Below are 57,671 nucleotides of genomic sequence, written 5' to 3'. Positions count from 1 at the left end.
TTGGTTTGATCCGCTCGCAAGAGTCAAAGTCGCAGCAGAGCAAAATCAAGTGGCACTGGTAACACCTGTTGTGGGTGAAGTTTTGACGCTATCAGAAACACTATCAACTAGCAGCTGGTGGGAAGCGTTGATGCCCTAATATCCATAGCTTAGTAATTGAATAAGGGCTAACGCATGATGCGGGAACCCTTATTTGGCTTGCTTGTGTTAAGCAATCAACAGCCTTAATGAGAAGGCCATAAGCAAAACAGCAAGTGCTTTTTCAACTAGGTTCATCTTGTTCAAGAACCAAGCGCGGGAAGATGGGGCTGAGAATAATAAGCTGACACAGATAAACCACAAGGCGTTAACACTGCACATCCAAGCGCCGTAAAAAAGTTGAATATGCAACGGAGTTCCTTGGCTGACGACATTGGTCACTACGGCTAAGAAAAACAGGGTTGCTTTTGGGTTAGTTGCATTAGTTAAAAAACCAAGACTAAAGGCTTTTTTGAGCGACTGTGAGCTTACATCAGCTTGGGCATTTTCTGCATTCAGTTGAATCGTTCCTGCACTTTTGAGTAATTGAATAGCGATGTATATAAGATACGCAGCGCCGATTAATTTAGCTACTTGTAAAACCCAAGGTGAGGCCTGCATCAGTGCGCCGACACCAAGTAAGGTATATAAGATATGAACACTAAGCCCAGTGCCAATCCCCAAGGCTGTCATTGCGCCATGTAGTCTGCCGTATTTTAAGCTTTGTCTGACCGTGATAACAAAGTCAGGGCCTGGCAAGATCACTGCAACAAAATGAATGATGGCTAATGATAAAAACTCTGGCCAATACTGCACCATAATAAGCTCCCAATATAATATTGAATAATTGAGAACATTGTATTTTCATTCTTCTGAGAAGATAATAATCTGAAAATAGAAATAACTTTTGCGTGGAGCGCACAAATGGGAGAGCTATGACGACCAGTAAACATATTGAACTCCTGCAAGAAATGTCGATTTTTGTTTCGGTAGTGAATACTGGAAGCTTCTCCAAAAGCGCTCGGCAATTAGGTGTCTCGCCGTCATCAGTGAGTCGTGCCATAAAACTACTTGAACAGCAATTGGGGGTGTGTTTACTTCAACGCACCACACGCAGCTTAAGATTGAGCGAAACAGGAAGGGCTGTGTATGAGCGCTGTACTCAGTTGGAACAAGCCGCCAAAGACGTTATCTCGCTTTGTGAAAGCTATCATCAAACGGCACAAGGAACAGTAAAAATCGCAGCGCCAAAAGCGGTCGCACATACACTAATTCACCCAAATGTGATGGCGTTTCTAGGCGAGTTTCCAAATATTGATGTTCATTTGATGCTAGACGACAACGCGTTGGATTTGATCCGTGATGAAATAGACATTCTATTTAAAATTACCAACGAGCCTCCACAAGGCTTAATAGGTAGAAGCGTAATGACGATAGAACATATAGTGGCGGCATCACCAAAATATCTTGCGACCCACTCAATTCCTACTCACCCTAAAGAACTAGTACAGCACAGCTGTATTGCCTTGGGGGAAACGGATGCTGATGCTAAGTGGCGATTCAGAAAAGGCACACAAAAACTCACAACTCCAGTTAACGGGCGCTATAAAGCAAATCATACTCGAGTGAGGTTAGATGCTGCGCTGCAAGGGCTTGGGATCACAAGCTTACCTATGTTTGTAGCTAAAGATGCGTTAGCGTCAGGAGAGTTGATACAGGTATTACCTGAATGGCAATTTGAGACTCACTATTCAGGCGAGCTGTGGATGCTATACCCAGCAACTCGCCATATTCCTGCAAAAGTGAGTATTTTTGCTGACTTTATTGTACAGCGACTTACCAGGGGTTGTTGAGTTTTACTGTATATTAAAACCCGCTCGGAATAATTACAGTGAAAAGCGATAACTTAATGTTGCGCTCGCTTGATATTGACTCATTACCTCATTGTCGAAGTGCCAGCTACAGGTATTTTGGGTTTCTGGGTCGACATCGCAAGTGACTTTAGAGTTGTTGTTGAGGATAGTTGCAATCCATCGTGCTTCAGCACCAAGATGAAAACCTGCGCCAAGGTTGTATTCAAAACCCGTGTATAACCCTGATGCAAAGAAAGTATCAGAGTCGATAAAATTAGGGTCAACAAAGGTCGCACCAAGCTGTAAGCCTAGATAAACATCTAAGTTGTCTGTGAGAGGGCGTACCACCGCACTTTGAAATAATAGATATTCCATTTCCACTTTATTTAGCGGATAAGCGGTAAGTTGGGTCTCAGTTTTTCCGTAGTAGAAGCCATAACGGCCTTCTGGCACATATTTATCGATACTTAATCCAAAGTGCGAATCGTCTTCTAATTCATACTTTTGATGGCGAGAAGTTTTGATATCACTGCTGTAAGTTTTGCCACCATATATTGAGACACCAAAGTCTCCATAGTCTGTGGCACTGACGTTGCTTGAAACAACTAACGCCAAAATAGTAGCTACTGAAGCAAATTTCATAACGTTCATATCCTTGAGTCGGAATAATTTTTTAGAATTGGGTTCTAGTATATCAATGATGAAAGAAAATAATAACGAGGTTGGTCTATTTACTTGCATTTCTTTGGTTAGATTTTTATTATTACTTCGCTTATTTGATTTGGAAAAGTACCTTGCAAGTATTCTTACGTTTACTTATCACAATGTTCGTGGTGGCTACACTAAGTGGTCAAAACGCGGCTGCCTCTATGGCAGCATGTGAAATGCATGGCGCTACCAGTCATGAAACAAGTCATCAAATGCTTCAAAGTAACGTGCAATCGGCAGAGCCTCATCATCATGAAATGATGGTTGAGATGGATTGTTGTGACCCTCAAAACACAGCACAATGCTGCGATTGTACTTGCCCCACACATATGTGCTCCACAAATCTTGCAGCGTTTTCGCCAAGAGAGTGGATAGCGCCTATTGTACTGAAAAACGATAAATTAAGTTTCACAAGTGGCCAGCTTAGCGACTATCCTCGCTCTCTTTATAAACCCCCAATACTTGCCTAACCTCAGGGCAGATCTGCCTTAATTTCAAAGTTTTGTACGATTAATCGTCTTTTTTGGCGTAATTTTCAACGATTTTATTAATACCCGTTGTAGTAACGCAATAGGTATTGCATGCGAGGTTAGCATGAAAAAGTTTTATTTAGTGGTGACGCTATGGCTAATGAGTGCCACGGCATACGGTAAATCCAATATAGAATTGGAAGTCTTTAAATCTCCAACCTGCGGCTGTTGTGAGCTGTGGTTAAACCATTTAACTGCGCAAGGTATCGCGCACAAAGCCACCGATTTAAATTATCTTGGCTCACTTAAGAGTAAGTTTGGTATTAAGCAAAATTATCAATCTTGTCACACCGGAGTTTCTAAAAATGGTTTTATTTTTGAAGGGCATGTTCCTGCCAAGTTTATTAAACAGTTTTTGCAAAACGAAACGTTAACTCAAGACACACAAAATATCGGCTTGAGTGTGCCGGCTATGCCACTTGGATCGCCTGGTATGGAAGTTGGCGAGCGTTTTATGCCTTATCAAGTATTGCTACTTAAAAAAGATGGGAGCTATGAGATTTTTGCTGAAATCGACAGCTATGAGGAGCAATTCTAATGACAATTAAAGTTTCCCTGTTTATCGCAACACTGATACTGCCACAGATAGCACAGGCCAATATTGCAACGTTAGAGCAAGCGATAGATGCTGCTATCAGTAACGATCCTTGGCTTAAATCTAGCCAATACAAGCGTTCTGCGATGCAATCTATGAGCCGCGAAGCGCTAAGCTATCCTGATCCTCAGGTGTCCATCGGTATGATGAATCTGCCTGTGGATAGTTGGGAGTTTAATCAAGAGGGGATGACTCAGCTTAAAGTTGGCGTGATGCAGATGTTACCGCGAGGAGATAGCCTAGAAATTAAGAGCCAGCAATTGGCACTTGACGCTAAAAAGCAACCGATTTTACAAGCGGATAGAAAAGCGCAAGTGCGCCGCGACGTTTCTCAGGTGTGGCTTGATATTGTACAAGCCAAAAAAACTTTAGAATTGATTGAGCGTGATAGCGTGCTGTTTGACCAAATGGTCGAAATTGCCAATGCCAGCTACTCCAATGCGCTTGGTGCAACACGCCAGCAAGATGTGATCCGTGCTCAGCTTGAGGTGATGCAGTTAGACGACAAACGTTCTGCGGCTTATCAGCAGCTTAACACCGCTAAGGCAAAGCTTTCGCAATGGCTTTTAAATGATGCATTCACTAATTCAAATGCGCTGAGTGTCCTTGCACAAAACGAAGTGAAACTGCCGTTGATCCGCTCAATTGCGCCAAAGTTAATGCAGCAACGCCCAGTTGATAGCCAAGCTGTAGTAAAACATTTGACTCATCACCCGTTGGTTGTTGCAGCCGACGTTGATACATACCGCGCTAATCAAGGGGTAAAGTTAGCTGAGCAGGCATATAAACCACAGTTTTCCGTCAATGCGAGTTATGCATATCGAGATGATGCACCAAATCAAATGTCTCGCACTGACTTTTTTAGCGTTGGTGTGTCATTCGACGTTCCGTTATTTACAGATGGAAAACAAGACCAGCAAAAAGCGGCAGCAACTGCACAAGTTGAGGCGAGTAAAACCGACCGATTGCTGGTGCTAAAGCAGCTGTTTTCAAGCTTAAATGGAGAAATTCAAACTATCCAACGATTGCAAGAGAGGCAATCGCTATACGCAAAATCAATTGTGGCACAAAGTGCAGAGCAAGCCGAAGCTGCATTGACAGCATATACTAATGATGATGGCGACTTTTCCGAGGTAGTGAGGGCGCGCATCGCGAAATTGAACGCCCAGTTATCAGCGCTTTCCATTGATATTGCATTGTTAAAAGCGGTGGTACGCAGTAATTACTATTTGGCTCAAATTGAAGAGGGTGCAAGCCATGAATAACAACTTAAAAATGACGCTGGTTGCCGTCACGACATTAACGGTCGGCGTACTAGTTGGGATGAACCTCTCTTCAAGTAACGAGCCTGCGGTAGCGCAAAACGCTGAGAAAGCACCACTTTATTGGGTTGCGCCTATGGATCCGAACTATCGTCGTGATAAGCCTGGTAAGTCGCCGATGGGAATGGATCTTGTGCCAGTGTACGAAGAAGAGTCCACGAATGCAAAATTCGGTGAGGGGGTTGTGGAAATAGCGCCTCACGTTGAAAACAACTTGGGCGTTCGCACTGCGGTGGCCATGCGTCAAGCGATGTCTCACCAAATCCGTACGGTTGGGTATGTTCAGTACAACGAAGATAGCCTAGTCCACATTCATCCTCGAGTTGAGGGGTGGGTTGAAAAGCTCTACGTGAAAGCCGCAGGAGATCCAGTGAAACAGGGTGAGCCTCTGTACACCTTATACTCGCCGCAATTGGTCAATGCGCAAGAAGAATATCTTATCGCTAGAAAGCGTAATAATCAGGCGCTGATAAACGCAGCGCACGAAAGGCTCAAGGCATTACACCTGAGTGATGATTTTATCGACACGCTGAAAAAAACGGGTGAAGTGCATCAAAGCATTACCTTTTATGCGCGTCAATCTGGGGTGTTGGATGGACTCCAGATCCGAGAAGGGTTTTACGTAAAACCAGGCACAACGCTCATGAGTATCGCCAAACTTGACGAAATTTGGGTCGAAGCTGACGTATTTGAACGTGATGCTATGTTGGTCGCTCAGGGACAAGCGGTTTCCATGAGGTTAGACTTTTTACCCGGCAGAACGTGGCGAGGGCAAGTCGATTACGTCTACCCCTCACTCAATGAAAAAACACGGACACTTAGAGTCAGGCTCAGGTTTGACAACAGTGATGCGCTGTTAAAGCCGAATATGTTTGCGCAAGTGAACATTCATGCCGATTCTCGTGACGATGTATTGCAAGTGCCGAGTGAAGCTGTGATCCGCACTGCCAAACAAAATCGTGTTGTCGTTGAAGTCGCACCCGGTAGCTTTAAATCGGTTGCCGTTGAACTGGGTCAAATTGGTGATGAAAATATTGAAATCCTCAATGGTCTTAACGAAGGAGACAAGATTGTTACGTCAGCCCAGTTCCTGATTGATTCTCAATCGAGCATTACTTCTGACTTTATGCGTATGGCGCCAGTTGCTGAGGCTAAATCAGTTTGGATTGAAGGAGAAATTCAAAGCGTGAACTACCAAAGTCGAGTGGTGAATATCGATCATCAACCCGTACCCGAGTGGGAATGGCCTGAAATGGTGATGGATTTTACAGTAGCTGACAGTGTCGATGTTGACGCACTAAACGCCGGACAGACTTTGCATTTTGAAGCCACGAAACAGGATGACGGTAGCGTATTACTGACTGGCATTCACATTATGTCTGAAGGCAGTACGACCGAAAGTCCCTTACCCACAGCAACAGTGGGTGGCGTGATAAACGCTATCACCCCTGACACCCGAGTGCTTAATATTTCTCGCGACGCCATTGAAAAATGGGACCGTCCAGCTACGACGATGGACTTTGTTGCAGCTGAGCACATTGATTTAAGCCAGCTTATGACAGGAATGAAGGTGACTTTCACCTTTGAAGTGGGTGACGAATTTGTGGTGACTGATATCAAACCTGTAGGTGAGATGTCGATGAATATGCACTCAGGCCACTAAGGAGCGTTTACAATGATCCAAGCAATAATTCGCTGGTCAGTATACAACCGTTTTTTTGTGGTACTGCTGACACTAATGCTAGTGGGGGCTGGGCTATTTACCCTTAAAAACACGCCTGTCGACGCTATTCCGGATTTGTCTGATGTACAAGTCATTGTTAAAACACCTTATCCAGGACAGGCACCACAAGTGGTGCAAGATCAGGTGACATTTCCGCTGACCACGGCAATGCTCTCTGTGCCGGGCGCAAAAACCGTACGTGGTTATTCCTTCTTTGGGGATTCCTATGTGTACGTTATTTTTGACGATAAAACGGATCTTTACTGGGCGCGCAGTCGTGTACTCGAGTATCTAAGTCAAGTCGCACCACAATTACCTGATGCGGCAAAACCGCAATTGGGTCCTGATGCCACCGGGGTGGGTTGGGTGTATCTTTATGCATTAGTCGATAAAACCGGTAAACACGATATTAGCCAACTACGCAGCCTACAAGATTGGTTTTTAAAGTTTGAGTTGCAATCGGTTGCTGGCGTGTCAGAAGTCGCGCCGATTGGCGGTATGGTGAAACAGTATCAAGTACAGGTTGATCCCAACAAATTGCGCGCTTACGGTATTCCGCTTACGCATGTACAGCAGGCGCTGCAACGCGGTAACCAAGAATCGGGCGCTTCCGTGATTGAGATGGCTGAAGCCGAATATATGGTGACAAGTACGGGATATATTCAAAGCGTTAAAGATATTGAAGCTATCCCACTTGGGCAAGCTGTCAAAGGCACGCCATTAACGATAGCAGATGTTGCGTCTATCAATATTGGACCGCAAATGCGTCGTGGCATTGCTGAGCTTAACGGCGAGGGAGAAGTTGTGGGCGGTGTTGTAGTCATGCGCTTTGGAGAAAACGCGCAAAAAACCATCGACGGCGTAAAGCAAAAACTTGCTGAGCTACAACAAGGCTTACCTGAAGGGGTGGAAGTGGTGACGGTTTATGATCGCTCCGAGCTTATCACCAAAGCCATTGATAATCTTTGGTCTAAGTTACTTGAAGAGCTGGTGGTGGTGGCCTTAGTGTGTGTGGTGTTTTTATTTCATATTCGTTCTTCCATAGTTGCGGTGATCACTTTGCCACTTGGCATTTTGGTTGCTTTTATCGTGATGTACTTTCAAGGCGTGAATGCAAATATCATGTCCCTTGGTGGTATAGCCATAGCTATCGGGGCGATGACCGACGGTGCAATCGTAATGATTGAAAACATGCACAAACACATGGAAAAAACGCCACTCAATGATGAAAATCGCTGGGAAATCGTCGCGAAGTCGGCTTCTGAAGTAGGCCCTGCGCTGTTCTTTAGTTTGTTAATTATTACCGTAAGCTTCTTACCTGTGTTTATTCTTGAGGCGCAAGAAGGGCGTATGTTTGCTCCTCTGGCATACACTAAAACGTATGCGATGGCCGCATCTGCGGGGCTTGCCATTACGCTTATTCCTGTGCTGATGGGGTACTTTATTCGCGGTAAAGTTGTGCCCGAGCATAAAAACCCAATCAATCGTTTGTTGGTTGGCGCGTATACGCCGCTATTAAAGCAAGTATTACGCTTTCCTAAGTTGACGTTACTGGCCGCTGCAGCTATTACTGTCGTTGGCTTTTATCCAATGGATAAAATCGGCAGCGAGTTTATCCCGCCTTTGGATGAAGGGGATTTAATGTATATGCCGACTACATATCCAAGTATTTCGATTGGTAAAGCCAGAGAAATCTTACAGCAAACCGACAAGTTGATAGCGACGGTGCCTGAGGTAAAAAATGTCTTTGGTAAAATCGGTCGCGCGGAAACCGCAACCGATCCTGCCCCGTTGACGATGATTGAGACCTTTATTCAATTAAAACCTAAAGATCAGTGGCGTGAGGGAATGACCACTGAAAAGCTAAAAGCAGAACTCGATAAGCTAGTGCAGTTTCCGGGCCTAACCAATGCTTGGGTGATGCCCATCAAAACGCGTATTGATATGCTCGCGACGGGGATTAAAACGCCTGTCGGGATTAAAGTCGCAGGTCCAGATTTAGATACTATCCAAAAGATTGGTCAAGATCTTGAACGTATTCTGAGCAAGGTAGAGGGTACAGCGTCGGTCTATTCAGAGCGAGTAGCTGGGGGGCGCTATATTAAGGTCGATATTCAACGTGATAAAGCCGCGCGATTTGGGCTCAATATTGCTGATGTACAGCAAGTGGTCGCAACTGCAATTGGTGGAATGGATGTCACGCAAACCATTGAAGGACAAGAGCGCTATCCGGTTAGCTTGCGTTACCCGCAAGACTTACGCGATTCTCCCGAAGTGCTGCGGAAGCTTCCTATAGTCACCGCCGAGGGATTAAATATTGCCCTAGGTGATGTGGCAACTATCTATATTGAAAACGGGCCACCGGGCATTAAAAGCGAGAACGCTCGCATTAATGGTTGGACGTTTATCGATCTAGACGGTGTCGATGTTGGCAGCTATGTGGCAGCCGCTAAACAAGTACTGAGCGAACAGCTGGAGTTACCTGCAGGTTATTCCATCAGTTGGGCTGGTCAATACGAGTATATGGAACGTGCTAAAGCTAAATTGACTTATGTGGTGCCGCTCACGCTTGGGATCATTATCGTTTTACTCTATTTGAACTTTAGAAGCTTTAGCGAAGTGGCAATCATCATGGCGACGTTACCTATGGCGATGATTGGTGGACTGTGGTTACTATACCTTGAGGGTTTTAACTTTTCGGTCGCGGTAGGCGTTGGTTTTATAGCGCTTGCAGGTGTTGCGGTTGAAATAGGCGTGATCATGCTCGTGTATCTCAACCAAGCCATTAGTGAGCTTAAAGATAAACCACACACATTGACAGTTGAGGCCATTAACAATGCCATTTTAGAAGGCGCGGGCAAGCGTATTCGTCCAGTCATGATGACGGTGGCAACGATTATTATCGGATTATTGCCAATCCTTTATGGTTCGGGCACTGGTTCTGAGGTGATGAGCCGCATCGCCGCGCCTATGGTGGGCGGTATGGCAAGCGCGCTATTACTTACCTTAGTGGTGTTACCCGTAGTATATATGTTGATGATCCGTTGGCGTGAGAAAGTTAATTAATCAATAGCGGAAAAAGTTTGCCTCAAGCGCAGTAATATTAAGCGCTTGAACGGCAAACTTTGGTTTGGTAGAACCCGATTACATCCAAAAGTTGGTTAAAAGACTCTTAGGAGCCTAACTAATCCGAGAGCAGGTTAACAACGCTCCCTTGGCGCACTTATTGCTGTACTAGAATAGCCAATGCACCAAGGAGCGAGTATGTACATTCAAAATTCACCCTATTCACAAATGTATAGTTCGAATGATTTTTATAGTCGTAAGAACAATAATATTGTGAGTGATCAAGACATTTCTAATTCGGCGGAAAAAAACTCGGGAACACCTTCGTTTATGGAAGCCGCAAAGGCTGTACAAGAAAAAGCGCCGAACAACACCCAATCGACTTACCTTACCAAGCATTTTGAGCAAGCTGAAAAGCTAGCCCATGAATCTTTGGTGAGTTCAAGTCACAAAATAGGCAGCCGTGAATATAACATCGAGATGTATCGTGAAATGATGACGAACATTGTAGAGATGCCGATTGAAGTAGAAATTGCACCAGAAGAGATGAATCAAGCGCTGTTATTTAATCATCTGGGATTAGACTTTAAAGAGTATAAAACCGTTTCAGTGCGTTCAGAGTTGTTAACTATGCTTGAGCAAAAAGTTGAGCAGGACAGTACGCTAATTAGATCAGATAAAGCAAAACTAACCGCAATTATTACCGATACGCAAGATAGGCTAGAGGCCGCGCAAGCCGCGTTACTTGAAGGTGAAGATATTACTCAGCGACTGCAAGATAGCAAAAAAGCTATCTATCATTCTTACGAGCAGCTTAAACTTGGTAAGGTGAGTCAGCGAGACCTGATTTCGACTTTGTAGCTATTCTTGACCAAGGAGGCTTTAACAAAGTGAAGAAAATGCATTTGCAGTCTGAAATGATTGAGGATTATGTTTTATTCTAAAAAGTACAATTTTTTGTTCTGCCACATTAGTCGCACTGGCGGTACGTCGTTATGTAGTGTCCTCAGGAAAACGGCGCCAGACCTAAGGATGATAGGCAGCCAGCATGCGTCGCTTCTAGAGGCTAGAGCGGCATTGCCGGAAGCGTTTGAGAGTACGTTTAAATTTGCTTTTGTACGTAACCCATGGGAAAGACTTGTTTCTTGGTATTCACTATTAGAGAAAGGTAAAAGTCTACACTCAGAAGTGGTATCTGAGAAACGTCATTATGATGAGAAAGAGAAGTTTGAACTATTTGTACAAGAAATGGTTACAGAGCAGCACGGCGGAATAGGGTGGAGTCAATGGTCCCAGTTATCTGACCATTTGGGAAATTCACTCGTCAATGAAATTTGCCGCTTTGAAAACTATCAACAAGACAGTAAGCGAATTTTAAGAAAGTTGGGGAGCAAAGATTATTATTTGCCTTATTATAATCAAGCATCAAGTAGGCACTACTGTCATTACTACTCAGATTTAGCGTTAAAATTGGCTGAGGAGCTTTTCCTAGATGATATTTATCAATTTGGGTATAAATTTTGATAGTGGTCAGCCTTGTGAAAAACGATAAATATCAAAGCAAGAAGGAAGTTGGAATAAATATTTGTATAAATCACAGATTGTAACAATAATGTGTTAATTGTTACCTAAAAGAGCTTTTGAGTGTTTATATGGATATCACTGAGTTAGATGAAAAGGCATTTGTTGACGTATTTAACCTGCCAGAAAAAATCACCATAAAGACTGCTAGCACCGCAGATATAGAAGAAATGGCGGTTGTGACTAAAGTGAGCTGGCAAGCGGCCTTTAGCGGGTTTTTACCAGAGCAAGTGCTAGCAGGGGGAACCGTCGAATTTTTCGCAACCATTTGGTCTGATATCATTAAGAATTCTGCAACCCAAACGGCTTTGCTTGTGACTGATGGCAGGAAAATATTAGGCTGCGGTGCGGCGGGTAATTACCGTCGAATGTATAATCCGGTTAGCCAAAAAGTATCGAGAATAAATGCCGGTGAACTATATCGCGGTTATATTTTGCCAAGCCATCAGAACCGTGGATTAGGTCAAGCGCTGTTGAAGGCGCGTCTATTAAAGCTTTATGAGCAAGGTTGCCAAAGCGCGTATACCTGGATTTATGAGCAGAACAAACAAGCGAGACGCTTTTACGAAAAGCATGGGGCGGTAAACCTCGACCAAGCCCAAGGGATAACAATGAAACGATTTAGGTTTGAAGAAGTGTGCTATGGCATTGAAGTAAATCGTGTTTTTGATTTTAGCTAAGGTGGAGTGAGAGAAAATTTCAAACACCGTATGGTCAGAGGTAATTGTCATCGATAAGCGGTGACAATTACTTCTTCATGCAGACTAACGTAGGTCGGCGGGGGTAGGGTAGTCCGGATGCTCAACAATTTTCGGTGCCCAAGCTGCGGGGATCACAGCCTCTCGTTTCTGTTTGATACGCTCTACTAGCGTATTTAAATCATAATTGGGTTCACCATAAACGGCTAGCCAACTCTCAGGTACGTCTTCTGGATCTGCAGCCTGAATAACGTGTGCCATCCACTGCTTTCTAAGCTCAGCCCATTCACTACTTTGATTTTCATTGACACCCGCAAGCGGTCGAAGCTCTACATATATTGTTCTTCTCGGACCTTCACTGCGTTTGGGCTCAGAGCCATGTAAAACCATCATGTCTTGAACTAAGATATCTCCGGCTTTAGCTGGTTGTTGTACAACCCCAGGAATGTTCCAGCCATATTTGCTCGAGAGAGAATAAATATCCAAAAGTTGGTGTTGGGAATCTGGCAAATAGCGTAAGCACCCGTCATCTATATTCGCATCATCAAGATAGATACCGACATTTAAATATGCAAAATGACGAGAATGAGGAGCATCTTGATGCCAGGCTATGTGAGGGTGGGGATGTGGATATTTGCAGACTAGGTCGCATTGCAATGGGACACAGCCTGCACCACAAAAGTGTTCACTGATCGCTAACATTGCTGGTGTTGCGAGTAGTTCGATAATTAACTCTGGCGCTTCAAAAAGCAAATCATTATAACGAAAGAGTTTTGGCTCACCTGATTCATTTGATAAATGGTATTGAATCGCGACTTTTCCGTCTTTCTGTGCTTGTTTTGCTTTACTCTCAAGCGCATTAGATAGCTGTTTCAGTTTTTCCAGCAGCGTGTCCGGTAAAGGTTGTTCAAATAAAACGAAGCCGTTGTTTTTGTATAAATCAAATTTGCTTTTGCTCACAATCGTCATGTGTGTACTTCCTAGTTATTTTGTTGCTTGTCAGACTTAAGTGTTGTTGTTTGTCGAGTATATTCACTCGCCTGCCAAATAGAGTCTGTCTCAGCTACAGCACAGACTATAGTGTCGTAAAATGCCACTTAGAGCAATTACGGTGGGTTACATTGTGGATTTTGTTTATATTAACTCAACTTGAATAAACAGAAACTTCCATTGGCACCGCTTTGCATCCTCAAGTACAATTAGCGTTTTCGATTGCAACACACCGGAACCTTCCAATGGAAATCAAAGTAAATTACCTCGACAATCTCAGAATTGATGCCAAATTTGACGACTTTTCTGTCATTGCAGATCAGCCAATTCGCTATAAAGGCGATGGCTCAGCACCAAGTCCATTTGACTACTTTTTAGCTTCTTCAGCGCTTTGTGCAGCTTACTTTGTGAAGGTATATTGTAATGCGCGTGACATTCCAACGGACGGAATTCGTGTGGCGCAAAACAACATCGTTGATCCTGAAAACCGTTATAACCAAATTTTTAAAATTCAGGTGGAGCTTCCAGAAAGCATTTCTGAAAAAGACCGCCAAGGTATCCTGCGCTCAATAGACCGCTGTACCGTTAAAAAGGTGATCCAAACGGGACCTGAATTCCAAGTGGAAGCGGTTGAAAGCCTTGAAGATGATTCTCAGGCTATGCTGATGGTTGATACCAGCGAAAGCGACAGCACTTTTATCCTAGGTAAAGATCTTCCGCTGGAACAGACGATTGCAAATATGACCAAGATCCTATCGGATTTAGGCATGAAGATTGAGGTTGCATCATGGCGTAATATCGTGCCACACGTCTGGTCTTTGCATATTCGTGATGCTGCTTCACCAATGTGTTTCACCAATGGTAAAGGGGCAACCAAAGAAAGCGCGCTTTGCTCGGCACTCGGTGAGTTTATTGAGCGTTTAAACTGTAACTTCTTTTATAATGATCAATTCTTTGGTGAAGAAATCGCAAATGCTGAATTTGTTCACTACCCGAACGAAAAGTGGTTTAAGCCTGAAGCTGATGATGCGCTTCCTACTGAGATTTTAGACGACTACACTCGTGAAATTTATGATCCAGAAGGTGAACTACGCGGTTCGCACCTAATCGACACAAATTCAGGTAATGTAGCGCGCGGTATTTGTTCTATTCCGTACACTCGCCATTCAGATGGTGAAACCGTGTATTTTCCGTCAAATCTAATAGAAAATTTATTCCTAAGTAACGGTATGAGTGCCGGTAATAACCTGTTTGAAGCGAAGGTGCAGTGTTTATCTGAGATCTTTGAACGCGCGGTGAAAAAGCAAATCATCGAACAAGAAATCGTGCTCCCTGACGTGCCAGAGTCTGTACTTGCTAAATACCCAGGTATTGTTGAAGGGATCAAAGGGCTTGAAGAGCAGGGTTTCCCAGTGGTGGTGAAAGATGCATCTCTTGGCGGTCAATTCCCAGTAATGTGCGTGACCCTGATGAATCCAAAAACAGGCGGTGTGTTTGCTTCTTTTGGGGCGCATCCAAGCTTCGAAGTGGCACTTGAGCGCAGTTTAACTGAGCTGTTACAAGGGCGCAGTTTTGAAGGCTTAAACGATGTACCAAAACCTACGTTTAACAGCATGGCGGTATCTGAGCCAGAGAACTTTGTTGAACACTTTATAGATTCAACGGGTGTGATCTCATGGCGCTTCTTTAGTGCGAAGCATGACTACGATTTTGTTGAGTGGGATTTTACAGGCACTAATGAAGAAGAGTGCGATAAGTTATTTGGCATTTTGGAAGGGTTAGGTAAAGAAGCCTATATTGCGGAATTTACAGACTTAGGGATCGCTTGTCGTATTTTGGTACCAGGTTTTTCTGAAGTTTATCCTGCTGAAGATCTGATTTGGGACAACACCAATAAAGCGTTGCAATACCGCGAAGATATTCTCAACATCCATTCTCTAGATGACGAAGCATTAGCTAACTTGGTTGAGCGCTTAGAAGACAGCCAGCTTGATAACTATATCGATATTATCACCCTAATTGGTGTTGAGTTTGACGAAAATACGGTGTGGGGTCAGCTTACAATTCTTGAGCTTAAGATTTTAATCTATCTAGCGCTTGGCGATATCGAAACGGCCATTGAACTAGTTGAGACCTTCTTGCAGTTTAATGACAACACGGTTGAGCGTGGCTTATTCTACCAAGCAATGCATGCCACACTTGAAATTGCATTGGATGACGAGCTAGAAATAGAAGATTACATCCACAACTTCACCCGCATGTTCTCTAAAGACGTGATGGATGCGGTTATTGGCTCAATTAATGGTGATGTGAAATTCTATGGTTTAACGCCCACTAACATGAAGTTGGAAGGTTTAGATAAGCACCTGCGTCTTATTGAAAGCTATAAGAAGCTTCATGCAGCAAGAGGGAAATTCGCTTTATAATGGAATGTTGTAAATTAGGGCGCAAAGCGCGCTCTAATTTACACATGATTGCAGGCCTAAGTAAGCTTTTGAGTAAACAGCTCTATTCGGTTCTTTAACCAGCTTAAAATCTACCCAAGTCCAAGCTAATTCAAATTTTGACGATGACCATTGTTGTATCAGTGACGACTTCTGTTGAGTAATTAGTCCCGATGAAGCCAGCTTCTTACATAGTTTATTCGATAATTCGGCCTTATTCTCTAGGAATGAAAACTTGTTGTTGAGCTCATCAAAATATACGGGGGAGCTGACCAATGCGAAATGGTCAAACAGTGTGTCTCCAATAGCTAAGTCAAAAAATAAGTAGGGGCTATCATTTATATCACGCCAAAACAGTAGCATCTTCTCGACTTCCTTTACATCCCCGGGAAAATGCACTTTTTCCAAGTATTTTATAACCTCATCCTGATGCATAGAAATATATAGCTTTGTTGTGGCGGGCTTACGTTGCTGCATAAATGAGATATGTATGATATGACCCGAAAGCGGTAAGTGTTTGAATAGTCTAGATAGCGTTAAACTCGCTTTTGAGTGATATTGTTGGCACAGGCCCATAGAAAAAACATATGGTTTATAGTGGCTAAGCTGTGCATTTTTCTCTGCGAGTTGTTCCGGATAGCCAGATTCTAGACAGTAATGCACACCTGGAGCTGCGATGGTTTCTGGTTTGTTTACCAGAATATTATCGAATTCAAGCCATAAAAACGGAGTAAATTCGTCAAGGGACTTCAATTTAGCGTAGGTGCTTCGTAAATTTTCTATTAAAGGAAGCCAACGATTATCGAAAATGTTTGTACGTTTTTTAGGGGATTGGTGATCGATAGCGCAGAGTAAATCCAATCGACTAAATTCATGGGTAGCTAGATCTCTTACTTCTAAATAGTAGGATGAAAACAGCTGAGGAAAAAGGCTTGCAATTTCTTGCAAGCCTTCAGTTGTTTTTTTACCTAACAATTCGTGGAGAGATTCATCTAACACTCTGTTAAGTATAGTATTCACCGTATTACCAAATAATATTCGCGTTATCAGCTAAATTTTGCGAGATAATTTTAAGAGAGAATAATTCACGTACAAATTTCTCCTCATTACCTTTTATATCTCCAAACTGAGAGACCAACGAAAGTAGTTCATCTTTAACGTCTGCAGAAAGCTCTGCTTTAGTGTTGTTATACTCTACGCTGAAGTTTGATATATAGTCACTTGGAGATTGAATAAATTCACTGTGAGACGTTTCTTCATATGCTATCGAACGTAAGAAATTAAGTAACGCTACGACTTCAACTCCTTCGGTAATAGAAGCTTTACTGCTTGTTTTCTCACCCTCGAAGTGAGAAAGGTAGTCACTGATAAAATCTTCGTTGTTTAGTGCAGCAGAAAAGTTGCTTTTGATAAGTTGATTTTCTTCAGGTTGTTTGCAAAGTTTACTATTACCACCAATAGTTAAGCATTCTTCGGTGATATCTTTGTTGTCTACATAACCATTCAATGATTTTATTGGGTTGTCCTGACTATTTAATCTGAAGTCTAAATCAATATTTAATCTGTTTAGATAGTCTATGAATGCATTGTTAACCATTTTACTTTTCCTTAGGGTTTAATGTTATTTCTTTCATTGGTATACCAGGTATTCCACTGTTTATTAAAGTGAAATCTTTGAATCTTTCTGTCCATTTTATTTTATTTTCATTGTAATAATAATTTAGGTTGTTATGGCAGCTCGCGCAATCAGACCCTTTATTTCTGATACTTTCAGAGACGGTCCACTGTGATTTGGGAATTTCACATTTGCTATTAACCTGAGCTAGAAAAGGCTCAAAAACCACACTTCTAACATTTTTGTCAAAGCGCTGGTATGACCCCGCGTTATCAATATGTGGATATTGTGAGCCAATCAGCTGGTAATGTTGTAATACAGAGTTTTGTTTTTTTAGTTTAGAGCGATACTGATCATTATATGTTGCAGCTAGAGTGGGAATTGGTTCATCTCGAACAAGAGGTGTCGGTCTATTGGCTGTATATATATTGGAACAGCTATATTCGTCCTGAGCAATGAAACTATATTGAATCGTGTTTGGGGTTTCACTTTCAAGCGTATCAACCTGCTCAAATGTCAACCAAGTCCAAGTCGGTTTATCACCTACCAATAGGTTTGAACTGGTACCAACCCCGACATGCATGGCAATAAGACCGAGAGTTTGTTTTACTGCAAAACCATGTAACTTAATGTTTTCCATGGTGATGTATCTCAGTTTATCATCTTTGCTTGTGAGTATGCGCCAACCCAGTTTTAATGCAATCTGAGGCTGTTTAGCGGATGTGTTACCTTGCCCACAACTGCCCCACCTAAATGCGAAACCCGCAAGGTCTTTGAGAGCTGGATTGTTATCAATTTCGTTCAGGTTTTCTTTGGTATCCCATAGTGCTTCCATCCATTTATCATTTACCCGCTTTTCAAAAAATACAGGGTTGTTATTTTTATCTCTCAGGCCCAGCATTTTGATTTCGTCGCCATCTAGCTTTAACGACATATCTAAGTCTAAACAACCAGAGTCACATTGCCAGCTATCTACTGTGGTAATATTTTTTCGAGTATCTTTGCCTTCAACAGAAACGGGCGTGTTGAACTCCTTTAAATAGCCATTTGTGTAGTTGACTTCAGCAAGTGTTGCGGTATTAATCCAGTCAGCCCAAGCAGGTAATGAAAGCTTGCCGAATTGTTTTTGTTGGTTAATCGCAATAAAAGTTTGCCATGAGTATTCGTATAAATGTTCAGGTGTAAGCGTAAAATTGGCAATCGCATTGTTCGTGCTCAAATCACATGAAACGTCTGCAGGAAGCAAAGTTGTTGATGCACTTGCAACCCCTGAACAGCCCAATGCTACCAGTAAGCATGTTCTAGTTATCATTCTTAATTTCCTATTTTAAATACTTATTGATATATCCAAGTGCCCCTTGCAATTCAGCGACTTCTTTAGCACTTTTTAATTGTTCTTTACGAGCGGACTCTGTAGTACACAGCATACTTTTAAGTCGATAAGCTTCTGGTAAGTAAAACGTATCAAGTTTTTCATTTGCAATATTGATAGCAATATTTAACTGTTCTGAAGCCTCTTGAGTATCTTCTGCAAGCAGTAAGCATTCACCATACATTGTTCGTAGCCAAGCAACATGACCAATAGAGTCCGTTAACAGGTAAGCATCTAAACCAGAGCGAACGAGGGGAAGACCTTCAGATACATTGTGATCAAGGCACATCAGCCAGCCTTTTATTACGTTACCAATGGATAACCAAAGCGCGAATCCATGCTTCTCAGAAAGTGAAAGGACCTTTTCAGCGTAATACTCGGCCAGATCGAGTCTTCTGGATATTACTCCAATGTAGGCATGACGGGCGTAAACGTGAACTTGATATGCGGGAATATCATCTAATTCGGTCAGTCTATCAGCTTTAATTCGCTGTTGGTCAGAACGTTCGTAATCACCCATGAGCCAAGAAACTCCGGCATGAATTGGCAGTGAGGATATTGCACAGTCAAATGGAAATGGGTAGCTTTTGAAGTATTCGTGGTGCTCATCATAGTTATAAAGTGCCAATGCCTGAGTAAAGGTCTTGTCAGCCAATAGCAGATCCCCTTTAGCCCATTCGATCCCGCCTTTTAAATGAAGAGCTGCTATTTCCAATGCTGCAGAATTTTGCTGCTTAGCCATTTCAAGTAGTTGCTGTATCGTGTTCAATCCTTCGATATGCTCGGCTTTAACGACTTGAATTAATGCAATACTCCAAAAAGCTGAATACAGCTCTGGGGGGTTGTTGAGCTCGCTACACAGTGCTCGGGAACGGTCGATATGTGGTGTGATACTGCTGTTTGCATATCCCAATGTGGTAGCCAAGTGTAGTGCTAGCGCATTTCTTATTAGAATTTCTGTGAGCTTGTTTTCGTAACTGCCTGTACATTGCGTGAGTGTATTAAGTGCGCAGGTATAATGTTGTATTGCAGAATTTATATCTGCTAACTGTGTACTTTTTTCTGCAGCTTGTTTCCAAAGCAATGTTGCGTCAGTGTATTCAAGCGCTTTTTCGTGATGAGTTGCTCTTAGTGTGTAATCTTCACTTTTGAATGAGTCTAGTGTTTGAGCAACCACTGAATGTAACAAACGTATACTGGTTTGATTAACACTTTCATAAGCCGCATCCCTCACCAGCGCATGCTTAAAGATATAGCTATCGTTATCAACACGACGTTGCTGCACAATAAGGTCGTTTGCTATCAGTTCATTTAAGTCGTTTTGGATCTGGTTCTCGCTTAAAGAAGATGTCGCAACCAGTAAATCATATTCAAACTCTCGGCCAATTGTGGCTGCTAGTTGCGCTGTTTCTTTGGCGTGACTAAGACTATCTAGTTTTTGTTGTAATGACTCTCTTAAACTCGTAGGTACTTGGTCAAGTGTGTCTGGTGCGAGAAAGTCAATCTCTCCACCTTTATCTCCAACCAATGCCTTTTGCTTAAGCATGTTGACAAGTTCTTCAATAAATAGCGGAATACCGTCGGTGCGACTGGTAAGCAACTTGAGAACCCGCTCTGACACTCGGCGGCCATCAAACAGGTTAATGATAAAATCTTCGGTGGCCTTCTCGGTTAGTTTTTTCAGACAAACATCCACTAGGGTGAGGTCTTTTAACTGAGTTGGCACCGCTTGTCTTGAAGTACTGAGTAAAACATCACCTGAAGCGAGCGCACCGACAAAGTGATGTAAAAACTCTAAGGTGGTGCTATCTGCCCAGTGAATGTCTTCAATAATGTAGAGTTTAAACTTACTGAGCCCGTGACGATTTGACAGTAACAATGCGCAAAGTCCTTTAAACAACACTTGCTTCTGCTCATCGGGAGAAAGTGTAGAAGGCGTAATTTCATCATCAAGGGAGATATTGAGCCAAACTAGCAACACAGGGATAGCCTGCGCTAAATCGAGTTCACCGTCCTTATTCGATAATACATAACTAAAAACGGTATTGGCTGAATGAGCGTCAAGCTGATCGGTGTTAAAGAGGTATTTGACCAACGTTAAAATTGGATACAAAGCATTATTTTGATGCTCTGGTAAACACTGGGCGACTAAATGCTGATATTGCGGTGCATTAGCACGAATTTCTTGCAGCAGCCGAGATTTACCTATGCCAGCTTCACCATGAATGTGCGCGATGCGGGTTGCACCTTCGACTTCGTTATTAATGAGTGAAAGTGTCTGTTCAAGCTCAAGGTGACGACCAACAAGTTCATGATGGTTCTTTGTACCACGCATAAAGCCAAATGCTTCGATGCGACGTTCTCCTTGCAAGTTATAAACCGGCGTTAGTTCAAATAACGGGCCTATTTGAACTTGACCGTACAGATTGAATTCTGAAAAAGCATCAAGGAGTGAGCGTGACTCTGCACTACATAAGACTTGGCGCTCGCCGGCTTCACGGGAGAGTGCTGCTGCAATATTTGCGTGATGACCTTCAGGTACGGCATTGGCGTAGGTAATAAATACACCGGTATGAATACCAATGTGAGCATTAAGGGCGACTCTATGGGCTTCTTGCATTAGTGCGTTACGTTTGCCAAGTTCGCTTATCATTTCAAGTGCGGTACGGGCAGACAATCGCGCATCGTTATCGCTACTAACTGGGTAGCCAAAATAAAACAAGCTGGTATCGGCGAGGTTACCCACGTGATAAGCGCCGTAACGAGTCGCGATATCAATAAAGTGATTGCGTTGAGATTTATAAACCGTGTCTATGACATCGAAGTCTTTATCTTGATTGTCGAGTGCTTTGACACTTAATCTTACCGCAAGAACAGTGAGCTGCTTGCGCTCAGTAAGCGCCGTATATTCTTGAATGGCGCGATGATTAGGATCGTCATCACGGATCATTACTGTGGTTTCGTCGTAACCATGTTGAGCTTTAACATCATTTAGCACACCAACAAGGTTCGATACGTTCATTCGTGCAAGTTCAGAGAATGCCTCGGTTGCGGTGATCACGCGCTCCAACGCGCTTTTATTGAGTACGCGTCTGAGAAGCCCTGCAAGAGGGTGGCCAAGTAGGGCGCTTGGAATTGGAATATGTACATCGCTTAATTGTTTGTGATAAATCGAGGCGACACTTGTGCCAGTTACCGCAGGCACGCCGGTTAAACATTCTAAAAATACCAAACCCCAGACATAAAGGTCTGATTTAGCTGAGGCTGGCTCACCACGTAATTGTTCTGGTGCGCTGTAAGAAGGTGTGCCTAATGTTTCTTGTGTAAGCGTGATCGTTTCAAAGTCATGCTGGCGAGTTTCTTGTGCCAGCGTACCAATACCAAAATCAAGTATTTTGGCATAAGTTTTTGCACCAGACTGGCTAAGCATAATATTGGTTGGTTTTATGTCTCTGTGAATGATGCCTTGTTGATGGGCATGAATAAGTGCATCTAGCACCTGCAACATGATGTCGGTTGCATACACAGAATCAATCGCGCCATTTTGACTTAGATAGTCCCTTAATGTTTGTCCTTCCACATACTCGAAGACTCCAAACATTAAATTTTCATTTAATTGTCCTTTATCTAATAATCGTACGATATTTGGGTGGTTTAATTGACTACAAAGTAAGGTTTCACGATTGAAACGCTCGGCATATCTATGTTTTTTCGTCGCTTCTAGTTGTGGTTCTAACGCCAGAAATTTTAGTGCAACGATTTGCCCTGTGTTTATTTGGCGCGCCTTAAAAACTTTACCGAATCCACCTTCTCCAATTTTTTCAAGTAGTTGGTATTTGTCAGACTGGAAAACATCGACAATATGGCTATCCGAAAACTGTGTCAGAGACATATGATTACTAATTCTTATTTTTTGTTAATGGTATAGGGTAATTGGAATGTAAATACTTGTCTAGCATGAGAATTTTAATTGTTTTTTAAAATTGGATAATTAACAGTCTGAGTTGACTGTGGGTTTTTGTAAGCATTTGAAAGCATAGTATTTTTATTTGAGTGAGTTTTTTGGAATATTGCTTGTAATGGAGTGTAATTCCTTCTGCTCGAAAAAGTTGGCATACTTTACCTATAAGAATAAAAAGGAAAAATGAATGAAACGCCGAACGTTTATGTTTGCTGGTGCAGCACTCACGGTTGCATCAGTCTTACCTCCTGTTAGCTTTGCTAGACAAAGCTTCACTGCTTCTGGAGTATCAAAAGATACAACGGAAAGGCTTCCTGAAAATCTATTGAATGAACTCGGTATTCAAGTACCTATCAGGGATGTTCTAAGCCCTTCAGGGGAACGAGTTTCTTTTAAAAAAAGAGCTAATATAATTAGGCGTTACGGAGATTCTCTTTACGTTTACTTCGAACATGAGAGGGTGATCAGGGTTTTTGATACCCAGGGTAACCCTGCTTCCAATGAATTGCCTTTACCTAAATACATTAGCGATCTTAAAGATTTTGCTGTAGATCCGACACAACAACAGCTTTATTTATTGCAACCTGGAAAGCACCACATAGTGTTAGCTAACTTTAGTGGTGAAATAGTGAACACTTTTGGTGAGTTCGGGATTGAGCAAGACTATCAACTTAATGGTCCCAAGAGCATCACCATAGGTAAGTCTAATCAGTTATTTGTTTTGAATTCTGGTAGTTCTAGTATCAAAGTTTTTGAAAGCAACGGAGTATTTTTAAAAAACTATACATTGAGTCAAAAGCAAAAACGCACAGTTACGAGTATCGATGGCGCTAATCAGATTATTATCAATGGTGGGAAGTTTTCAGATCGCCAATGGAAATTAGATCAAAATATTCGCAATTTTATCGAGGTGGACTAAGCTGACAAAGGGCTTGATCGGATTTTACTTTTTGCCACTTAAGCAGTTTGGAGCTTGAGTTACGTTAGTTATCTGTGCACTTAAGGATGGTTATGCCATATAGTAAGGAACGGTTAGCTTATTTTAAGCTTCCAATTTTTCTAGAACATCAACAAGTACTCGACGAGCTAGGGACACTGAAGGAGCTGGCTTGGACTGACCATGTCAATAAAGCGAATTACGACGGCGGCTGGGACGTAGTTGCGTTGCGTTGTTTGTCAGAGCATTTATCTGCTCACCCGATCTTACAAAACTTTGCGATTGAGTCAGGCACTCACTGGCAAAACTTACCTATATTAGAAGAAAAGCCGCTACTTAAATCATTTGTTGATAATTTCCCTTGTGAAGTTCTCTCCGTAAGAATAATGCGATTGAAAGCTGGTGCTTTTATAAAACCTCACAGAGATGGCGGCCTTTGTATCGAAAATGGTGAAGCAAGACTTCATATACCTTTGGTCATTGACACTGCTCTTGAGTTTGTTGTTGATGGTATGCAAGTACCAATGAAAGAGGGAGAGGTGTGGTACATAAATGCGGACAAAATACACAGTGTAGCTAACCGAGGAAACCTTGATAGAGTCAATATCGTTATTGATTGTAAAGTAAATGATTGGTTAATAGATTGCCAGTCAGGCTCAATGGACGTTCCTTGTGAAAATTGTACAAGTTAAAAAAATGCAGTGTGTTTCGTTAGCAAGTGATTTAAAAATAATAGGTTGAAGGATCTGTAATGACGTCTGGCAGCGTGTACCAAGTAAAAAAATTGCTAGAGCACTCTCAAGCTTTGCTCCTAAATGAGATTGATGCTGGGCTAAATAGACCTCACGCAGTATCTATGTCTGAGGCTCTAGCTGAACTAACAGGCGTATCCACTGACTTCGATATGAATGATTGGTCTGATATAAACACTGACAAAGGGGTCGCGATTTCACCTGTTCAGGCAGCTAAATGTTTACTAGAAACGCTACGTAGTCAGATATTTATGCAGGGCGTTGCGAGCGCGATACGAGACAAAATCAATCAGCAAGATAATATAAATATCCTCTACGCAGGGACCGGGCCATATGGTGTATTACTATTACCTTTTCTCGCGCTCCACAAAACGAGTCCAGTCTCAGTAACACTTTTAGATATTCATCCAGAAAATACGCAAGCAATACATGAGCTGGTAACTAAGCTAGATATCGCTCATATGGTGAAACGTATAGTGCACGCAGATGCAACAACTTGGCTACCTGAAGAACCAATAGAGTTTGATCTCATCATTTCCGAGACCATGAATACCTTATTACGCAGAGAGCCTCAAGTATGGATTTTTAGTCACCTTCAACAGTTTTTAAAGCCAGATGGAGAGCTCATACCTCAAGAAATTGAGCTTACTGCTTGGCTATGCAATCCAAGTTCTCTGATGAAAAGTGAGCAAAGAGTCAACCCAGCTGAGCTTGGTTCGTTTTTCCGTCTCGATAAAAACACAGCAAGCGCACTCAATGAGAATAACCTAGATGTGTTATCTGGTTCGTTTGAGGTACCGGATTGCGGGAAAGTTTATCATACACTGGAATTGAAAACGGAAATCAAAGTCTATAGGGAGCATAGACTCATCGAAAACCAATGCAGCTTGAATTTACCAATTAAGTACCAAGATAAAAATCTAAAGGCCGGTGATCGGATTACTTTTGAGTATATTAACGATCCAATACCTGAGTTCATCTTTAGCTTCCCTGATGAAAGTTTACCAAATCTTCCTGCTTATCATGAGGTGGGTGAGTCTGGAATTTTCCAAATTAAACGTATCTTCGTTAAATGCCAATTAAATAAAGTAAATAAGCTTGACATTAACAATCATGAATGTGAGTGGTCTTTGGATACACAAATATGGGGTGAACTTGAGTTAAGTTTAGAATTGGTTTTAGAAGCCTTGTATCGGTTTAGGTTGTTTGAGGAATTTGAGTTTTGGCTGCTTGATAAAATTGGTAATCGACTTGATGATAAATTAGTTGATGCTATTAATCGAAAAGTAGTCGGTTTTTATAGTTAAAATATAAAGGTAAGAGTGATGAAGTTTACGCCTCCAGATGGTTTATATGTTAGACCGTCAAAACCAGAAGATAAAGGCTTTCTGGAAAGCTTACACCATAGCACTCGGCAAGATTTGCAGTTGATTGATGGAGATAAGGATTTTATAGAGTCAATTATTGAAATGCAGTTTAAAGCGCAAAGTAATGGCTATGGAGATCAATTTCCAAACGCTATGTATTTCATTATTGAAAAACACCATGAGCGAATAGGCAAGGCGACAATTGACTTTGGTAATAATGAAGTGAGATTAATAGAAATTGCTTTAATACCTCAAGCTCGTGGATTAGGGATCGGTGCAGCAGTTGTTCAATCTTTCCAGCAAGCTGCCGCTCAATCTGGCGTGCCGATGACTTTGTCGGTATTGCAAAATAATTACGATGCAAAGCGTTTATATCAAAAACTAGGCTTTAAAATTGAATCAATTAAGGCTCCTTATGAGTTACTAATTTGGTATCCGCCAGCGTTGAGGAATATAGTTTTAGGTTAATTTAAAAAGAGGGGTAATGAAAGAAAGGTAATAAAGCGCCTCGCTTGATCATTGGTAGTAATAACTGTTTTTTAGTTAACAAGAGCGAGTCTAACTTAATGAGCAAAGGAGCAAGTGTTGTGAAACTAACTAGTAGTTTATTTGAAGACTTAATCGGTCAGGATGTTGAAGTTTTTACGGCCGATGGCAAGCATAAGCTAAACGAGTTGCAAGTTGATGCTATTGCTGAGTGCAAGCTAAACAGTAATGAATTTGAAGGATTTTCTGTAACGTTAACCGCCAAATCAAATTTTCCGCTTACTGATGATACGTATACATTAAAGCATCAAAAGTTGGGTGAAATGCCACTGTTTTTATCTGCATACGAAAAAGACAAGTATCAAATAATTATCAGCATAAAAAAAGAAGCATAAAGGAGCTTAATAATGTCAGAACCCTATATTGGACAGGTTACCCTCTATGGCTACAATTGGGCACCTAAAAATTGGTCTTTATGTAACGGTCAACTAATTCAAATTAGCCAAAATCCAGCGCTATATTCTCTCACCGGCACCGCGTATGGTGGTGATGGTAGAACAACCTTTGGTTTACCAGACTTTCGTGGCAGAGTGCCGGTGGGGCTTGGTAACTTAGGAAGCGCTAGTTATGACAGAGGCAATGCTGGTGGCGCTGAAAACGTAACGTTAACCTTAGCAAATATCGCTCATACTCACGGCGTGCAAGCAAGTACGAAACCGGCTGACTTTCCATTCGCAAATGCTCCAGGCCCAAACCAAATGGCGACGCAGACGGCAGAGCCTATATATGCCGCAGCTACAAGTTTGGTAAATACCTCAGACTCCACGGTATCAAGCATTGGCGGCAGTCAGAGCCACTATAATATGCAACCCAGCTTATCCCTTAACTTTGCCATTGCACTCACTGGCATTTATCCGAGCCGAAACTAAGGAGGTCGTAAATGGAAGGGTTTATTGGACAAATAACGATGTTTGCTGGCAATTACTCGCCGTTTAAATGGGCGTTTTGCTACGGGCAGATCACTGCAATTACAGGGAATGAAGCATTATTCTCTTTGCTTGGGAATACTTATGGTGGAGATGGTAGAAGTAGTTTTGGGTTTCCTGATATGCGAGGTCGATTACCTATGGGGTTCGGCAGTGGTCCCGGATTAACGCCAACACAGATAGGAACAATGAAAGGGGTAGAAACGGTCACCTTAGATATCAATCAAATACCATCGCATAGCCATAATTTTCAGGTAAGTAACAACACCGCGACGGGTACAAACCCTGCTGGGCAAGTGTTGGGTAAAGCTGATATGTACTGTGAACCAGCAACGGCCCAGCACAATGATGGCCCTTCAGCTATGTATGACGGCATTATTGCCTCAGCGGGAAGCAATCATGCTCATGAAAACAAAATGCCTAGCCTTGGGGTTAATTTTATAATATGCCTAAATGGCATGTATCCACCTAGAAATTAAGGAGAAGAATAATGGCTGATTGTTTTTTAGGTGAAGTTCGAATGTTTGTATGCAATTTTACACCTGAGTGGTGGGCCAGTTGTGAAGGACAACTACTACCTATATCGCAAAATTCAGCACTGTTTGCGATAATGGGCTGTAACTTTGGTGGTGATTGCCGCACCACCATGGGGGTGCCAAATTTACAATGTAGAGTACCGATGGGGACGGGGACAGGTCCTGGCCTGACACCAAATATGTTAACCGAACAGCAAGGCTACAATGAAGTTGTGTTATATGAGTCGAACTTACCTGCTCATACCCACACTTTTAATGGTACGACTTCACTAGGCGGAACGGTTGATACGGGGCAGGGGAATCTACTCGCGCAATCTTCAGGCGGTAACGTTTATGATAAAGCTCCTGATGCACAAAATCAGATAGCGATGGATTATGCTGCGCTTGGTGCTAATGGTATGGCAAATGCCGGGCATGAAAACCGCCAACCATTTTTGGCGATTCAGTTTGCATTGGCACTAGATGGCACATTTCCACCAAGGAACTAGCTTAGTAAGACGCAAAGTATTGGTAAGAGGTTGGCTTGTTATTGGTGCTGGTCCTTACTAATACTTATATTTTACAGCGGTAATTGAGTGTTATTATCGCTTTTAAATTAGTAACTTACTATGGTGTTTGTAAGAGTGGTAACCAATGTGTAAAAAAGAGGTTTGTCAGCTTTTTTATCTAACAAGATTAAAGCTGGTGCTGTGCTTTATATTTGTTGTTTTATCTATTGGTACGACGAATGCACAGGGAATTGAGTTTGTTAATTTTGACAGCAAGATAAAGCTTAAACAGAGCAGCGCTGAACCTAAGAGTGTGTATAAGTTTGCTAACTCAGAAAACTTGGTGGAGCTGAGCAACAGAATAATCATAAAAATAAAGGCTGGGATGGGCGGTGGCGTTAAAAAAGCCTTAAAACAAAAAATAGAGGTGGGCCAGCTAGTCACCTTTGGGCCCTTTGCAGAGCACGAGTTTGTGGTGGTATCGCTAAAAGACGCGTCCGCCAAGCGCTTGACTGCTGCACTAGAGATTGCCAGTGGTTTGGAGGGGGTAATATATGCCCAACCAGATATTTTACAAATAAAAAGTAAGCTCGAAGTTGAAAACAATAACGCTGCGCAATGGTTAACAAAAACCTTATCGAAACCAGGTTCTATGAAAAGCTTACCTTTTCGTTTGTTTCAGTTAGAGAAATGGCAAAAACAACTACAACAATCGACTCAAGGCGAGGGAGTAAAAATCGTTGTTATCGATGATGGCTTTGATTTAAAACATGAGGCCTTAAGTAAAACTAAGATATTACTCACCTACGATATTGAAAGAAGAGTCAAGGACGTACAGCCGCAAAGCAGTTTTGATATCCATGGTACTAAGGTACTTGGAGTGATTTTTGCCAGAGCAAATGATGCTTTGCCAGTTGAAATGGCGGGTCTTGCAATCGACGCCGAGCTTATTGCAATTAGGCAAACAAAAAGCTGGACAAGCCATACATTGGAGTCGTTACATATCGCGCAACTAGCGCAAGCCGACATTGTTAACATGAGTTGGCAAACGCAGTTGCTACTGGAACCAATAAAAGATGCCATTGATGGCCTAGCACAAACCGGCCGAGGCGGTAAAGGTACCTTAGTGGTATTAGCCGCTGGAAATAGCGGGAAGATGATTAAAGCAAATAGTACAGAGGCGAGTATTGCGTCTGCGGTGGTGGTGGGCGCAATGAATAGCAGCGGTATGTCAGCAAGCTTTAGCGACTTTGGTAAATCGGTAAGTGCTTGGATGCCAGGTTACAGTGCTAGGGGTATCGCAAGAAATAATGCATACAGTGGTTTTGGTGGTACTTCTTACGCAGCGGCATATGGCACGGGCATAATTGCACTGTTGTTGGCCACTGAACCTGAATTATCAGTAAGCAAAGTCAAGCAAAAGCTGGCTCAAGTGTCTGGTTTAGTGTTGGACAACCAGAGCAAACCAAGTAATTAAATGGCTGTGTTAGCTACTTATAACACACCAAGTTGGATAAAGGTCGTTCCTACCTTGGAAGTGAGCTTCTGGGTATAAAATGTGGATAAAACTATGGATACAGAACATAACAGCGCAGTGATATTTACGCACAGTAAATTACAAACCCATATTAAGGCTGCATTGCTATGCAGTGCAGCCATTCAATTACCTGTGGCAGTGGCTTCATCAGCGCTAGCAAATGCAGAGACATTACAGGGGGCGGCTCATACCGTTGTTCATCAGCAAGCACTAGAGTACGTGCAGTCAAGATTAACTAGCAAAGCCATAACGGTCACGCGCGATCCAAATTGGGGGCGGCTTGAGTTTTTGCAGTGTACGGGTGTCGGAGGCTGTAGCGGTTTGAATGAGTCCGATTGTAATTCACTCCCGTTTTGTAGTTGGGATCCTGGAACGCCTAGTAATAATCCTCCATCCTTTAACAGCAGCGCATCTACTAACTTTGCAGAAAATGACACGGGCACAGTGCTTGATGTTAATGCTGACAATGGTGATGGCGGTAGCAATGACTCAGGGATCACTTACTCCCTATCTGGTACAGACGCTTCGCAGTTCAATATTAACTCAAGCTCTGGTGTCATCACGTTTAAGACTGCACCGGATTATGAATCGCCGGGAGACAACGGCGGCGACAATATTTACAATATTACGGTTACTGCCAATGACGGTGGAAGTAGCAACAACACGGCTACACAAAATATTACCATTACGGTTACAGATATCGATGAGGTTGCACCTACGTTCGATGGTGGAAACTCAACACCGAATGACAATGCGACAGGGGTCTCAGTAAGTAGTAATATTACTATTGACTTCAACGAAAATATAGCCCTTGGAACTGGTAACATTACTATTCGTGACGTCAGTGGTAGTAGTGTTTTTGAAGTGTTTGATGTTGCGACAGAAAGTGACGGTACGACGACTAGCCCAAGTGCAGGTCGTATTGGCATTACAAATGATAAAATTTATATAAACCCTACTAATGACCTAACAGGTAATCGCGACTACGCCATTCGTATTGATGCAACTGCTGTTGATGACTTTGCGGGAAACAGTTTTGCGGGGATCAGTGACGATACTACCTTTAATTTCTCGACGGCCAACACCGCTCCTGCAGTTGATTTAGATTCAACGAGTGGTAGCGATAATAGTAGTGCTTCATTTTCTGAAGGTGGTGGTGCGGTAAATATCGCCGCGAATGCTGCTGTGACGGAAGCTGATGGCGACACAATTACCACCATAACAGTAAGTCTTACCAACGATCAAGACGGTGCATCTGAAGGCCTGAATGTCAGTGCATCCGCTCAAGATGCATTGACGGGAATTTCGGGTTCTTCTGATATTTCGCTACAAGATACAATTTCTATAACTGGTGCAACTGCTTCAGCGTCAGAAGTGCAAACGTTCCTACAGGCGATCACTTACAACAATACCTCCGGTACTCCCAACGAAACCGCAAGAATCGTAACTGTTGTGATCAACGACGGTACAGTGAATAGTACTTCTCGCACTGCTACTATTTCCGTGAATAATGTCACTGCAGCAAGCAGTACCGCAGCCGGTTTTAATACAACAAACGGCGCAAACTTATCTCCAGCAATCACCTTTACTGGCGACGATGAAACACTGACTATTGCTGATACTAGCCATATTGCTGGTTCAACTGCGGATGGGGGCGCAGGTACCGATACACTATTTGTAGTAACTGGCTCTAATCTAGCTAACTTTACGTCGCTAGCTAATTTTGAAACATTAACCCCAGACAATGACGGTTCTTTAACGCTGACCGAAACGCAGCATGATGCGTTTACTACCATCAATGGTTCAGGTACAAACCAATTTACAATATCTAGCGCTGATGGAGATCAAACCCTAACCGGTGATAGCGATATTGAAACCTATGTGTTAGGCGCTGCAATGAACTTTACCATGGGAGCAGCAGCACAAAATGTGACGGGTAGCAGCGGGGATGACACGGTTAATGTAACCGGGTTTACGCCATCAGGTATGCTCGCAGCTGGCGCAGGCACAGATACTCTACAAGCAGATAATGGTGCAAACATCAGTGGCGCTACGCTCAGCGGTTTCGAATCACTGACCTTAAGTGATAATGCGTCAGTCACTATGACGGAGGCTCAGCATGACAGCTTTACTACGATTACTGCGGCAGGCTCTGAGAGTATCACTATCAGTGATGTGAGTGATGGCTTAACAGGTAACAGTGCAATTGAAACTTACATACTTTCAGCGGCTAATACCTTTACGCTTGGCGCTGCTGGGCAAAGTGTAACAGGCAGCAGTGGTGACGACACCGTAAATGTTGGTACATTCACAGCTACCGGTACTCTAGCAGGAGGCAGTGGTACAGATACGCTTTCAATTAGTGATGGCGGAAGTATCGCAGGCGCGTCAGTAAGCGGTTTTGAAAACCTTTCTGTCGCAACTGGTGGCTCTGCAACAGTTTCAGTATCTCAGTTGTCATCGTTTACTGGTTCGGTTTCCGGCGACGGCACTAATTCTCTAACTGTCTCTGGTGATGGCGATATTACAACGGTCTCAGCGCTTGAAAATTATACTTTATCTGATGATTTAACCAATTCAAGAACGGTGACCGTGAGCAGTGCGGGTCATTCTGTTACTGGTACTTCAACTTCAGATGCAATTACCTTCGATTTAGGTTCACTTACCTATACTGGTACTATTACGGGCGAAAATACGACTGCAGATACGCTATCTTTGAGTTCTGGCGCAGATATAACAGGTGCAAGTATAAACGCGGTCAGTAATTTAACGATAGCCTCCGGCGCGTCTGTTTCCATGACAGTAGCTCAACATGAAAGTTTTACCGGTAATATTTCAGCGGCTGGAACAGAAACTATCAATATCTCTGGTGATGGGGATATTACCACTTTCTCTTCGGTTGAAGTGTATAGTGTTGGTGACGATGCTAGCAATACTAGGACCATTACCATCAGTAACGGTACCACTGATGTTTCTGCAACGTCGAGCGATGATGCTGTAACGTTTAATATCGGTGGTAGCACCTACACTGGCGATTTAACTGGCGACACGAACGTAGCAGATCTTGTTTTAGCGTCAGATGGTGCGGATGTAACTGGAGGTGGATTCTTCAATATAGGAAACCTCAGTCTATCAAGTGGTGCAACTGTTGCGATTGATACGGCCAATCTGAGCGATTTTGCGACCGCTATTTCTGGGGCGGCGGGCAGTGAGACATTAAAACTTATGGATGGTGGAGCATTTGACTTCTCAACCACCTCGGTTTCAGCTATTGAAGGCATTTCAATTGGCACCAATAGCGCAGCGACGATCACCCTTACTGATAACTTTAATGCCGACGGTCAAACGGTGTCGGTTACAAATGCCAGTGGCAGTGCAATCACGTCTGACCTAGTTATAGACGCTTCTGCCTTTTCTAGTGATGTGCTAGAAATAACAGCAACAGATTTGGATGGGTCTGATACTATCACAGGTGGTAGTGGCGCAGACACTATACGTCCTGGCGGCGGTACAGATACCATGACAGGTAATGATGGCAATGACAATTTTGAGGGCGCAGCAAGCGATCTCAATGGTGATACGATTGCCGATCTTAGCATCGGAGATAAGATAACAATTACAGGCGTCACAGGATTATCAACCAGCAATATTCGCTTTAATGGAACAAGTACGCTGGAGATAGATACTAATGCAACCGATTTTTCAGGCGTAGAAGTATCACTATCGCTTACAAATTCCCCGGGTAGTGATCTTGCATATACAGTTGCTGACTCTGGCAGCGATACAGTGATCACCTTTGAAGCTGCGAATGATGAGCCTATCTTCAGTAGTTTAAATGGTGGTAATACCTTTACTGAAAATGGAACTTCGATTGCGATAGACAGTGATGTAACCATTGCAGATACTGAACTTGACGCACTTAATAGTGGAAACGGTAACTATGATGGTGCGTCGCTAACAATCTCACGTTCAGGTGGTGCTAATAGTGAAGATGTATTTAGTAACACAGGGCTGCTAGGCACACTGACTCAGGGAGGCGCGCTAAGTTACAATAGTACAGAAGTCGGTACAGTAACAACTAACTCTGCAGGCACACTCGTACTCACTTTCAACAGCAGCGCTACTTCCGCGCTAGTGGATAATGTACTGCAATCAATTGGCTACAGTAACAGCTCTGAGGATCCAAGCTCATCTGTAACACTCAATTATACTTTTAATGATGGCACGGCAGACAGTACTGGTACAAATCAGGCCGCAGTTACTATTACTCCTGTAAATGATGCCCCTACCGATATTGCATTAACAGCAACAAGCATAGATCAATCGAATACTGGAACTGCTGCGGACGTGGCGACAGCCAGCACCACAGATGTGGAAAGTGGCGACAGTCATACCTACAGCTTGGTTACGGCTGGCAGTAGCGATGGTGGTACATGTAGCGCAAATTCGGGTAACGGCAGTTTCCAATTTTCAGGCAGTACGTTACAAACGCAAGCATCAACATCTCCGGGTGACTATGTTATTTGTATTCAAACGAGTGATGGAACCGCAAGTTATCAAGAGTCATTCACGATAACAGTCAACGATGACGTGGCCCCAAATGCGCCATCGACACCAGACTTGGATGCGGCTTCAGACTCTGGGGCTTCAAGCTCAGACAACATTACCAATGACACCACACCAACTTTCAGTGGTACTGCTGAGAGCGGGGCGACGGTTAAATTATATAGTAATCAAGTAGGTGGAGGCACCACGGTCATTGGTACTGGCACAGCAACAGGTGGTAATTGGCAAATTACAACGGATCCGTTGACTGCAGGGTTATCACATTCGATTTTTGCGACTGCCACGGATACGAGCACGAACGTAAGTAGTAGCTCTAGTTCTTTAAGCGTAACGATCGATAATACAGCCCCTACCGCGCCAAGCACGCCAGATCTGACCGCTGGGAGTGATACCGGCTCCTCAAATACAGATAACATTACTAATGATACAACGCCCACATTCACAGGAAGTGCAACTACTGGCGACACAGTGACACTAATTTCTGATCTTGATGGCGTTGTTGGCTCAGCCACAGCTGCGGGAGGTGCATGGACTATTACTCCAAGTTCGGCGATGACCAGTGGTACGCACGCAATCACAGCGCGATCAACGGACACAGCCGGTAATATTACCAATAGCAATAGCTTATCAATGGTCATTGATACGAGTGTTTCAGTGCCTAGTATTACGACTCCAATTGAGGGTGATGGTCAAATTAATGCCGCTGAAGACAATGATGTCTTGATTGCTGGCTCTGGTGCCGATGCTAACGTGACTGTTAGCGTGAGTATTACTGACGGTTCAGCAACGCTGAATCAAAATGTAACTTCCGATGGTAGCGGGAACTGGACTATCAGTGGCAGTGAGTTCAATGTTAGCGGATTTAGTAATGGCGAATTAACTGTATCGGCGACGCAAACAGATTCAGCAGGAAATACCTCTGGTGCAGCAAGTACCACTGTTACACTCGATAATACAGCACCTTCTGCACCGATAATTACGACACCAATTGAAGGTGATGGCCGAGTAAATGCGGCGGAAGATAATGATGTGTTGATTGTAGGAACGGGCGCTGAAGCGGGTAATAGTGTAACCGTTACTATTCATGACGGTGCAAATAGTTTTAATCGAACGGTCACTGCGGACGGCTCAGGGGCCTGGACTATAAGTGGCTCGGAATTTGATGTCAGTACGTTTAATAATGGCACATTGACGGTCTCAGCTACTCAAAGTGACGCGGCAGGTAATACCTCAAGTGCAGCTAGCACCACGATCACATTGGATAACTCAGCACCTTCAGCACCTGCGATCACAACGCCTATAGAAGGCGATGATTTAATAAATGCGTCAGAAGATGATGATGTTTTGATAGTAGGAACGGGAGCGGAAGCTGGAAATAGCGTAGTTGTCACTATCAATGATGGTGCGAATAGTTTGGATCGTACTGTCACTGCTGATAGTTCCGGCGAATGGACAATAAGTGGCTCAGAATTTGATGTTAGCACGTTTAACAATGGCACATTGACGGTAACGGCATCGCAAAGTGATGCTACAGGCAATACCTCAAGCGCAGCGAGCACGACAGTCACGCTAGACAACTCCGCACCAAGTGGGATTTCAGCTGCGATTGATCAAGATTTAATCAATGCGGGTAATGAAACTGCATTTAGCTTCACATTAACGGGCTTGGAATCAGCGGGTAGTTTTACTTATGAAATCTCAGACGGTAGCAGTTCAGTAACTAGCTCAAGTGCAATATCTATAACGGGCACTACCCACCAAGAGACCGGAATTAATGTCACCTCATTAAACGAAGGAACATTGACGTTATCTGTTACTGTAACTGATAACGCTGGGAATGAATCGAGTGCGGTAACTGACACTGTCACTAAAAAGTATAACGTTGCGCCAGTGCTTTCTGGTACACCGGCAACGAGCGTCAATGAAGACAGTGAATATGACTTTACTCCGACTTTGACTGACTCTGACACAGGCGATACTCATACCTTTAGTATTGCGAATAAACCAAGTTGGGCAACATTTGATACGCAAACGGGTAAACTTTCAGGTACGCCAAATGACTCTCATGTTGGTACGACTTCCAATATTGAAATTTCGGTGAGCGATGGTACGGATAGCGATACACTCACCGCATTTAATATTGAAGTTGTCAATACCAACGATGCACCAACTGGGCAAAGTACTAGCTTCACTATAGATGAAGGCGCAACACTAACGCGGGACTTCAATAATGGCCTACTGTCGCTTGCGAGTGACGATGATCTTGATTCCAACGACAGTCTAACGATAGTGAAAGACACCGATCCGCAATACGGTACGTTAACACTCAACACCGACGGTAGTTTTAGCTATGTTCATGGGGGGAGTGAAAATCATACCGATAGCTTCACCTATCATGTTGAAGACAGCGCTAATGCCAGCTCGCCGGTGTACACCGTAACAATCAATATGAATGCAATTGAAGATGCACCAACGGCTGTGAACGATACGTTGACTACGCTAGAAGATGCTTCTAACTCGGTAAATGTGCTTACCAATGATAGTGACCCTGAAAACAATATGGTTGCTTCATCGGTTACGATTAAAACTCAGCCGACTAAGGGGCAGTTAAGCGTTAATAATGGAGTAGTGACCTTTACACCAACAGCCAATGCCAATGGTTCGGATTCATTTACTTATACGGTTAAAGATTCGACTCAGGCTGAATCAAATGAGGCAACGGTTAGTATTACTATAACGCCGGTAAATGACTTACCAGTCGCGGCTAACTTTACACCGAATATCGATGAAGACACGCCAACATCAGCATTGGCGGTTAGGGCAAATGCAACGGATGTCGAAGATACCAACCCAACAGGGGCTATTGCGCTTGAGTCTCAGCCAAGTAAAGGTCAAGCAGCAATAGACTTGAATAATGGCACCATTACTTATACGCCAAATGCCAATGAGACGGGGAGTGATAGCTTTACTTACTCGATTCTTGACAGTGAAGGTGGTAAGTCAAATATTGCCACGATTTCCGTTAATATTGGTGCTGTAAACGACCGACCTGTGGCAGGAAATGACACGGTAACAACAAACGAAGATACTGCAACAACATTGGCAATTCTTGCAAATGACTCTGATGTTGAAGATCAAGGTTTTGATGGTTCGGATATTGTGCTTGAAGATAAAGGCGATGGTGCAGGCAACTACGATCTCGCTACCGTTACGGTTGGTTCTGATGGTGTGCTCGCGATCACACCAAAACAAGATCAAAATGGTACATTGACCTTCACTTACACCATCGAAGATAGTGAAGGGCTGCGTTCTGACCCTGCAACGGTTACCGTTAATATCACAGCCGTTAATGATGCGCCAGTTGCTGTTAACAACACGGCTCAATTACTTGAGGATGGCAACATAGAAATCAACGTATTGGGTAATGACACGGACGTAGATAGTCAGCTCAATGCCGCAAGTGTTGCAATTGTTAGTCAGCCTCAAGGCGGTTCACTGCAAATACTAACGACAGGTAGTATTGTTTATACGCCGAATGCGAATTTCTTCGGAAATGACAGCTTTACTTATACGGTACAAGATGCCGAAGGTTTAGTGTCGAATGCAGCGACAGTCAATATTACAGTGACATCAGTGAATGATGCGCCAGTTATTTCTGGAGTTCCAGCGACGTCTGTCAATGAAGATGTTGCATACAACTTTACTCCTTCGGCATCGGATACCGACGGTGATAGCTTAACATTCAGTGTGGCGAACCTGCCAGTATGGGCAAGTTTCAACGATACAACAGGCGCGATCACTGGCACGCCAAGTGAAGGACAAGACGGTACATATAGCGGCATCGTAATTACGGTGTCGGATGGCCAAGCTGAAGCATCTTTGCCTGCGTTTAGCATAGTGGTGAATGCTGTGAATGACGCACCAATTATCTCAGGTACACCATCAACAAGTGTGAAACAAGACGAAGCATACAGTTTTACGCCGACAGCATCCGATGTGGACTCTCAAACATTGACGTTCTCTGTGACCAATTTACCAGCTTGGGCAAGCTTCGATACGTCCTCAGGTAATTTGGCGGGGACGCCGACTAGAGATGATGTGGGCACTTACAGTAATATCATCGTGAGTGTCAGTGATGGAGCATTACAAGCAAGCTTACCGGCATTTGAAATTGACGTTGAGCCGGTTAACGCCGCGCCGGTAGCAAACAATATGCAAAGAACGGTGCTTGAAGATGGTACTACGAGCTTCTCGGCAGAGGTTAGTGATGCCGACGGCGATGCATTAACAATGGAGTTAGTATCGCAGCCACAAAATGGTGTAGTTCAAATTCAAGGTACTGTGTTTAGCTATACACCATTGCCGAACTTTAATGGCTCTGATGTATTTACTTACACAGTGTCAGACGGTGAGTTTAAGTCAAATACGGCTTCAGTCGCGATGACAGTAACTTCCGTAAATGATGCACCGATTGCCGTTGATGACAGTTTCACCTTCGATGCTGTGGCTTCCAATCAATATGTGCTTCCTGTCTTAAATAATGATACTGACCCAGATGGCGGAACGCTCAGAATTATCGGCGCTAAAGCCTCAATTGGTTCTGCGTTCATAGCCAATAACACCTTGACTTACCAAGCTGTGCAAAACTCACAAGCACCAATAGTCGTTACTTATTTGATTGAAGATGATAGTAAAGCGAGGGCAAAGGCAAATGCTAGTATCACGATTAATGGTACGGGCACGGGCAATGCGCCATCAATTACTGCACCGAGTGACTTAACCGTGAACGCAACAGGCTTATTCACCAAAGTGAATCTTGGTACTGCGGTCGCATCAGATAGCTCAGGGAATCCACTACCGGTATCTTTAGTCAGAGGAATTCCTATCTTTGCGCCTGGTAAACACATTGTTTATTGGCAGGCAACGGATAATCAAGGACAACAAGCCACTGCGAGCCAGAATCTTAACGTCAACCCTCTGGTGTCACTGCAAAAAGATAGTAGAGTTGCAGAAGATCGCAGTCACTCGATTAAGGTGTATCTAAATGGCCCTGCACCAAGTTACCCTGTAACCGTACCTTATACCGTTTCGGGTTCAGCGGATAGCAGTGATCATGACTTACAGTCGGGTGAAGTGGTAATAAGCTCAGGCACGAGTGCTAGCATCAGCTTTAATATATTTGCTGATGGTATAAGTGAAGATAACGAAACCATTGTGATCTCCCTGAGTGACTCAGTAAACAGAGGGGCTAAATCTACTTCAACAGTAACAATTGTTGAGCAAAATGTGGCACCAAGTTTATCGGCAGTTGTGCAGCAAAATGGTGAAGAGCGTAGCTTAATTACCGCCTCTAATGAAGTGGTTACCATAGAAGCTATAGTTGCTGATCCTAACCCGAATGATCTTGTGAGTGTCAGCTGGCAGCCGGATGCGGCGCTAGTCAATATATCGAGTGATCCATTTATCTTTGAATTTAACCCTGCCAATGTCCCGGCGGGTATTTATAAAGTGAGGGTTACGGCTGAAGATAATGCGACGCCAAGTCTGTCAACATCTCGCAATGTCTTTATAGAAATTGTTGACTCTTTAGCACCGTTGACCGGAGAGGATAGTGACGGTGATTTAATTCCGGATGATCAAGAAGGCTATGCCGATGAGGACGAAGACGGTATTCCTGATTTCATGGATGCGATCACTGATTGTAATGTGGTGCAAGAACAAGCGTTAGAATCTAGCCAGTTCTTAGTTGAAGGTGACCCAGGTGTATGTTTACGTAAAGGCGCTACCGTGCCACAAAATAATACGGGTGGTCTACAGCTGTTGGAATCAGAGCTGCCTTCAGATCCCAATGCCAATAATGCAGGTGGTTTGTTCGACTTTATTGCGACGGGGTTACCACAACCCGGTGATGTATATAGTATCGTGTTACCACAACGCAAACCTATCCCACTTAATGCGGTTTATCGCAAATTAATTGGCGGTGAGTGGCAAGACTTTGTGATTGGAGAAGGTAACGAGTTGCTCTCAACTCAAGGTGAGCCAGGTTTCTGTCCTCCTCCAGGAAGCAACGAATGGAGCACAGGCCTTAGCGATGGTGATTGGTGTGTGCAACTACGTATTGTTGATGGGGGTCCAAATGATGATGATGGTATTGCCAATGGTAGTATTGTCGACCCAGGTGGAATTGCAGTACCAATCTCAAATAACGCACAACCTGTCGCTAATGCTGATAGTGTGACAATTGTCTCTGGTCAAACAATTATAATTGATGTGCTCGAAAACGATACGGATAGTGACAATGATACACTTTCCATAACGGGGGCGAGTGTCGATTTCGGTGTTGTTAGTATCGAAAATAATCAATTGAGCTATACGCCACCAGCGGCATTTATAGGTAATGCGACTATTCAATATAGTGTGACTGATGGACAGGGCGGCTCGAGTAATAGTACTGCGACTGTTTCTATTATCGCCAATCAACCACCGCAAGTGTCGAATGACACCGCAACCTCAAATGGTGCGCAAATCATTATTGATGTACTTGCAAATGATAGTGACCCTGAAGGTGGAATGTTAAGCATTGTTTCTGCAACTGCAAGCCAAGGTACAGTGGCCATTAATATTGATGGTACGCTGAGTTACACACCAAAAGTTGGGTTTGAAGGTGTTGATACAATTAACTATGTTGTTAAAGATGAATTTGGCGCTATGGCTGAGGGTCAGGTAAGCGTCACGGTATCAGTTAAACAAGTTACATCCATAACTAATAAGTCCTCAGGGACTATGGGAGGCATGTTGTTACTATTAATCAGCGCGCTGGTACTGCGCCGTAAAAAATCACTTTTACCCGCTTTTGCATTGGTGAGTACGAGTTGTTTATTAAGCACACAAGCACAGGCGAGCAATTGGCAAGTGGAGGCAACGCTCGGACAATCTACAGCAGATAGTGAAATTAACGCTTCAGACTTAAACATCGTCAACTTAGATGAAGACAGCAGTAGTTGGTCAATAGGAGCGTTTTATGAATTAGTCCCTAATTGGCAAGTAGGACTTCGCTACATTGACCTTGGTCAGGGAAGCGTGGAGTTTACAGGCTTGAGTGCGGATCCTGAGCAAAGCCAAATGGCTTTGGCGCGAGTTGCCCCGGTTTTGCCTGAAGGTCCTGCATTACAATTCAATTACTCAAAATCATTTGCAGATAAGTTTGTTGGTAAAATGTTCTTGGGTGCGTTTAATTGGGATTACAAGATTAACAGCGTTCGGGATGGTCGATTTTCCACTCGTTACGAAGACAGCGGTACTAGCGGTTACATAGGCGGTGGTGTTCATTATCAACTCAGCGAAGCTTTGACATTAGGAGTAGATTTTAGCCACTACTTTATTTCTGCAAATGATGTAAACGACTTAGCACTGAATTTGAGCTATCGTTTTTAAGTTTAACTACAAGTTTTAGCATTAAAAAGGGCCTCAACTACATGTTGAGGCCTTTTTATATTGGACGCCACCCAGTGCCAGTGTGTTTCATGATGGAGACATTTTGATGCGAGGCAAGCTTCTTCAATAACTTATTGGAAATCTTCATCTGCTTTTAATCGGAAAGTACAATTGGAAAGTACATATGAGGGATGGGATAAACATTAAAGAAAAAGCTCTCTTGCGAGAGCTTTGGGCTATGTTTACTCTTAATTAGTTTTTTAAAATAACTTTTAGAAGAGGGGGAAAGTTATTGAAATTAACTAGTTAAGAGTAATTTGGAACTTTTCAGATTGTTTTTCCTGAATGGCATTTATTCGACTGCCAGATTTAAATTTGGTATCGATAGCGCCTTTTCGGGTACGGAACAATGTTACAGTCGTGTCGCATGGCTTTGTTTTATCCAGTGTGTCATCATTAAAGCCTGCTAATTCACTCAATAGAATTTTATATTGCCCACCAGACTCTAGTATTTCAGATTCGAAGCTTATAAGGCTTGAGTCGCCAGTCGTCTTTGTACAAAACGATTTAAATTCGAGAAAAAGCTTGGTATTGATGTCTTTTTCCTCTCTCCACTCGACCAAAATGTCGTCATTACGGTTGAATCGTTCAGAAACTGGAGCGTAAAGTTTTATTGGTGCAGGAAGTTTCACTTTAGAGGTTAATTTTTCATTCTCTTTATCACGAATGAATTCAAGTGTTAGCTCAGAATTTTTTGCAGTTGCTGTAAAATAACCTTGATAATCGACATCGAATAGGTCGTTATCCTTTACCAATATCTTTCTTTCATTACCGAGTGTTGCTCTAACACTATCTCCATCAGAAAGAATGACGTTCGCACCAGAACTACTGTTTAAATTGAACTCAGTAACAACTCGGGAGCCTTCAGCATTTGAAGTAACACGAATATCCGCCCAAATCCCTTCTGTTTTTACTACATCTGATTGTGTTGATTCAGTTGAACAACCAATTATTGATGCTAAAGCAATGCAGCTCGATAAAACGCTGGCTCGTTTCACGAATATTTCCTTTTCTTCAATATGTGCAAAAAGAGTGTAGCGCTATTTTAATGTTTCTAGAATAGGGTTTAACAAATTATAACAATTTGTGGTGATGTAAAGTAGAAAGGGAACCTCCATGTTCCTAGATAAAAACGCTGTCATATTATTGTGTAAATATGAAGAAACAATGGAGGTATCTGACTTAACTGGCGGTGTTTATTGAATATCAGATAGCGTAAGCATATTTGACATCACTTCTTTACCTTCCACATCTTTTAAGCCAATTGTGATTGTGGGATCTGGTTGAGACCAATCAATATCGATGAACCCATAGTTCACATCATGAGTAAACCCAGACACTCGGTGTTGATTTGGGCTGACTTGTTTCCACTCTTCTGTAAGCCCCGAGCTGGTGACTTCCCAAAAAGGGTAGTCCTGATGTACTACCTTCGAAATTTCACCCCAGTGTGTATCACCGCTAATAATGATAACGCCACCAAGTTTTTCGCGCGTGATGAAGTTCAGAAGGCGTGATCTATCAGTAGGGTAGTTGGCCCAAGCTTCCCACCCAGTAAATTCGGGTAATAATTGTAGACTAGAGGCGAAAATTCGAATAGCGGCAGGTTTTTTTAACTCAGACTCAAGCCATTGCCACTGCTGATCACCCAGCATACTCGTATTTGGAACCGGGCTATACGGTCCCCTATTTTTTGGCTTACGTTTGTTGTCGTAATCTGATTTTGATACTGACGTTAACGCCGGTCGGTTCCATCTCAAGTCGGGCATAATGACGCGAATTAGCTGATTTCCTTGGCCATATTCATACGAGGTATAAATTCCGGAGTCTCTAGTGCGTCGCAAAGAGTTTGCAGGCTCATGCCAAAAGTCTAACATGATCTTTCGTGAGGCTTCTTTTTGAGAATATTCCAAACCTGCGTCATTTTCACCGTAGTCATGGTCGTCCCAAATGGCGATAATTTGAGATTGTTGCCGTAGTTCTTGTATAGCCGCGTTTGCGTTAAGCTTTTCATATTTCTTCTTAAGCACATCCATATCCGTGGTGTCACCATAGATGTTGTCTCCGAGAAAGATAAATAGCTCTGGGTTCTCTTTATTAATTGCCGCTAATATAGGCATAGGTTTATCTTGATGAGAACATGAACCAAAGCGAATTGTTGACAAAGTGGCTTGCTCATTGGCATACACGTTCATTGCAACAAACATCATTAAAGGAAATAGCATGAGACAAGTGAAATGCTTGCGCTTAGCGAGTTTAGCTCGTTTTAGTTTGATCATTGCGCGATGCCTTCAAGCGGTGGTGCTATCTTGGGATTAAAGGTAGAAGGGTTTTGCCCAAGTAATTGAAGCGCAGTCGCGGTAACTTGCGACAAGGTTTGCTCTTGCTTTGGGATCACTAATCCTTTGGCTTTTATCTTGGGTCCGATTGCTGCAAACCAAACTTGCTCAGAACCTACGATCCCCTCAGGCTGCTTCTCAAGTATGCTCGGGTAGTTCTTTTCAATCGCTGCTTTTGATGAGTGGTGTCTCCAGTCCTCACGATCCATGCCTCGGCCGTGATCGGTAGTAATGAGTAGGTAGGTGTTGTTTTTGTATTGCGGAATTGCTTGTAAGGTTTGCCATAAGTCGGCCAATATTTTATCAGCACGGTGAATACCTTTGATGTACTCGTCGTAGTTTCCACCATGCGCATAATCATCTGGCTCGCCAAGTGCTAGCATCATCACTCTTGGTTTTTGGGTTTGCAGATAGGCTTTTGCATATTGATACGTAAAGGCATCTAAGCGCACTGAGGACCAGGGGCTCGGAACTTGCTCTTGTAATTCATTTAAAAATTGCAGCTTGGGATTAGTTGTGTGTTTTGCAATTTCAAATCCAGCGTTTATGTGCAATTTGCTCCTTTCACGATTAAAAATCGCGGGGAACACGTCCCAGCTACCAAACACGGCAAGGTTTGGCTCGAAACTAGGCTGAGATTGAAGCCATTCTAAAAACGATATATTTGGGTTCGGATTTTTGTCATTTGAGTCAATATTGGGATCGGCAATACCAGTAATTACCTCGTTGTAACCCGGGTATGAAAAATACCATGGATTGGAAACTCGCATTGTTGAGTTTTGTTTTCTATCGCCGAGAATAACGCCGTTTTCGACTACGTATTGCCATAAGAATGGCATCAGCTTTTCACGGCTTTGTTGAGCGTTGTGCCCTTGAAAAAGTGTTTTTAGCGCTTTTGGATCGCTTGTTGATTCTTTATCGGAAACTAACTGATTATCCAATCCGTAGAACACCTCTTGCCATCTAACACCATCTATTGTAACCAGAATAAGGTTCGGATCACTTTGCTTTGCTTGAGTAAATACACTAAAAGTGAGTATGAATAACCACATTGCACGCTTCATTTTATCTCCCAATCCACATTAGGGCGTATCGGTGTAAAAAGGGCGCCGAAGTGCCCTTATTTACTTGCTTTTATTATTAAAAAGTGAGCTTAAAGTTCACAGCAGCGGTGCGTGGAGCACCTATCCATGCAGATTGACCAGCAATACCACCCAAATAACTTTCATCAGTTAGGTTATTGATAGTTAATCTTAGTTCCATATTTTCAACACCAGATAGCGGTGAATCAATCGCAACACCGGCATAAAAATCTGAAGTCATATAGCTATCGACTCTTTGAGTATTCTTTGCATCCATGTAACGTTCGCCCACCCATTTCGTTGAAAGACCCGCGAAATATGGCCCCTCAGCCCAATCAATAGAAATAACGGCTAAATCTTCTGCAGAGCCAAATACTGTGTTACCCGCCGGGAAGTCATTCAAACCACCCGTGTAGGTGGAATCGTTATATGTATATGATGCATAAATACCCCAGCTGTTGGTTACATACCAAGTTGCAGAAGCTTCAAAACCGTTCGACTCGATACCGCCAACATTCACATATGAACCATTAGTGCCAATCAGATAATCAATACCATCTGGTGAATCTGGAGCTATAAAACTAATTCGGTTATCAAACGTTACATCATAATAGGTCAGGCTGGCATTAAATTCGGTAGATGAATACCTAAAACCTAAATCAATGTTTTCAGCAGTTTCAGGCTTGATTTGTTCAAGTGCAGAGGCTTCGCGCTCTAAGACGTTGTCTTTTATAGCTGCAAAGTTTTCGGCATAGCCTGCAAATAACTCTAGGCCTTCGATTGGCATGGGGGCGACGATCCCTGCGCTTAGTAATGCGTCAGAGTCTGAGTCTAGCGCCACTTTTTGACCGCTAAACTTGTCGAGACCTTCTAACTCGACCAAGAATTTATTGGCGCCAACACGCAGCCGAGCTAGGCCAAAGTCTAATTCATCCTCAATGTAGAGCATGGTTGTATCGACATTAAACTCACGGCTATATTGGATCCAATATGGCGTATGATCAAAATTAGCTGAGACTCGAGCATCAATACGCTTGTGCCAATCTCGCCATTCTTCACGTTGGTAGTCTTCATACCAAAACCCTGCGCGAATGGTGTTATCCATATCGGCAATTTTGCCGTAGAAAGTAAAATCAGCATTGATCCCGAGACGGTCTTTACCGTAGTGCGTATGTCGATAAGAGCCTACCGGAATTGCGCCTGTACCATAACATGCCGGATCATACTCTTCGTCAGCACCACCGTATGGGAAAGTCAGGCTTGAGGTACATTTTGCATTTGGTTTTAGTGCTTTACCTTCGCTATCAACGAAGTAAATGCGTCCGATAGGACTACCGCCAGTATAAGGTACAGTACCTGTTACTTCTGAATGAGGTTGATTTAATCCGTCGTTGTTGATATCAACTAAATAGGGAGGAACCCAATCACCACGACCTTCATTGGTGTGATAATAGACATTACTCGTTAGTGCCCAATTAGTTTGTTCATAGGTTGCTTCTATGTAGCCGAAAATGTTTTCGCGGTGTGTACGCCAGCCATTGCGGTATACTTGGTCTATATGTGGAATACCGGTGATAGTATCCGTTAGTCTATCCCATGCTGGATCTGCTTCAAATTGTTCTTGACTTACACGTTGGTAGTTTGCTTCAACCACATCGTCATAAGATGCATAAGCTTTTACCGTTAGCGGGCCTTTTTGGTGTTTTATTTTAGCGGCTAAATGGTCGCGTTCATTATTCGCGACTTGTTGGATCCAGTCTGAGTTACTTGAGCTAGAAACGCTGATCCAAGCATAGGTATTCTCAATTATTTCACCAGTTTCATAACGAGCGAAGTACTTTTTCGCTTCAAAGTCACCACTAGTGATAGAGAGCGTTAAGCCTTGTTTTTCAGTGGGGTCAATGGTTGTGAAGTTAAGTGTACCACCCAATGCCTCATTGGAGCGTGAGGCAATATCAGCGGTACCTTGAGATACTTGCACTGCACCCAAGTTTTCAGTATCAATGTAGCGGTTTGCTTTCGCACCACCACCATAGTTTGAATTACCATTGGCAATGCCATCAACCGTAATACCGATTTGCTGCTCGTCTAAACTCAGTTGAAAGCCACGAATAGAAACAGTGGTTGACCAGTCGTCAGAACCAAAAGTATCCCCTTCGTTGATGAGTACACCAGGTAAATTATCAATAACAGCCAAAGCTGATGTCATAGCAGACTGTTGCTTGCTCATTTCGTCGCTTGTTGCGTTATTTGCAAAGGAAACACTTTGTCCAACAACCGTAACTTCTTCAATGACTTTATCGTCTTTAGTCTTGTCATCGTTAGCGTAGGCGTTAATTGCTAGGGTGGATAGTAGTGCGGTAGTGATCAGGTTTAGCTTGCGTTGCGTTTTCATAATTGTTCCAACTTCTAGGTTAATTGTGATCGCTGAAAGAGTCGGCGCAAGTATGGGGAGCTTTTATGACAATTCAGGCCATTTTTATTGAACGTTCAATTAATAAAAGTTTAAAGAATTAAGACACTGGGCATATTTGTATTTTATTCGTGGGAGGTAAGATCTATATTTGAGAGTGACTCTGAATAGCAAACAAAGGAAAAGCGGAGTTATTCACAACGAATAACTCGAGGATTAGTTAGGAACTAAATTAATTGGGCATTGGGAGCTGCCGAGTAAATCCAGCAGGTTTTTCCCGAGTTTAGTGTTGCTGAAATACGTTGATAGTCATCCACTTCGTACTCGTCTGCTTGAGCTAATTCAGCTTCAGTGATTAAAAATACAGTGCCCTCGACTTCATCCTCTACATTACCTGTCGCGATTAGAATGGGATGAATATCCTTTTGACTACTGATGATAACAGCAGGATCCGTTATTTTAACTTGGCCTACTTTAAATCCACAAAGTACCGCTTTCTCGCCTTCTAATCGTCTGCCGAATGTATCAAGTTGCACTTGCACCTGTTGCAATGTGCCGTACGAAAATAATGCTTGTATCACTTAATTCTAACCCGTTGTTCTCCTGTTAGTTCTAAGTCTAAGCCGCGACATTTTCTCGGTCAATCAAGATCTTGCGGTCTACCCATATCGGACTGACTATAATCGCATACGCCCTTAGGATAAATTTGTTTAAGTGTGGTGAGTTGTGTTGAGATATCTACATCCCCGTATATCCCTTGGGCGCGCGCCTCTTCAATCGATATTTTATGACACTTAAATATATCACCAGCCCAGTTTGCACCGGCTTGAATTCTGCTGGTAGAAAACATCGGATATCTCGCAGTACAGGTCCCTTGCGGCTGGTTATTCCAGATACCATTAAACACAGCTTTGCCGCTGGCGATGACTTTACCTTGTTCGTCGAAACACGTATCAGCAAGTGTCTTCGGTTTTGCGTCTGCAACGGATAAATTTGGCTGTGCTTTGAGGTTGAGTAACCATTCATCCATTTTTTCAAATGCGAGTTGAGTTGGATTAAACGCTTGATGTGCGACCCAAATTACTTGATTCTCTGGGTTTGAATCTGCGGCGGACATTCTCAATCGAGTATAAAATGAAGCAGACATATGATGCATATCTAGCTCATTCTCAAGATAATGTCTGGCGTCAATGATGGGAATATCAACTTTGCCAATAAATACCTGTCCAGAGCGATATGCTTTTTCCATCGCAGCAAGGCTACCGCTGTGCCTCGGTGCTACACCATTATCATCTGGCGTGGTGATATTATGATTGCCCCAAAGAGTGAGCCAAATAGGTACTTTGTGGCCAAATGGTAATACAATTTCTTCTTGTTGCATTTGGTTTTGGGGCTTCCATCCGCCTATTTTTTTGTTGAGATCAATAAATTCAGCCATTGTGATTTGCTGAGCCTTTAATGCTTCTAGTCCATATTGAACGCCTTCGTTATCCCAAGTGCTTAATCCTAAGCCTGATTGATCCGTGCCAAATACGTTGGCCATGTCCTGCCAGTAACTCCAGTTTGTTCTCTCTACTACCTCATCCTCAAAAAAGGCCCTTAAAAACCCTTGCCTTGGATTATTAATAAAAGTAGATAATCCAAAGTAGCCATTAATACATTCACTATTACCATCAGGAAAGGAGGGCACAAATCCTGACATTAATTGGTTGAGTGGTTGCAAAAAACCAGCCCTTTGCGGAAAGTCGTTAATTGCATTCATGCCTTCAATATGACGGCGGCGGGTCCAATCACGCCATGCTTTTCTGTCATTAGCTCTAAAAGTAAAGTAGTTATTTAGTAAATCACAATCTAACGCGTAAGTGGTTTGGGTGATCATATCAGGGTAACTATAAAGTGGGATAAGGCCGTCTAAGATCCCTTGGCTATTTTGTGCAATCAAATATTGTGCGAGTCCACCGCCAGAGCCGCCAATTCCGACCGTATAGAGCGGCTCTCCGTACAAACTTGTGAATTGCTTTTTTACCCGTCTTGCGGTGTCTTCGGCCAGTAACATGTTGTAGGTGTAGCTGGTTTTATTGCCACTAGAGCTTATAACTGCGTAGCCAAGCTTTAACTGCTCAAGCTGTCTATCTATCACACGCTCTGGTTTTTGCCTGCCTTGTCTAAAGCCAATCCCAGAACCACCATTAAATTGGTAGATAAGTCGGTTATTCCATTGAGACTTTGCCTGTCTATCACCCATTTCGTCAACTGTGATTGGCATTACTATGGTATAAATGAAGCGATTTATGGTGCCTTGCTCAACGCGTAACAGTAAGCTTGTGTCTATCGCTTTGTTTCCCTTGTCTAACTGCTTGATTTGGTTGTCAGAAGTTATCGCAAAGTAGCGTAAGCGCGTTTTTGCCATGCAATCTTTACTAAAACCAAGTACTTGGTTTGATTGCTCATCCATCACTGGCACTCCGAGTCCCGCGTGGTTATCTATCTCTGGCTGACCAAGGCCAGAGTCCAGAGTCATACAGTAAAAAGGATATTGGTTAGGGCCAGAGTATAGGTTGGTATTAGGACCAATATCTCCTATCGCAATCGGAAATACGAAGGTATCGACGGGCCTTGTAACTTTTGAAATATGCGGATAAAACTCAAGAATAGGATTGCTTTCGCTGTTTGCTATTTTTTCTACACTGTGTATTTCTTCTTGCTCACTCGTTAGCCAAAACCAATAACCACAAGCGCCAAGAATAATCAAAGATAATAATGCAGTGAGCCAAGAAAATAAGGACTTCATATGAGCTCCTTCGAGTGCGAGGCAAATGGATAAACGGATATTATAAGTGTAGAACTAGATCATCGCAGTGTGGTTATTTGTTTGTTATTTGAACATGAAATTATTGCGTTAGGAATTAAAAATCATCGCCTAAGTATTTAATCTCAATAGTTTTAATTGTTTTATCCGAAACCTTTTCTAAGAGCGATTCGATACGTTTTGCCATCGCTTGGTTAGCGATGTTGTATCCCATAAATTGCTGCTCAGCATGAAAAGGACGCGGTAGAAAAGTAACTTCGAGTTGATGGCGGCGGATCATCTCTAAAGCCCACACTTTATCGACTAAAATTGCATCAACTCTGTTGTTATTGAGTACGCTAAAAAACTTTTTGCCGTCGTCATGGTTTTGCTCATAAAACGAACGGCTGACAATGACTGCGTTGATTTTTTTCAGCCCTTGTACAGCCGCTTCCGGGTAGCTGTAATCCTCTGAGATCATGACTCTAGGGGCGGCAAGTTGATAAAAGTCATCAGGGTTGCTGAAGCGACCTTGTTTTACTGCAAGAGAGAGCAGCCAAGTGGTGAATGACACATCAATGATTGGAAAGCCATCGGCCTCATCTACATGTAAAGTAAAATCAAATGTACCATCGGCAACGCCTGCTAAACAGCGACGATAAGGAAGTTCATGAAATGTCACTCGATAGGGAGTGCCAATAAGTGCTGATTTAATTATATCAACCTCTATGCCTCGAACTTGTTTTTGCTCATTAACAAAGCTATAAGGCCACCACCGTTCAAAGCAAATGTGTACCGCACGACTATCCGTTTTTGCCAGCGCGTTGGTACTGAGTAGGGCGAGTAGCAATAAGAGAACAATTTGCATCAGTGCGTTTATCCTAAATTACCTTCTCTAAGCGTAATGATAGATTGGAAAAAGCGCAACAAAAGAACATATTATGGGCGTTTCATGTTTATACAAAAATCAATTCAATGTGGCTGCTATTAACATGCCTTTGCACACAGAAGTATCAGGATATTCACTATAACTCTTTATATAATAAAAATGATTATCATATCAATTGTATTTTGTGTTGCTGAAAATAAAACATTAGTTATAATCTTAACCTCACCTTAATCCTCAATCTAATTGTAAAACGGAGTTTTACCTTGTTAAGTGTGTTTTTTGTCGCTCTTCTGAGCCTTGCAATTACGTTAATTTACTGCACAAACAAGCATCAGCGCTTGTTAAAGCGACCTCTGCCAAACAATGCCAGATCTGCTGGCTACATTCTTCTGGCAATTACATTCATTTTTGCAATACAAATTTTTGCAGGTGCAGCGGTCGTATTTAGTTGGCTTATCGGTGTCATGGTGCTTACCGCGCTTATTCCCTTCACCATCTTAATACTTTTTAGGAAATCACAATGAGCCGGTTGTCACAAGTCGAAAAGGTTCAACCCGATTGGTTAGGTAAAACGCTGGCAGGTATTATTTTAGGCCTAGCGTTGAGTTTTGGTCTAGTTGGCCTTTTCGCTTGGCTTGGTAGCGACGGCCTAACTCAAACTATAAGTGTCGAGAAGCACAGTTGGCGCACCCAGTTCAATATGTGGATGGTTTCACCTATTTGGCTGTTAATTTTAAGCTTTGTATTTATGTTTAAAAATTATAAGCAAGCAGTACTTTGGTTGGGTGGGGCGAATATCGTTGTGTATGTATTATTGTATTTTGTAAGAGGGATGGCATGAAGATCCGCGCTGATATTTTAAGGATTTACCAGAGCGTTCATACTTGGACGGGGATCACCACAGGATTGCTGCTGTTTATCGGATTCTTTGCCGGTGCTATTACGATGTTTGCAAGCAGTATCGATAAATGGGCTACGCCTCCTTCCCATCATTTGTCTCAAGTAGAAACCACCGAGTACGATGAGTTGCTCCGACGTGCTTTCGTACAATATCCAGAGTCACAAAACGGGATTAAAGTCAGTTTTGAGGAAGGACAATCTCCCATTACGTGGTACCAACAAGGTAATGCGAGAGGGTTAAGCTTAGATAAGCAGCTATGGCATGGGACCTTGAATGAGTCCGGTGAGCTTGAAGCCCATACCAGCTATATCAATGAGCTGTCGTCATTGGTTGATTACCTTCACCGCAGCGCAGGTATTGTAGGTGAAATCGGTCACGACCATGCTGGAGTTTATGTACTTGGAATAGCTGCAATCTTGTATTTTGTAGCACTGGTATCTGGGGTGATCTTCTTATTGCCAACCCTAGTGAAGAGCTTCTTTGCGTTAAGAGACAAAAAAGGGGCTAGCCGTTTTTGGTTAGATACGCATAACTTAATTGGGATCACCAGCCTACCGTTTCATATTATTATCGCGATTACGGTGATTGTATTCGCATTTCATGATTTCTTATACGATGGTCTAGGCAAACTTTACGGTGATAAACCACTATTTGGGCGTGAAGCGCCGTCAGCGGTTGAGTTTAAAGTTGAGAACTTACCCAGCATTGAAGAAATCATGGAAAAGGCACGTGCTTATGCACCTGAACATCAAATTAAAGAAATTACCCTCAGTCGCTTAAATAGCAAAGGACCTTCAGCTTCTATACAACTCGTAAGTGATGAGCACTTAATGCGCGGACCTAACACAGACTTTTTGTTTATGAATCCTTATACGTTTGAGATTTCTACAAGCAGTGTTATGAACGGCGATCAAGGTATCTGGGGGGCGGTGGTTACCACGTTATTCGGTCTTCACTTTGGGAGTTACGGTGGTGAATTTGGACGCTGGGCTTATTTTATTATGGGGATTTTAGGCGCAGTGCTGTTTTATACAGGTAACTTATTGTGGCTTGAGAAGCGCCGTAAGCAAAAACAACCAGAGCAATCAAAGTCAAGCCGAGTGATGGGTAAATTAACTATTGGCGTGGCAATGGGCTCATTATTGGGTGTAGCCGCGGCGTTTGCCGTAACAAAATGGACTGCGTTGACCACAATGAACATTAATGTTGTGTATATGTGGGTCTATTATCTGTGTTTTGGGTTTACCTTGATTGCGGCATTCGTTATCGGTATGAGTAAAACGGCAATTTGGTCACAAAGGGCGATTGCCATTTTGTGCTTCTCGTTGCCACTGACTTCAGTCATTGCTTTGGCAATCCCAAGTCTTGGCATTTGGCCTGCGACAGCTTGGTCCTCTATTGGTTTGGAGTTAACAGCTATGATCTTAGGTGTTATTTTTTGGCGAATGGCAGATAAGACAAAGCATAGAGCTTACTATGGCGAAGCCAATAGCATTTGGTTTATTGGTCAACATCAAAGCGAATGTGAATTACAAACGCAGTCAGCGTAGTAAAAATGTAAAAAGGGGCGAGTAGCTCCTTTTTACTTACAAAGTGTCATCTATTTTTTCAAATCTGTTATCCTACTCGCTTTGCAATCCTCTACGGAAAAATTATGGAGCTTACAGCCTGGTTAAGCCTTGCTGCTATTTGTGCTTTTGGTGCGATGTCACCAGGCCCAAGTTTAGCGGTTGTCTTGCGTTATAGCCTATTTCATAGTGCCAAACACGGTATTGTCGCAAGCCTTGCGCATGGTTTGGGAGTTGGAATTTATGCTAGCCTAGCAATCTTAGGGTTGTCAGGGCTTATTCATCAATTTCCGATTGTATACCAATTTTTGGTTTACGGTGGTGCCGCCTACTTGGCATGGATGGGGATAAAAATTCTAATGAGTAAGAGCCAAGGGTTAGCGGTATCACAGTCTCAAGTTGCAACGTCGTATGCCAAAGCAGCGCAGGATGGTTTTGCAATTGCATTTTTGAATCCGAAATTAGCTATTTTCTTCGTCGCACTCTTTTCGCAGTTTATCGGCCCAGAAAAGATGACACTAACGGTAGGTTTTATCATGTGTATCACCGTGCTAACGATAGATGCGTTGTGGTATTTTATTGTCTCAATTTTGAGTGCTTCAGCAAGAGACAAATTCGATTTAACGGCTAAACGTACTGTGATTGATAAAATACTGGGCTGTGCCTTTTTATTGCTCGCCATGCGAGTGATTTACCAATCCTTGTAGCCATTGTAAGCACTTCTTGGTCGGCGCTCTATCGTTGCGCCCATCAAGCTGAACTAATCTAACCCTTTGCGCTGTATGTAGTTATGAAGAATAAATGCTTTGAGTTTTTCGTTATCGGCTTTATTCATTGCAAAGGATACGGCGAGCTCAAGTGGGCTTGCCACTTTTATCGAGTGGACATTTGCAAACAGTGGAATGGGGTCGGCAAGATATAATTTAGCAATCCGACTGATCACATTAATTTGGATTGCATTTGCTTGGTAGGGAAAAGTATTAATCAGTCCACCAGATTGGGATATGGAGACCATGTTAAACGGCATCATTTGAGGAGACAATCTAAATCTGACCGGCGTTGATGGGCAGGTACGCCAGCTACGTGGCGCACTAGAGTTAGCGGCTTCCACGATATTAGGTGCTTCTAAGTTGTTGTCTAAAATCTCCATCAATGCCGATAGGTCGCTAAGTGGAAACTCGACCTGCTCGTTGGCATTTTTGGCAACGAGACTAAACTGAGAACTATTTGAAATACTCGCAAGTAACTTTTTAATCTCACTGTGAGTTTGCTGTTTTTGATCCCTAGCTTCCGGCAATAGCGAGCCTGCAACGCGATTACCGGCTAGGGTTCGGTTAATGAATTGTAATTCTTCCTTCGTCAATTTCATGATTAAGCACATCCATTGGGTGGTTGATATTTATACAGCAAGGTTTATACCAAATTCCGCTTTCGTTGCTATTGCGGCGTTTCTTTTTTAAGTACGGGCTTTGCAATTTGTTCAGCAGTAGACTTGTTGCCATTTAGCCTTCAAATAGGGCAACCTAACGTACCTAAGCGGCAATGAATTGCCCATGAAGCTGTACGAGTTATTTAAGAAAATGAAATATTTCCGTGTTCAGTGGATATTGATATGAATTCATCGGCTGATTGTTGAAAATATTTATTTGGAATAATGCTTGCAAAGGTCTAGCACCGAGATTGTTTTTTAGACTTGCCCAATGCCAACGTTTTTAACTGGACATCAAGTATCGCTCATAGAGCCTACTTCACTGAACTTTTCACCTGTAGAGCGAGAGAAATTAGTGATCCCGAGCGCTCATAATCAGCTTACAGCAAATGATAATCACCTTGCTGCTGGCGGCGGTCGTGCTCACACCTTTAAACAAAACTTTATGAATGCCATGAGTAGTGGCTCGTCTGGCGAAACGTCGCAATATGACAAAAGTGAAGCGTTACTGCGGTTTCAATTTGCGGATCATGAAGTACTATTCGACCTTACAAGTATCGCGTCTCAAAATGAAGCCGCTTACGAAAAGCTCCGAGCGTTGCTGGCTGATATGATGACAAGACCCGTAAAGGTTGATATCAGCAGTAAAGACCAAGCGCAGCAATTACTGTTTAAAAATTTAGAGCTAGATTTTTTAGCGTACAAGGAGCTCTCCGAGCGGTTGGAAATGTTAGCAAAGCTTGACCATGAAACTGAAAGTCAAAAAGCATTGGCACAGCAAGATAGAGATCGCATTCGTGCGGTAATTGCCTGTTTACATGCACGCCTAGAGAAGGGCCAAGAGGCGTTACTTGGCGGAACAACATTAAAAGCGTTGGATGTTAATCGCAAAGATTTTGAGCTTGAATTAGATAGCCTGTTTACCAGTGTTGGCTTTGATTCGGATATGCCAGTAACTGGCGCGACTTGATTGCCGTGATCATTATTGTTTGCTGGGATCTGCACTTTTTACCAGGTATAAAATGTAGTAGCCCATACCCGAATCTCACCGTTTAAAAAGAACGGGGTTAGACTTTACCTGAAATGCGTTTTGAGCGAACAAAAGACGGTCATCAACGTTACTTTTGTTCCACAAAGCGCACGTTCTATTAAGCTAACCCACTAAAAGCGAAGGCTAACACCGTGTGGGAGTCATTATGTCTATAACACAGAATCAACTCCTTGCTCAAAACGGTTAGTTGAACTATTATTTGTACGTTATTTTGTACCAATTGGAGTTCAATATGAGTCGTATTCATTTCGATCAAGATATTCAGCCGTTATCTGAATTTCGCTCAGGTGTGGCTTCTTACATCAAACAAATCAATGAGACTCGCCGTCCATTGGTCCTTACACAACGTGGTAAAGGTGTAGCTGTTGTTCTCGATGTTGCAGAGTATGAAGCAATGCAAGAGAAAATCGAATTACTTGAAGAAATGCGCACAGCTGAAGCTCAATTTGCTTCAGGGCTTGGTGTTTCCAATGAAGATGCTCGTGCTCAAGCACTGGGGCGCATTAAGAAATGAAAGTAGTTTGGTCTCCATTAGCGCTTCAGAAGCTAGGAGATGCAGCGGAATTTATTTCTTTGGATAATCCACCTGCGGCAGAAAAGTGGGTAAACGAAGTTTTTGACAAAACTGAACTACTTGGAAGTATGCCTGAAATGGGGCGTTTTGTTCCTGAAATGCCCAATACTAACTATCGTGAAATCATTTTTGGTCACTATCGTATTATCTATAGCTTAAGCCATGAGATTCGCGTACTAACAGTTCGTAATTGTCGTCAAATGTTGTCAGAAGATGACGTGTAAAACTGTTTTATAATCGAGTAGCCGAGGGTATCTAGCCCCCACAACACCCTGCATACGGGTCCGCACAGGGCGTTTCATCTAACAGATTACCCGGTTGCGTAATGCACTTTTATCCATCCGTCTCTGAGTGAATATAGTCCCTCGTTTTTCAGATAATTTAAGCTTAAAGCCTGTTGAATACCGGGGGGGGGAAACTGCGCCAAGGCCCTTTACTTGTGAGGAAAATAAGGGGAAATAAGGGAAAAGAAGGGAAAATAAGTGACATCCATCTCAGAAAAATAAGTGACATCCATCACTATTGATATTCAAGCTGGGGAAGTGAAGTAAAAAAAGTATGTAAACACTCCAATCATTTTGGTCAAAAACGTTCATTAGATAGGCTAATTCTTATCGCCTAGGCGTACCTCTACAATAAAACTGGGTTATCGCGCACGACAACGCGCTGTAAATACAACAGTAAGAAATTCTAGCGTTGAGAATGTGAGTTTTGCTAAGCCAACAAGCGCTCGCAGTTTGTTAGGTTTGTCCGTCGTCGTTTTTGAAGTGTTTCGCAGTAAGCGGTTATTGTCCACTCTCGACCAACTGCACCGTGAAATACCCGTGAAAATTGTGTAGTGAGTTTTATCCAGTTTTCAGGTTCGATATTTAATCGAGAGAGTATAGGTTGTGACTCAAAGATATGACCTCGCTTGTCGGCGCGAATACATTGGCCTGTGAGTTCAACCAACTCAATATAGGATTTGAGCTCAAAAGGCAGTCCTTTCGGCATATGTTTTCTTGGGCTGCCAGCA

General features: G+C 42.9%; 42 protein-coding genes and 1 pseudogene (1 of these 43 running past the window's edge). 27 read left to right on the top strand and 16 right to left on the bottom strand.

Annotated features, from left to right (window positions below):
- Positions 1–139 carry the 3' portion of an MBL fold metallo-hydrolase gene (locus NH462_RS17555; RefSeq protein ID WP_253106908.1) on the top strand. 896 nt of this gene lie to the left of the window's left edge, so only the last 139 of its 1,035 coding nucleotides appear in the window; its start codon lies beyond the left edge, outside the window; the stop codon is at positions 137–139.
- A gap of 68 nt (positions 140–207) precedes the next feature.
- On the opposite strand, the gene NH462_RS17550 is transcribed toward NH462_RS17555, so the two are convergent.
- Positions 208–837, bottom strand: a complete 630-nt coding sequence (locus NH462_RS17550) for a LysE family transporter (protein WP_017216618.1) — start codon at positions 835–837, stop codon at positions 208–210.
- 116 nt (positions 838–953) lie between these two features.
- Here NH462_RS17550 and NH462_RS17545 point away from each other — a divergent pair, with 116 nt between their 5' ends.
- Positions 954–1,871, top strand: a complete 918-nt coding sequence (locus NH462_RS17545) for a LysR family transcriptional regulator (RefSeq protein WP_253106901.1) — start codon at positions 954–956, stop codon at positions 1,869–1,871.
- 33 nt (positions 1,872–1,904) lie between these two features.
- Here NH462_RS17545 and NH462_RS17540 read toward each other — a convergent pair whose 3' ends face one another.
- Positions 1,905–2,513, bottom strand: coding sequence for a hypothetical protein (locus NH462_RS17540; RefSeq protein WP_010377750.1), 609 nt, complete (start codon positions 2,511–2,513; stop codon positions 1,905–1,907).
- A 152-nt stretch (positions 2,514–2,665) separates the two neighbouring features.
- Between NH462_RS17540 and NH462_RS17535 the strand changes: the two genes are divergently transcribed.
- From NH462_RS17535 to NH462_RS17500, 8 genes are all read left to right on the top strand, one after another.
- Positions 2,666–3,049, top strand: coding sequence for a hypothetical protein (locus tag NH462_RS17535; RefSeq protein WP_253106899.1), 384 nt, complete (start codon positions 2,666–2,668; stop codon positions 3,047–3,049).
- A 124-nt stretch (positions 3,050–3,173) separates the two neighbouring features.
- The gene (locus tag NH462_RS17530) at positions 3,174–3,647 is read left to right on the top strand and encodes a DUF411 domain-containing protein (RefSeq protein WP_253106897.1); all 474 of its coding nucleotides are present in this window, start codon (positions 3,174–3,176) and stop codon (positions 3,645–3,647) included.
- Entirely contained in the window at positions 3,647–4,969 is a 1,323-nt protein-coding gene (locus NH462_RS17525) for a TolC family protein (RefSeq protein ID WP_253106895.1), read from the top strand. Before NH462_RS17530 ends, NH462_RS17525 begins: the two co-directional genes overlap by 1 nt.
- Entirely contained in the window at positions 4,962–6,689 is a 1,728-nt protein-coding gene (locus tag NH462_RS17520; RefSeq protein ID WP_253106893.1) for an efflux RND transporter periplasmic adaptor subunit, read from the top strand. Before NH462_RS17525 ends, NH462_RS17520 begins: the two co-directional genes overlap by 8 nt.
- Positions 6,690–6,701: 12 nt before the next feature.
- A complete protein-coding gene (locus tag NH462_RS17515) occupies positions 6,702–9,815 on the top strand; it encodes a CusA/CzcA family heavy metal efflux RND transporter (protein WP_253106891.1) in 3,114 nt (1,037 codons plus the stop codon).
- Positions 9,816–10,013: 198 nt separating this feature from the next.
- Entirely contained in the window at positions 10,014–10,676 is a 663-nt protein-coding gene (locus tag NH462_RS17510; protein ID WP_253106889.1) for a hypothetical protein, read from the top strand.
- A 69-nt stretch (positions 10,677–10,745) separates the two neighbouring features.
- Positions 10,746–11,339, top strand: a complete 594-nt coding sequence (locus NH462_RS17505; protein WP_253106887.1) for a sulfotransferase family 2 domain-containing protein — start codon at positions 10,746–10,748, stop codon at positions 11,337–11,339.
- Between the two features lie 128 nt (positions 11,340–11,467).
- Entirely contained in the window at positions 11,468–12,076 is a 609-nt protein-coding gene (locus NH462_RS17500) for a GNAT family N-acetyltransferase (protein ID WP_253106885.1), read from the top strand.
- An 84-nt stretch (positions 12,077–12,160) separates the two neighbouring features.
- On the opposite strand, the gene NH462_RS17495 is transcribed toward NH462_RS17500, so the two are convergent.
- Entirely contained in the window at positions 12,161–13,063 is a 903-nt protein-coding gene (locus NH462_RS17495; protein WP_253106884.1) for a phytanoyl-CoA dioxygenase family protein, read from the bottom strand.
- 266 nt (positions 13,064–13,329) lie between these two features.
- On the opposite strand from NH462_RS17495, the gene NH462_RS17490 reads away from it, so the two are divergent.
- Complete coding sequence (locus NH462_RS17490) at positions 13,330–15,510, top strand: OsmC domain/YcaO domain-containing protein (RefSeq protein ID WP_010377770.1); 2,181 nt, start codon at positions 13,330–13,332, stop codon at positions 15,508–15,510.
- Between the two features lie 33 nt (positions 15,511–15,543).
- Here NH462_RS17490 and NH462_RS17485 read toward each other — a convergent pair whose 3' ends face one another.
- From NH462_RS17485 to NH462_RS17470, 4 genes are read right to left on the bottom strand one after another with little or no spacing between them, the layout of a single operon-like run.
- Positions 15,544–16,527: a hypothetical protein gene (locus NH462_RS17485; protein WP_253106883.1), complete on the bottom strand. Its 984-nt coding sequence runs from the start codon at positions 16,525–16,527 to the stop codon at positions 15,544–15,546.
- 25 nt (positions 16,528–16,552) lie between these two features.
- Positions 16,553–17,125 carry a hypothetical protein gene (locus NH462_RS17480; RefSeq protein WP_253106881.1) on the bottom strand — a complete coding sequence of 191 codons (573 nt, stop codon included), beginning with the start codon at positions 17,123–17,125 and terminating at the stop codon, positions 16,553–16,555.
- Position 17,126: 1 nt separating this feature from the next.
- The gene (locus NH462_RS17475; RefSeq protein WP_253106879.1) at positions 17,127–18,455 is read right to left on the bottom strand and encodes a hypothetical protein; all 1,329 of its coding nucleotides are present in this window, start codon (positions 18,453–18,455) and stop codon (positions 17,127–17,129) included.
- A 10-nt stretch (positions 18,456–18,465) separates the two neighbouring features.
- Positions 18,466–22,407: a TOMM system kinase/cyclase fusion protein gene (locus NH462_RS17470; RefSeq protein ID WP_253106877.1), complete on the bottom strand. Its 3,942-nt coding sequence runs from the start codon at positions 22,405–22,407 to the stop codon at positions 18,466–18,468.
- Positions 22,408–22,663: 256 nt separating this feature from the next.
- Here NH462_RS17470 and NH462_RS17465 point away from each other — a divergent pair, with 256 nt between their 5' ends.
- The 10 genes from NH462_RS17465 to NH462_RS17420 all read left to right on the top strand — a co-directional run bounded on the left by NH462_RS17465 (position 22,664) and on the right by NH462_RS17420 (position 41,565).
- On the top strand, positions 22,664–23,395 hold the full coding sequence (locus NH462_RS17465) for a hypothetical protein (RefSeq protein WP_253106875.1): 732 nt from the start codon (positions 22,664–22,666) through the stop codon (positions 23,393–23,395).
- 92 nt (positions 23,396–23,487) lie between these two features.
- Entirely contained in the window at positions 23,488–24,105 is a 618-nt protein-coding gene (locus tag NH462_RS17460; RefSeq protein ID WP_253106873.1) for an aspartyl/asparaginyl beta-hydroxylase domain-containing protein, read from the top strand.
- Positions 24,106–24,164: 59 nt separating this feature from the next.
- The gene (locus tag NH462_RS17455) at positions 24,165–25,472 is read left to right on the top strand and encodes a hypothetical protein (protein WP_253106871.1); all 1,308 of its coding nucleotides are present in this window, start codon (positions 24,165–24,167) and stop codon (positions 25,470–25,472) included.
- An 18-nt stretch (positions 25,473–25,490) separates the two neighbouring features.
- Complete coding sequence (locus NH462_RS17450) at positions 25,491–26,000, top strand: GNAT family N-acetyltransferase (RefSeq protein WP_253106947.1); 510 nt, start codon at positions 25,491–25,493, stop codon at positions 25,998–26,000.
- Positions 26,001–26,119: 119 nt separating this feature from the next.
- Positions 26,120–26,413, top strand: coding sequence for a hypothetical protein (locus NH462_RS17445; RefSeq protein WP_253106869.1), 294 nt, complete (start codon positions 26,120–26,122; stop codon positions 26,411–26,413).
- 12 nt (positions 26,414–26,425) lie between these two features.
- A complete protein-coding gene (locus NH462_RS17440) occupies positions 26,426–26,947 on the top strand; it encodes a tail fiber protein (RefSeq protein ID WP_253106867.1) in 522 nt (173 codons plus the stop codon).
- 11 nt (positions 26,948–26,958) lie between these two features.
- Positions 26,959–27,483, top strand: a complete 525-nt coding sequence (locus NH462_RS17435) for a tail fiber protein (protein ID WP_253106866.1) — start codon at positions 26,959–26,961, stop codon at positions 27,481–27,483.
- A gap of 11 nt (positions 27,484–27,494) precedes the next feature.
- A complete protein-coding gene (locus NH462_RS17430; protein WP_253106865.1) occupies positions 27,495–28,028 on the top strand; it encodes a tail fiber protein in 534 nt (177 codons plus the stop codon).
- A gap of 145 nt (positions 28,029–28,173) precedes the next feature.
- Positions 28,174–29,505: a S8 family serine peptidase gene (locus tag NH462_RS17425; protein WP_253106864.1), complete on the top strand. Its 1,332-nt coding sequence runs from the start codon at positions 28,174–28,176 to the stop codon at positions 29,503–29,505.
- Between the two features lie 93 nt (positions 29,506–29,598).
- Positions 29,599–41,565, top strand: a complete 11,967-nt coding sequence (locus NH462_RS17420; RefSeq protein WP_253106863.1) for an Ig-like domain-containing protein — start codon at positions 29,599–29,601, stop codon at positions 41,563–41,565.
- A gap of 302 nt (positions 41,566–41,867) precedes the next feature.
- On the opposite strand, the gene NH462_RS17415 is transcribed toward NH462_RS17420, so the two are convergent.
- The 7 genes from NH462_RS17415 to NH462_RS17385 all read right to left on the bottom strand — a co-directional run bounded on the left by NH462_RS17415 (position 41,868) and on the right by NH462_RS17385 (position 51,112).
- Positions 41,868–42,623, bottom strand: coding sequence for a hypothetical protein (locus NH462_RS17415; RefSeq protein WP_253106862.1), 756 nt, complete (start codon positions 42,621–42,623; stop codon positions 41,868–41,870).
- A gap of 198 nt (positions 42,624–42,821) precedes the next feature.
- Complete coding sequence (locus NH462_RS17410; protein WP_253106860.1) at positions 42,822–43,901, bottom strand: alkaline phosphatase D family protein; 1,080 nt, start codon at positions 43,899–43,901, stop codon at positions 42,822–42,824.
- Complete coding sequence (locus NH462_RS17405; RefSeq protein WP_253106856.1) at positions 43,898–45,025, bottom strand: alkaline phosphatase family protein; 1,128 nt, start codon at positions 45,023–45,025, stop codon at positions 43,898–43,900. Before NH462_RS17405 ends, NH462_RS17410 begins: the two co-directional genes overlap by 4 nt.
- A gap of 76 nt (positions 45,026–45,101) precedes the next feature.
- Complete coding sequence (locus NH462_RS17400) at positions 45,102–47,438, bottom strand: TonB-dependent receptor (protein WP_253106853.1); 2,337 nt, start codon at positions 47,436–47,438, stop codon at positions 45,102–45,104.
- 245 nt (positions 47,439–47,683) lie between these two features.
- Positions 47,684–48,037 (bottom strand): gamma-glutamylcyclotransferase family protein, encoded by a 354-nt coding sequence (locus NH462_RS17395; RefSeq protein ID WP_253106851.1) that lies wholly within the window; start codon positions 48,035–48,037, stop codon positions 47,684–47,686.
- Between the two features lie 59 nt (positions 48,038–48,096).
- Positions 48,097–50,247: a DUF6351 family protein gene (locus NH462_RS17390; RefSeq protein ID WP_253106849.1), complete on the bottom strand. Its 2,151-nt coding sequence runs from the start codon at positions 50,245–50,247 to the stop codon at positions 48,097–48,099.
- A gap of 115 nt (positions 50,248–50,362) precedes the next feature.
- On the bottom strand, positions 50,363–51,112 hold the full coding sequence (locus NH462_RS17385) for a transporter substrate-binding domain-containing protein (protein ID WP_253106847.1): 750 nt from the start codon (positions 51,110–51,112) through the stop codon (positions 50,363–50,365).
- A gap of 541 nt (positions 51,113–51,653) precedes the next feature.
- On the opposite strand from NH462_RS17385, the gene NH462_RS17380 reads away from it, so the two are divergent.
- The 3 genes from NH462_RS17380 (at position 51,654) to NH462_RS17370 (ending at position 54,309) form a co-directional block, all read left to right on the top strand.
- The gene (locus NH462_RS17380; RefSeq protein WP_253106845.1) at positions 51,654–51,974 is read left to right on the top strand and encodes a hypothetical protein; all 321 of its coding nucleotides are present in this window, start codon (positions 51,654–51,656) and stop codon (positions 51,972–51,974) included.
- A complete protein-coding gene (locus NH462_RS17375) occupies positions 51,971–53,584 on the top strand; it encodes a PepSY domain-containing protein (RefSeq protein WP_253106843.1) in 1,614 nt (537 codons plus the stop codon). Before NH462_RS17380 ends, NH462_RS17375 begins: the two co-directional genes overlap by 4 nt.
- Positions 53,585–53,688: 104 nt before the next feature.
- On the top strand, positions 53,689–54,309 hold the full coding sequence (locus NH462_RS17370) for a LysE family translocator (protein WP_253106842.1): 621 nt from the start codon (positions 53,689–53,691) through the stop codon (positions 54,307–54,309).
- Between the two features lie 53 nt (positions 54,310–54,362).
- On the opposite strand, the gene NH462_RS17365 is transcribed toward NH462_RS17370, so the two are convergent.
- Entirely contained in the window at positions 54,363–54,971 is a 609-nt protein-coding gene (locus tag NH462_RS17365; protein WP_253106841.1) for a hypothetical protein, read from the bottom strand.
- 331 nt (positions 54,972–55,302) lie between these two features.
- Between NH462_RS17365 and NH462_RS17360 the strand changes: the two genes are divergently transcribed.
- From NH462_RS17360 to NH462_RS17350, 3 genes are all read left to right on the top strand, one after another.
- The gene (locus tag NH462_RS17360; RefSeq protein WP_253106840.1) at positions 55,303–56,001 is read left to right on the top strand and encodes a hypothetical protein; all 699 of its coding nucleotides are present in this window, start codon (positions 55,303–55,305) and stop codon (positions 55,999–56,001) included.
- 313 nt (positions 56,002–56,314) lie between these two features.
- Positions 56,315–56,596, top strand: coding sequence for a type II toxin-antitoxin system Phd/YefM family antitoxin (locus tag NH462_RS17355; protein ID WP_253106837.1), 282 nt, complete (start codon positions 56,315–56,317; stop codon positions 56,594–56,596).
- Positions 56,593–56,880: a type II toxin-antitoxin system RelE/ParE family toxin gene (locus tag NH462_RS17350; protein WP_010377835.1), complete on the top strand. Its 288-nt coding sequence runs from the start codon at positions 56,593–56,595 to the stop codon at positions 56,878–56,880. The genes NH462_RS17355 and NH462_RS17350 overlap by 4 nt, the downstream gene beginning before the upstream one ends.
- Before the next feature lie 490 nt (positions 56,881–57,370).
- On the opposite strand, the pseudogene NH462_RS17345 reads toward NH462_RS17350, so the two are convergent.
- Positions 57,371–57,671, bottom strand: a pseudogene (locus NH462_RS17345) (transposase); the annotation flags it as partial.

Source organism: Pseudoalteromonas sp. OANN1, from assembly GCF_024124685.1.
Taxonomy (GTDB): Bacteria; Pseudomonadota; Gammaproteobacteria; order Enterobacterales; family Alteromonadaceae; genus Pseudoalteromonas; species Pseudoalteromonas piscicida.
The sequence above is the reverse complement of the archived record's forward strand: the minus strand, read 5'-3'. Positions and strand labels throughout refer to the sequence as shown.

Excerpts from the sequence above, each read along its gene's own strand:
- NH462_RS17365 (WP_253106841.1), bottom strand. The coding sequence starts at position 54,971 with ATGAAATTGACGAAGGAAGAATTACAATTCATTAACCGAACCCTAGCC.
- NH462_RS17510 (WP_253106889.1), top strand. The coding sequence starts at position 10,014 with ATGTACATTCAAAATTCACCCTATTCACAAATGTATAGTTCGAATGAT.
- NH462_RS17550 (WP_017216618.1), bottom strand. The coding sequence starts at position 837 with ATGGTGCAGTATTGGCCAGAGTTTTTATCATTAGCCATCATTCATTTT.
- NH462_RS17455 (WP_253106871.1), top strand. The coding sequence starts at position 24,165 with ATGACGTCTGGCAGCGTGTACCAAGTAAAAAAATTGCTAGAGCACTCT.
- NH462_RS17495 (WP_253106884.1), bottom strand. The coding sequence starts at position 13,063 with ATGACGATTGTGAGCAAAAGCAAATTTGATTTATACAAAAACAACGGC.
- NH462_RS17450 (WP_253106947.1), top strand. The coding sequence starts at position 25,491 with ATGAAGTTTACGCCTCCAGATGGTTTATATGTTAGACCGTCAAAACCA.
- NH462_RS17530 (WP_253106897.1), top strand. The coding sequence starts at position 3,174 with ATGAAAAAGTTTTATTTAGTGGTGACGCTATGGCTAATGAGTGCCACG.
- NH462_RS17525 (WP_253106895.1), top strand. The coding sequence starts at position 3,647 with ATGACAATTAAAGTTTCCCTGTTTATCGCAACACTGATACTGCCACAG.
- NH462_RS17475 (WP_253106879.1), bottom strand. The coding sequence starts at position 18,455 with ATGATAACTAGAACATGCTTACTGGTAGCATTGGGCTGTTCAGGGGTT.
- NH462_RS17400 (WP_253106853.1), bottom strand. The coding sequence starts at position 47,438 with ATGAAAACGCAACGCAAGCTAAACCTGATCACTACCGCACTACTATCC.
- NH462_RS17385 (WP_253106847.1), bottom strand. The coding sequence starts at position 51,112 with ATGCAAATTGTTCTCTTATTGCTACTCGCCCTACTCAGTACCAACGCG.
- NH462_RS17425 (WP_253106864.1), top strand. The coding sequence starts at position 28,174 with ATGTGTAAAAAAGAGGTTTGTCAGCTTTTTTATCTAACAAGATTAAAG.
- NH462_RS17500 (WP_253106885.1), top strand. The coding sequence starts at position 11,468 with ATGGATATCACTGAGTTAGATGAAAAGGCATTTGTTGACGTATTTAAC.
- NH462_RS17540 (WP_010377750.1), bottom strand. The coding sequence starts at position 2,513 with ATGAAATTTGCTTCAGTAGCTACTATTTTGGCGTTAGTTGTTTCAAGC.
- NH462_RS17520 (WP_253106893.1), top strand. The coding sequence starts at position 4,962 with ATGAATAACAACTTAAAAATGACGCTGGTTGCCGTCACGACATTAACG.
- NH462_RS17505 (WP_253106887.1), top strand. The coding sequence starts at position 10,746 with ATGTTTTATTCTAAAAAGTACAATTTTTTGTTCTGCCACATTAGTCGC.
- NH462_RS17465 (WP_253106875.1), top strand. The coding sequence starts at position 22,664 with ATGAAACGCCGAACGTTTATGTTTGCTGGTGCAGCACTCACGGTTGCA.
- NH462_RS17390 (WP_253106849.1), bottom strand. The coding sequence starts at position 50,247 with ATGAAGTCCTTATTTTCTTGGCTCACTGCATTATTATCTTTGATTATT.
- NH462_RS17360 (WP_253106840.1), top strand. The coding sequence starts at position 55,303 with ATGCCAACGTTTTTAACTGGACATCAAGTATCGCTCATAGAGCCTACT.
- NH462_RS17405 (WP_253106856.1), bottom strand. The coding sequence starts at position 45,025 with ATGAAGCGTGCAATGTGGTTATTCATACTCACTTTTAGTGTATTTACT.
- NH462_RS17490 (WP_010377770.1), top strand. The coding sequence starts at position 13,330 with ATGGAAATCAAAGTAAATTACCTCGACAATCTCAGAATTGATGCCAAA.
- NH462_RS17350 (WP_010377835.1), top strand. The coding sequence starts at position 56,593 with ATGAAAGTAGTTTGGTCTCCATTAGCGCTTCAGAAGCTAGGAGATGCA.
- NH462_RS17460 (WP_253106873.1), top strand. The coding sequence starts at position 23,488 with ATGCCATATAGTAAGGAACGGTTAGCTTATTTTAAGCTTCCAATTTTT.
- NH462_RS17470 (WP_253106877.1), bottom strand. The coding sequence starts at position 22,407 with ATGTCTCTGACACAGTTTTCGGATAGCCATATTGTCGATGTTTTCCAG.
- NH462_RS17545 (WP_253106901.1), top strand. The coding sequence starts at position 954 with ATGACGACCAGTAAACATATTGAACTCCTGCAAGAAATGTCGATTTTT.
- NH462_RS17355 (WP_253106837.1), top strand. The coding sequence starts at position 56,315 with ATGAGTCGTATTCATTTCGATCAAGATATTCAGCCGTTATCTGAATTT.
- NH462_RS17435 (WP_253106866.1), top strand. The coding sequence starts at position 26,959 with ATGGAAGGGTTTATTGGACAAATAACGATGTTTGCTGGCAATTACTCG.
- NH462_RS17380 (WP_253106845.1), top strand. The coding sequence starts at position 51,654 with ATGAGCCGGTTGTCACAAGTCGAAAAGGTTCAACCCGATTGGTTAGGT.
- NH462_RS17370 (WP_253106842.1), top strand. The coding sequence starts at position 53,689 with ATGGAGCTTACAGCCTGGTTAAGCCTTGCTGCTATTTGTGCTTTTGGT.
- NH462_RS17440 (WP_253106867.1), top strand. The coding sequence starts at position 26,426 with ATGTCAGAACCCTATATTGGACAGGTTACCCTCTATGGCTACAATTGG.
- NH462_RS17480 (WP_253106881.1), bottom strand. The coding sequence starts at position 17,125 with ATGGTTAACAATGCATTCATAGACTATCTAAACAGATTAAATATTGAT.
- NH462_RS17420 (WP_253106863.1), top strand. The coding sequence starts at position 29,599 with ATGGATACAGAACATAACAGCGCAGTGATATTTACGCACAGTAAATTA.
- NH462_RS17430 (WP_253106865.1), top strand. The coding sequence starts at position 27,495 with ATGGCTGATTGTTTTTTAGGTGAAGTTCGAATGTTTGTATGCAATTTT.
- NH462_RS17410 (WP_253106860.1), bottom strand. The coding sequence starts at position 43,901 with ATGATCAAACTAAAACGAGCTAAACTCGCTAAGCGCAAGCATTTCACT.
- NH462_RS17375 (WP_253106843.1), top strand. The coding sequence starts at position 51,971 with ATGAAGATCCGCGCTGATATTTTAAGGATTTACCAGAGCGTTCATACT.
- NH462_RS17515 (WP_253106891.1), top strand. The coding sequence starts at position 6,702 with ATGATCCAAGCAATAATTCGCTGGTCAGTATACAACCGTTTTTTTGTG.